This window comes from Achromobacter insuavis, from assembly GCF_902859645.1.
In the GTDB taxonomy this organism is placed as follows: domain Bacteria; phylum Pseudomonadota; class Gammaproteobacteria; order Burkholderiales; family Burkholderiaceae_B; genus Achromobacter; species Achromobacter insuavis.
This window is the reverse complement of the sequence record NZ_CADIJR010000024.1, coordinates 1-54,683: the sequence shown is the minus strand read 5'-3', so window position 1 is coordinate 54,683 and position 54,683 is coordinate 1. Positions and strand designations below refer to the sequence as shown.

General features: G+C 69.8%; 55 protein-coding genes. 21 read left to right on the top strand and 34 right to left on the bottom strand.

What is annotated here, in order from left to right; genetic code table 11:
• Positions 1-23: 23 nt before the first annotated feature.
• The gene (locus tag H0523_RS14530) at positions 24-758 is read right to left on the bottom strand and encodes an SDR family oxidoreductase (protein WP_054428684.1); all 735 of its coding nucleotides are present in this window, start codon (positions 756-758) and stop codon (positions 24-26) included.
• 114 nt (positions 759-872) lie between these two features.
• Here H0523_RS14530 and H0523_RS14525 point away from each other — a divergent pair, with 114 nt between their 5' ends.
• From H0523_RS14525 to H0523_RS14495, 7 genes are all read left to right on the top strand, one after another.
• The gene (locus H0523_RS14525) at positions 873-1,661 is read left to right on the top strand and encodes a LysR family transcriptional regulator (RefSeq protein ID WP_054428683.1); all 789 of its coding nucleotides are present in this window, start codon (positions 873-875) and stop codon (positions 1,659-1,661) included.
• A 105-nt stretch (positions 1,662-1,766) separates the two neighbouring features.
• The gene (locus H0523_RS14520; RefSeq protein ID WP_054428682.1) at positions 1,767-2,276 is read left to right on the top strand and encodes a sigma-70 family RNA polymerase sigma factor; all 510 of its coding nucleotides are present in this window, start codon (positions 1,767-1,769) and stop codon (positions 2,274-2,276) included.
• Between the two features lie 23 nt (positions 2,277-2,299).
• A complete protein-coding gene (locus H0523_RS14515) occupies positions 2,300-3,286 on the top strand; it encodes a FecR domain-containing protein (protein WP_231689733.1) in 987 nt (328 codons plus the stop codon).
• Between the two features lie 111 nt (positions 3,287-3,397).
• Complete coding sequence (locus H0523_RS14510) at positions 3,398-5,860, top strand: TonB-dependent siderophore receptor (protein ID WP_369817047.1); 2,463 nt, start codon at positions 3,398-3,400, stop codon at positions 5,858-5,860.
• A gap of 79 nt (positions 5,861-5,939) precedes the next feature.
• Positions 5,940-6,461 carry a sigma-70 family RNA polymerase sigma factor gene (locus H0523_RS14505; RefSeq protein ID WP_054428680.1) on the top strand — a complete coding sequence of 174 codons (522 nt, stop codon included), beginning with the start codon at positions 5,940-5,942 and terminating at the stop codon, positions 6,459-6,461.
• Positions 6,458-7,411: a FecR domain-containing protein gene (locus tag H0523_RS14500; protein ID WP_054428679.1), complete on the top strand. Its 954-nt coding sequence runs from the start codon at positions 6,458-6,460 to the stop codon at positions 7,409-7,411. The genes H0523_RS14505 and H0523_RS14500 overlap by 4 nt, the downstream gene beginning before the upstream one ends.
• A gap of 116 nt (positions 7,412-7,527) precedes the next feature.
• On the top strand, positions 7,528-9,987 hold the full coding sequence (locus H0523_RS14495) for a TonB-dependent receptor (RefSeq protein ID WP_054460420.1): 2,460 nt from the start codon (positions 7,528-7,530) through the stop codon (positions 9,985-9,987).
• Between the two features lie 57 nt (positions 9,988-10,044).
• Here the strand turns inward: H0523_RS14495 and H0523_RS14490 are convergent, their stop codons facing one another.
• The 4 genes from H0523_RS14490 to H0523_RS14475 all read right to left on the bottom strand — a co-directional run bounded on the left by H0523_RS14490 (position 10,045) and on the right by H0523_RS14475 (position 15,060).
• Positions 10,045-10,941: a GntR family transcriptional regulator gene (locus tag H0523_RS14490; protein WP_054428678.1), complete on the bottom strand. Its 897-nt coding sequence runs from the start codon at positions 10,939-10,941 to the stop codon at positions 10,045-10,047.
• 19 nt (positions 10,942-10,960) lie between these two features.
• The gene (gene acnA, locus H0523_RS14485) at positions 10,961-13,600 is read right to left on the bottom strand and encodes an aconitate hydratase AcnA (RefSeq protein ID WP_054428677.1); all 2,640 of its coding nucleotides are present in this window, start codon (positions 13,598-13,600) and stop codon (positions 10,961-10,963) included.
• A gap of 72 nt (positions 13,601-13,672) precedes the next feature.
• The gene (locus tag H0523_RS14480) at positions 13,673-14,356 is read right to left on the bottom strand and encodes a 2OG-Fe(II) oxygenase (RefSeq protein ID WP_082404341.1); all 684 of its coding nucleotides are present in this window, start codon (positions 14,354-14,356) and stop codon (positions 13,673-13,675) included.
• A complete protein-coding gene (locus H0523_RS14475) occupies positions 14,353-15,060 on the bottom strand; it encodes a DNA-3-methyladenine glycosylase family protein (RefSeq protein ID WP_231689735.1) in 708 nt (235 codons plus the stop codon). Before H0523_RS14475 ends, H0523_RS14480 begins: the two co-directional genes overlap by 4 nt.
• Positions 15,061-15,231: 171 nt before the next feature.
• On the opposite strand from H0523_RS14475, the gene H0523_RS14470 reads away from it, so the two are divergent.
• Complete coding sequence (locus H0523_RS14470; protein ID WP_054428675.1) at positions 15,232-15,921, top strand: HAD family hydrolase; 690 nt, start codon at positions 15,232-15,234, stop codon at positions 15,919-15,921.
• A 10-nt stretch (positions 15,922-15,931) separates the two neighbouring features.
• Here H0523_RS14470 and H0523_RS14465 read toward each other — a convergent pair whose 3' ends face one another.
• Entirely contained in the window at positions 15,932-16,708 is a 777-nt protein-coding gene (locus H0523_RS14465; RefSeq protein ID WP_054428674.1) for a short-chain dehydrogenase/reductase, read from the bottom strand.
• Positions 16,709-16,835: 127 nt separating this feature from the next.
• On the opposite strand from H0523_RS14465, the gene H0523_RS14460 reads away from it, so the two are divergent.
• Positions 16,836-17,354 carry an MgtC/SapB family protein gene (locus H0523_RS14460; protein WP_054428673.1) on the top strand — a complete coding sequence of 173 codons (519 nt, stop codon included), beginning with the start codon at positions 16,836-16,838 and terminating at the stop codon, positions 17,352-17,354.
• 7 nt (positions 17,355-17,361) lie between these two features.
• On the opposite strand, the gene H0523_RS14455 is transcribed toward H0523_RS14460, so the two are convergent.
• The 4 genes from H0523_RS14455 to H0523_RS14440 form a co-directional block, all read right to left on the bottom strand.
• A complete protein-coding gene (locus H0523_RS14455) occupies positions 17,362-17,727 on the bottom strand; it encodes a cupin domain-containing protein (protein ID WP_054428672.1) in 366 nt (121 codons plus the stop codon).
• A 111-nt stretch (positions 17,728-17,838) separates the two neighbouring features.
• On the bottom strand, positions 17,839-18,225 hold the full coding sequence (locus H0523_RS14450) for a VOC family protein (RefSeq protein ID WP_054428671.1): 387 nt from the start codon (positions 18,223-18,225) through the stop codon (positions 17,839-17,841).
• 50 nt (positions 18,226-18,275) lie between these two features.
• The gene (locus H0523_RS14445) at positions 18,276-19,262 is read right to left on the bottom strand and encodes a formylglycine-generating enzyme family protein (RefSeq protein ID WP_082380590.1); all 987 of its coding nucleotides are present in this window, start codon (positions 19,260-19,262) and stop codon (positions 18,276-18,278) included.
• A gap of 89 nt (positions 19,263-19,351) precedes the next feature.
• Positions 19,352-20,209, bottom strand: coding sequence for an AraC family transcriptional regulator (locus H0523_RS14440; RefSeq protein WP_054428670.1), 858 nt, complete (start codon positions 20,207-20,209; stop codon positions 19,352-19,354).
• A 137-nt stretch (positions 20,210-20,346) separates the two neighbouring features.
• On the opposite strand from H0523_RS14440, the gene H0523_RS14435 reads away from it, so the two are divergent.
• Positions 20,347-20,889, top strand: a complete 543-nt coding sequence (locus H0523_RS14435; RefSeq protein WP_054428669.1) for a carboxymuconolactone decarboxylase family protein — start codon at positions 20,347-20,349, stop codon at positions 20,887-20,889.
• A 27-nt stretch (positions 20,890-20,916) separates the two neighbouring features.
• Here the strand turns inward: H0523_RS14435 and alkB are convergent, their stop codons facing one another.
• The 3 genes from alkB to H0523_RS14420 form a co-directional block, all read right to left on the bottom strand.
• Positions 20,917-21,576 carry a DNA oxidative demethylase AlkB gene (alkB, locus tag H0523_RS14430; RefSeq protein WP_054428668.1) on the bottom strand — a complete coding sequence of 220 codons (660 nt, stop codon included), beginning with the start codon at positions 21,574-21,576 and terminating at the stop codon, positions 20,917-20,919.
• Position 21,577: 1 nt separating this feature from the next.
• A complete protein-coding gene (locus H0523_RS14425) occupies positions 21,578-22,273 on the bottom strand; it encodes a 2OG-Fe(II) oxygenase (RefSeq protein WP_054428667.1) in 696 nt (231 codons plus the stop codon).
• A gap of 80 nt (positions 22,274-22,353) precedes the next feature.
• A complete protein-coding gene (locus tag H0523_RS14420; RefSeq protein ID WP_156349956.1) occupies positions 22,354-23,898 on the bottom strand; it encodes a phospholipase D family protein in 1,545 nt (514 codons plus the stop codon).
• Between the two features lie 95 nt (positions 23,899-23,993).
• On the opposite strand from H0523_RS14420, the gene H0523_RS14415 reads away from it, so the two are divergent.
• Together H0523_RS14415 and H0523_RS14410 are read left to right on the top strand one after the other, a co-directional pair.
• Positions 23,994-24,566: a helix-turn-helix domain-containing protein gene (locus H0523_RS14415; RefSeq protein WP_054428665.1), complete on the top strand. Its 573-nt coding sequence runs from the start codon at positions 23,994-23,996 to the stop codon at positions 24,564-24,566.
• A gap of 7 nt (positions 24,567-24,573) precedes the next feature.
• Positions 24,574-25,110, top strand: coding sequence for a GNAT family N-acetyltransferase (locus H0523_RS14410; RefSeq protein ID WP_054428664.1), 537 nt, complete (start codon positions 24,574-24,576; stop codon positions 25,108-25,110).
• A gap of 34 nt (positions 25,111-25,144) precedes the next feature.
• On the opposite strand, the gene H0523_RS14405 is transcribed toward H0523_RS14410, so the two are convergent.
• Positions 25,145-25,477 carry a hypothetical protein gene (locus tag H0523_RS14405; protein WP_054428663.1) on the bottom strand — a complete coding sequence of 111 codons (333 nt, stop codon included), beginning with the start codon at positions 25,475-25,477 and terminating at the stop codon, positions 25,145-25,147.
• Positions 25,478-25,594: 117 nt separating this feature from the next.
• Entirely contained in the window at positions 25,595-26,497 is a 903-nt protein-coding gene (locus tag H0523_RS14400) for an alpha/beta fold hydrolase (RefSeq protein ID WP_054428662.1), read from the bottom strand.
• Positions 26,498-26,607: 110 nt separating this feature from the next.
• Between H0523_RS14400 and H0523_RS14395 the strand changes: the two genes are divergently transcribed.
• The 3 genes from H0523_RS14395 (at position 26,608) to H0523_RS14385 (ending at position 28,787) form a co-directional block, all read left to right on the top strand.
• On the top strand, positions 26,608-27,495 hold the full coding sequence (locus tag H0523_RS14395) for a LysR family transcriptional regulator (protein WP_054460423.1): 888 nt from the start codon (positions 26,608-26,610) through the stop codon (positions 27,493-27,495).
• 144 nt (positions 27,496-27,639) lie between these two features.
• Positions 27,640-27,795 (top strand): hypothetical protein, encoded by a 156-nt coding sequence (locus H0523_RS14390; RefSeq protein ID WP_180180081.1) that lies wholly within the window; start codon positions 27,640-27,642, stop codon positions 27,793-27,795.
• Positions 27,796-27,965: 170 nt separating this feature from the next.
• On the top strand, positions 27,966-28,787 hold the full coding sequence (locus H0523_RS14385) for an SDR family NAD(P)-dependent oxidoreductase (RefSeq protein WP_054428660.1): 822 nt from the start codon (positions 27,966-27,968) through the stop codon (positions 28,785-28,787).
• A 14-nt stretch (positions 28,788-28,801) separates the two neighbouring features.
• Here H0523_RS14385 and H0523_RS14380 read toward each other — a convergent pair whose 3' ends face one another.
• Both H0523_RS14380 and H0523_RS14375 read right to left on the bottom strand, forming a co-directional pair.
• On the bottom strand, positions 28,802-29,572 hold the full coding sequence (locus H0523_RS14380; RefSeq protein WP_054428659.1) for a sulfite exporter TauE/SafE family protein: 771 nt from the start codon (positions 29,570-29,572) through the stop codon (positions 28,802-28,804).
• Positions 29,569-29,979, bottom strand: coding sequence for an SEL1-like repeat protein (locus tag H0523_RS14375; protein ID WP_054428658.1), 411 nt, complete (start codon positions 29,977-29,979; stop codon positions 29,569-29,571). Before H0523_RS14375 ends, H0523_RS14380 begins: the two co-directional genes overlap by 4 nt.
• Positions 29,980-30,102: 123 nt before the next feature.
• Between H0523_RS14375 and H0523_RS14370 the strand changes: the two genes are divergently transcribed.
• Positions 30,103-30,993, top strand: a complete 891-nt coding sequence (locus H0523_RS14370) for a LysR family transcriptional regulator (protein WP_054428657.1) — start codon at positions 30,103-30,105, stop codon at positions 30,991-30,993.
• 48 nt (positions 30,994-31,041) lie between these two features.
• On the opposite strand, the gene H0523_RS14365 is transcribed toward H0523_RS14370, so the two are convergent.
• Complete coding sequence (locus H0523_RS14365) at positions 31,042-32,442, bottom strand: MATE family efflux transporter (protein WP_054428656.1); 1,401 nt, start codon at positions 32,440-32,442, stop codon at positions 31,042-31,044.
• Between the two features lie 181 nt (positions 32,443-32,623).
• Here H0523_RS14365 and H0523_RS14360 point away from each other — a divergent pair, with 181 nt between their 5' ends.
• Positions 32,624-33,094, top strand: coding sequence for a MarR family winged helix-turn-helix transcriptional regulator (locus H0523_RS14360; RefSeq protein ID WP_054429232.1), 471 nt, complete (start codon positions 32,624-32,626; stop codon positions 33,092-33,094).
• On the opposite strand, the gene H0523_RS14355 is transcribed toward H0523_RS14360, so the two are convergent.
• The 3 genes from H0523_RS14355 to H0523_RS14345 all read right to left on the bottom strand — a co-directional run bounded on the left by H0523_RS14355 (position 33,091) and on the right by H0523_RS14345 (position 35,829).
• Positions 33,091-33,960: a DMT family transporter gene (locus H0523_RS14355; RefSeq protein WP_054428655.1), complete on the bottom strand. Its 870-nt coding sequence runs from the start codon at positions 33,958-33,960 to the stop codon at positions 33,091-33,093. The two genes, H0523_RS14360 and H0523_RS14355, sit on opposite strands and share 4 nt — an antisense overlap.
• Positions 33,961-34,042: 82 nt before the next feature.
• Positions 34,043-34,840 carry an AraC family transcriptional regulator gene (locus tag H0523_RS14350; RefSeq protein WP_054428654.1) on the bottom strand — a complete coding sequence of 266 codons (798 nt, stop codon included), beginning with the start codon at positions 34,838-34,840 and terminating at the stop codon, positions 34,043-34,045.
• 26 nt (positions 34,841-34,866) lie between these two features.
• A complete protein-coding gene (locus tag H0523_RS14345; protein ID WP_054428653.1) occupies positions 34,867-35,829 on the bottom strand; it encodes a LysR substrate-binding domain-containing protein in 963 nt (320 codons plus the stop codon).
• A gap of 106 nt (positions 35,830-35,935) precedes the next feature.
• On the opposite strand from H0523_RS14345, the gene H0523_RS14340 reads away from it, so the two are divergent.
• Entirely contained in the window at positions 35,936-38,230 is a 2,295-nt protein-coding gene (locus H0523_RS14340; protein WP_054460425.1) for an NADP-dependent malic enzyme, read from the top strand.
• 95 nt (positions 38,231-38,325) lie between these two features.
• On the opposite strand, the gene H0523_RS14335 is transcribed toward H0523_RS14340, so the two are convergent.
• The 3 genes from H0523_RS14335 to H0523_RS14325 form a co-directional block, all read right to left on the bottom strand.
• Entirely contained in the window at positions 38,326-38,700 is a 375-nt protein-coding gene (locus H0523_RS14335) for a hypothetical protein (RefSeq protein WP_054428652.1), read from the bottom strand.
• 194 nt (positions 38,701-38,894) lie between these two features.
• Entirely contained in the window at positions 38,895-39,254 is a 360-nt protein-coding gene (locus H0523_RS14330; RefSeq protein WP_054428651.1) for a DUF4148 domain-containing protein, read from the bottom strand.
• Between the two features lie 365 nt (positions 39,255-39,619).
• Positions 39,620-39,835, bottom strand: a complete 216-nt coding sequence (locus tag H0523_RS14325) for a SlyX family protein (protein WP_006391018.1) — start codon at positions 39,833-39,835, stop codon at positions 39,620-39,622.
• A gap of 111 nt (positions 39,836-39,946) precedes the next feature.
• On the opposite strand from H0523_RS14325, the gene H0523_RS14320 reads away from it, so the two are divergent.
• Both H0523_RS14320 and H0523_RS14315 read left to right on the top strand, forming a co-directional pair.
• Positions 39,947-41,998: a TonB-dependent receptor domain-containing protein gene (locus H0523_RS14320; protein WP_054429231.1), complete on the top strand. Its 2,052-nt coding sequence runs from the start codon at positions 39,947-39,949 to the stop codon at positions 41,996-41,998.
• A gap of 140 nt (positions 41,999-42,138) precedes the next feature.
• Positions 42,139-43,272 (top strand): fimbrial protein, encoded by a 1,134-nt coding sequence (locus H0523_RS14315; protein WP_156349955.1) that lies wholly within the window; start codon positions 42,139-42,141, stop codon positions 43,270-43,272.
• A 42-nt stretch (positions 43,273-43,314) separates the two neighbouring features.
• On the opposite strand, the gene H0523_RS14310 is transcribed toward H0523_RS14315, so the two are convergent.
• Positions 43,315-43,932, bottom strand: coding sequence for a nitrogen fixation protein NifQ (locus H0523_RS14310; RefSeq protein ID WP_054428649.1), 618 nt, complete (start codon positions 43,930-43,932; stop codon positions 43,315-43,317).
• Between the two features lie 159 nt (positions 43,933-44,091).
• On the opposite strand from H0523_RS14310, the gene H0523_RS14305 reads away from it, so the two are divergent.
• Complete coding sequence (locus tag H0523_RS14305; RefSeq protein WP_306670197.1) at positions 44,092-46,629, top strand: ankyrin repeat domain-containing protein; 2,538 nt, start codon at positions 44,092-44,094, stop codon at positions 46,627-46,629.
• A gap of 93 nt (positions 46,630-46,722) precedes the next feature.
• Here H0523_RS14305 and cyoD read toward each other — a convergent pair whose 3' ends face one another.
• From cyoD to H0523_RS14260, 9 genes are all read right to left on the bottom strand, one after another.
• The gene (cyoD, locus tag H0523_RS14300; protein ID WP_006391013.1) at positions 46,723-47,073 is read right to left on the bottom strand and encodes a cytochrome o ubiquinol oxidase subunit IV; all 351 of its coding nucleotides are present in this window, start codon (positions 47,071-47,073) and stop codon (positions 46,723-46,725) included.
• Positions 47,073-47,687: a cytochrome o ubiquinol oxidase subunit III gene (gene cyoC / locus H0523_RS14295; protein ID WP_006387443.1), complete on the bottom strand. Its 615-nt coding sequence runs from the start codon at positions 47,685-47,687 to the stop codon at positions 47,073-47,075. The genes cyoD and cyoC overlap by 1 nt, the downstream gene beginning before the upstream one ends.
• Before the next feature lie 3 nt (positions 47,688-47,690).
• On the bottom strand, positions 47,691-49,667 hold the full coding sequence (gene cyoB / locus H0523_RS14290) for a cytochrome o ubiquinol oxidase subunit I (RefSeq protein ID WP_054428647.1): 1,977 nt from the start codon (positions 49,665-49,667) through the stop codon (positions 47,691-47,693).
• Positions 49,667-50,578 carry a ubiquinol oxidase subunit II gene (gene cyoA, locus H0523_RS14285; RefSeq protein ID WP_054428646.1) on the bottom strand — a complete coding sequence of 304 codons (912 nt, stop codon included), beginning with the start codon at positions 50,576-50,578 and terminating at the stop codon, positions 49,667-49,669. Before cyoA ends, cyoB begins: the two co-directional genes overlap by 1 nt.
• Positions 50,579-50,836: 258 nt before the next feature.
• A complete protein-coding gene (locus H0523_RS14280; RefSeq protein WP_369815877.1) occupies positions 50,837-51,391 on the bottom strand; it encodes a response regulator transcription factor in 555 nt (184 codons plus the stop codon).
• Position 51,392: 1 nt separating this feature from the next.
• Positions 51,393-52,595, bottom strand: a complete 1,203-nt coding sequence (locus H0523_RS14275; protein WP_054428645.1) for an ATP-binding protein — start codon at positions 52,593-52,595, stop codon at positions 51,393-51,395.
• A 182-nt stretch (positions 52,596-52,777) separates the two neighbouring features.
• The gene (locus H0523_RS14270) at positions 52,778-53,161 is read right to left on the bottom strand and encodes a DUF4148 domain-containing protein (protein ID WP_054428644.1); all 384 of its coding nucleotides are present in this window, start codon (positions 53,159-53,161) and stop codon (positions 52,778-52,780) included.
• 249 nt (positions 53,162-53,410) lie between these two features.
• Entirely contained in the window at positions 53,411-53,902 is a 492-nt protein-coding gene (locus H0523_RS14265) for a copper chaperone PCu(A)C (protein ID WP_054428643.1), read from the bottom strand.
• Between the two features lie 26 nt (positions 53,903-53,928).
• A complete protein-coding gene (locus H0523_RS14260; protein WP_054428642.1) occupies positions 53,929-54,546 on the bottom strand; it encodes an SCO family protein in 618 nt (205 codons plus the stop codon).
• Positions 54,547-54,683: the final 137 nt, after the last annotated feature.

Sequence of the window (54,683 nt, the reverse complement as noted above, 5' to 3'; positions counted from 1 at the left end):
CGGACGCGGCGCGTCCGCCGGCCTCAGGCCTGCTGGCGGGTCGCCGCCAGCACGATCTCGCGGATGCACACGCCAGGCGGTTGCGAGTAGGCGTAGTACACCGCGTTGGCCACGTCCTCGGCGGCCAGCACCTTGCCGCCCATGTCGGCCTTCCAGTCCTGGTAGCCGCTCTTGATGCCTTCGTCGGTGGTGTGGCTGAGCAGCTCGGTCTCGACCGCGCCGGGGGCGATGGTGACCACGCGCACATTGTGCGGCGACAGTTCCTCGCGCAGGTTTTCCGACAGGCCATGCACGGCGAACTTGGTGCCGACGTAGGCGACGTGGTTGGGGAAGGTCTTGCGGCCCGCCACCGAGCTGATGTTGATGATGGTGCCGTGGCCGCGCTCGACCATGCCGGCGGCGACGGCGTGCACGCCGTTGAGCAGGCCCTTGACGTTCACGTCCAGCATGCGGTCCCACTGCGCCGGATCCTGGCGCGTGATATCGCCCAGCAGCATGACGCCGGCGTTGTTGACGATGGCGTCGGCGGGGCCGTACTGGGCCTCGGCCTCGCGCAGGGCGGCGGCCAACGCGGCGCGGTCGGTCACGTCGACCTGGCGGGCCAGCGCATTGGGCAGGTTCAGGGCCTGCATCGGCGCCAGGCGGCGCGCCAGCAGCAGCAGCGGATGGCCGTGCGACGAGAACAGGCGGGCGGTGGCCAGGCCGATGCCGGAACTGGCGCCGGTGACGACGACGAGGGGGCGTTGGGGGGTAGTCATGGTGAAGACTCCAGGTATCGGTTATTCATATGCCGGAGGGGCTGAAAACGATTCTAGGCCCGGCTTTCACGCTTGAAAAATGGTTTATTCTTCTCGCATCAATCGGGAAAACTTATGGATAGCCGCCAGCTCAACGCCTTCATCGCGGTCTTCGAGGAACGCAACATCACCGCCGCCGCGCAGCGGCTGCACCTGAGCCAGCCGGCCCTGTCGGGCACCATCAAGAGCCTTGAGAGCCTGCTGGGCGCGCAGCTGTTCGAGCGCCAGGCGCGCGGCGTGTCGGTCACGGACGAGGCCCGTATCCTGTATCCGCAGGCGCGCCGCCTGGTGGCGCAGACCGAGTCGATGGCGCGCCAGTTCCGCCAGGATACCCGCCTGGCCGAGCTGCGTATCGGCGTCGAGGGCGAGATCGCGGGTGCGCACATGCGCGCGTTCGTGGCGCGGGCGCGGCAGGCGGTGCCCAATCTGTTGCTGCATTTGCTGGAAGGCTGCGTCGGCGACGCCCGCCTGGCGACCGAGGACGAGCGCTGCGAGGACGAACTGTTCGTGCCGCTGTGGGACGACCCCTATGCCATCGCGCTGCCGGTCGAAGCCGCCGAGACCGCCGCGCCGCACTGGATCGTCTGTCCCGATCATCCGAGCCATCAACGCCTGCTGCCGTACTACGGCGCGGCCGCCGGCGCGCCCGCCGCCCAGGCCGGTTCGTTGCGCCTGGCGCTGGAGCTGGCGGCGGCCGGCGTCGGCGCCTGCATCGCCCCGCGCTCGCTGATCGCGCAGCAGCCGGGCGTCGCGGCCCAGGACCTCGATGGCCTGGCGCTGTCGCGCCGCGTCGGCCTGTGCTATGCGGCGCAGGCGCTGGACAAGCCGGCGCTGGCCTTGCTGGCGGAACAGTTGCGCCAGTGACCGCAGGGGCGGGGGTGACCTGGCGGAAAAGGCCGGTCCATTTATAATTGAGAATAATTTCCATTATCTCAACTACCCCGGTGGACCGGCCGAGGCCGGATCGCGATGCCTCCCTCTTCCTGCGCGCCCCATGCCGAGGCGCAGTCCGTTTACCTGGCCCACCACCATTGGCTGCGCGCCGTGCTGCAGCGCAAGCTGGGCAACGCGTCGGACGCCGCCGACGTGGCGCACGACACCTTCGAACGGCTGATTCGTGCCCATCCCGCCGAACCCCTGAGCGAACCGCGCGCCTACCTGCGCACCATCGCCAATCGCCTGCTGATCGGCCGCGCGCGCCGCGCCGCGCTCGAGACCGCCTATGCCGAATCGCTGGCCTTGCAGCCGGCGCCGGTGGAACCTTCGGTCGAGGCCCGCGCCTTGATCCTGGAGGCGCTCGAACAGGTCTGCGAGCTGCTCGACACCTTGCCGATGACCAGCCGCCGCATCTTCCTGATGGCGCAGCTCGACGGCATGTCCAACGGCGAGATCGCCGAGCGCCTGGGCCTGACGCCCAACGCCGTGCAGAAATCGCTGGCCCGCGCCCTGGTGCGCTGCTACACGGCGGTGTACGGTTGAGCGGCCGCGCCGAGGGGGCCCGCTTGCTGAGGCCGCACGCGCCGGAGGCCGGCAAGATCGATCCCAAGGTGATCCGCCAGGCGGCCGATTGGTGGGCGCGCCTGCGCGACGGCGCGACGCCGGCGGACCGCGACCACTTCGAGCGCTGGCGCCAGGCGCTGCCCGCCCATGACCTAGCCTGGCAACGCCTGGTCGCGCTCACGCAAGGGGTATCGCAGGGCGTGCAGCAGGCGGGGGCGGGCGTGGCCTCGCGCGCGCTGCAGCAGGCGCCGCTGATCCGTTCGCGGCGCAACGCGATGCGCTGGATGGTGGCGGCGGCCGGCGTCGGGCTGGGCGCCTGGGGGGCGAGCGATCGCGAGGTCCTGCGCGGCTGGGTGGCCGACCTGCGCACCGGCACCGGCGAACGCCGCAGCGTCACGCTGGCGGACGGCACCCGCGTCGAACTCAATGCCGGCAGCGCGCTCGACCTGCGCTATACCGATACCCGGCGCGAACTGGTGCTGCTGGAAGGCGAGATCCTGGTGACCACCGCCAGCGATCCCCTGGGCCGGCCGTTCTCGCTGCGCACCGGCGCCGGCGTGCTGACGCCGGTGGGCACGCGCTTCCTGGTGCGCGACCTGGGCCATGGCCGCGCGCGGGTGGCGGTACTGGAAGGGGCGGTGGACGTGGATAGCGGGTCCGCGCATGGCGCGCCGCGCCGGGTGATGGCCGGCAGCCAGGCCGAATTCTCGCGCGCCGGCGCCTTCGACGCGGTCGCGCTGCGCCCCGAGGTGTCGGCCTGGCTCGATGGCATGCTGCTGGCAGACGCCCTGCCGCTGGCCGATTTCCTGGCTGAACTGGGACGCTATCGCCCCGGCGTGTTGCGCTGCTCCCCGGACGCGGCGTCGTTGCGCGTGGTGGGGGCGTTTCCCGTGGCGGATACCGACCAGGTCCTGGCAATGCTGCAAGAGGTACTGCCGGTGCGGGTGCGGCGCTATACGCGCTACTGGGTCAACGTCGGGCTGGCCTGACGCGGCCAATGTGTAACTGAAACGGCGGAATGGCGGATCTCGCGCTTCATGTAGGGAAAGCAGCCCCGACGACGGGCGGCGCCGATCCCTCATGACACAGGATTTCTCTCCATGCCTCGCCACCTTCCGCTCGCGGCTCCCGCCGTGAAAGCCTCCCGCCGCGTTCCGGCGACCGCGCGGCTGCGCGCCGCCTTGTCCCTGGCATTGCCGCTGGCGGCCGCCAGCGGGTCCGTCGCCGAGGTTCATGCGCAGGCCGCGCCGCGCACCGTCTCCTTCTCGGTGCCGGCCGGCGCGCTAGGCGGGGCGCTGGGCGCGTTCGGCATGCAGGCGGGCGTGATGGTGGCGTCCGATCCGGCGCTGACCCGTGATGTGCGCACCGAGGGCGTGACGGGGGCCTATCCGGTCGATGCCGCGCTCGAGCGGCTGCTGGCCGGCACCGGTCTGCAGGCCGTGGCGCGCGCCGAAGGCGGCTATCGCCTGCGCCGCGCGGTCGATCCGCAGGCGGCGCTGCTGGCGCCCGTGACGGTCACCGGCAGCTACCAGGCCACCACCGACGGCACCGGTTCCTACATCTCGTCCGCGGCCACCATCGGCAAGACCACCCAGGCGCTCAAGGACATTCCCCAATCCGTCACCATCCTGACGCGCCAGCGGATGGACGACCAGGACATGACCAGCCTGCCGGACGCGATCAACAACACCACCGGCATGGTGGGCGTGCAGGGCGTGGGTCCGGGCATTGCGATCAACGCGCGCGGCTTCCCGGTGGACATGCTGCAATACGACGGCGTGCCCCTGCTGCGCAACAACTACAGCCTGGGCAACTGGGAGCAGGATTCGCTGGTGTTCTATGACCGCGTCGAAATCCTGCGCGGCGCGGCCGGGCTGCTGCAAGGCGCCGGCAGCCCCGGCGGCGCCGTCAACCTGGTGCGCAAGCGCGCCGGCGCGGAGCCGTCCGTGGTGGTGACGGGCAAGGTCGGTTCCTGGGACCGCTATGGCCTGCAGCTGGATGCCGGCAGTCCCTTGAATGCCTCGGGTTCGCTGCGCGGCCGCGTGGTGCTGGACGACGAGCGCAGCCATTCCTACACGGACTACGTGTGGGACAAAACGCGCAATGTGTATGCCGCGCTGGACTACGACATCAGCCCGGATACCACGGCGGGTATCGCGGTCAGCAACCGATTCAGCCGCTCGCGCCCGATGCTGGTGGGTTATCCGCGCTTCGCCGACGGTGGCGATATCGACCTGCCGCGCTCGACCTTCACCGGCTCGACCTGGAACCGCGCCAAGAACGACCAGACCGTGTTCTACGGGGACCTGGAGCACCGCTTCAACGAGGCCTGGCGTTTCAAGCTGGGCGGCGTCGCCATGAACGAGAAGAACACCAGCGTGCACCAACGCGTGGCCGATTCGGTGCAGCGTGATGGCAGCGGCCTGTCCTACGGCAATTTCGGCGTGGATTTCAGCAGCCGGCAGCGCGGCCTGGACATGTCGGTCAGCGGCGATTTCACCGCGCTGGGGATGAAGCAGGAAGTGGTGCTGGGCGCCAACTATTCCAAGCTCACCACCCAAGACCGCTTCACGCGGGCATGGAGCGATAGCGACGGCAACATCTTCGATATCGACCACAACCGCCCCTGGCAGGACATCGACTCCATCGCCGCGGCAAGCGGTTATGACAGCCGCAGCAGCTACGACATCCGCCAGAAGGGCATCTACGGCACGTGGCGCGTCAAGCCCACCGAGTCGCTGGCGCTGATCGCCGGCGGCCGCGTTGGCTGGTACGACTTTGCCTACCGCTCCGCCGGCGAAACCTCGGCCACGACGGAGTCCGGCCGCGTGATTCCCTATGCGGGCATCGTCTACGCGTTGAACCGCAACTGGTCGGTCTACACCAGCTATTCGTCGGTGTTCGAACCGCAAACCGAGCGCACCGTCTCGGGCGGGCTGCTCAAGCCGGTGGAAGGCGCCAACTACGAAGCCGGGGTGAAGGGCGAGCTGGCGGACGGACGCGTCAACGTGGCGCTGGCCGTGTTCCGCTATGACCACAAGAACCGCGCGGTGACCGACTACGAAAGCGGCTTCGCGTGCGATGGCTGGTATTGCTCGCGCGCGGCCGGCGAAGTGCGCAGCCAGGGCTTCGAGGCGGAAGTGTCGGGCGAGGTGATCCAGGGCCTGCAATTGTTCGCCGGCTACACCTACAACACCACCAAGTACCTGGCCGATCCCGACAACGAGGGCAAGATCTTCAACACCTGGACCCCCAAGCACATGCTGCGCCTGTGGGCCAACTACAAGCTGCCGGGCGCATGGAACCGCCTGAGCGTGGGCGCGGGCGTCAACACGCAGACCCATACGCTGAGTTCCGATCGCAAGTTCGCGCTGGCCGGCTTTACCATCTGGAACGCGCGCCTGGGTTACCAGGCCACGCCGGAAGTGAGCGTCGGGCTGAACCTGAACAATGTCTTCGACAAGAAATACTATGTGCCGTCCTACAACACGCTCAGCAGCAACAACTACTACGGCGAGCCGCGCAATGTCATGCTGACCGTGCGCTACACCCCCAAGCTGTAGACAGGGCGGCGGGAATCGGGAATCCGGAATGGGATAAAATAGTAACAATTCCCATTTAGATTCCACCGCGAGCCGCGCCGTGTCCTCGACCGATTCCCTGCCCACCGACACCGTTACGCGGATCTACCAAGAGCATCACGGCTGGCTGTCCGTCTGGCTGCGCAAGAAGCTCGGCAACTCGTTCGATGCCGCCGACCTGGCGCATGACACCTTCGTGCGCCTGATGGCGGCGCGGGTGCGCGCCGGCGGCGGCGACGAGCCGCGCGCGCTGCTCACCCATATCGCCAAGGGCCTGGTGGTGGACCACTGGCGCCGCCGCGCGCTGGAAGACGCCTACCAATGCGCGGCCGCGCAGCTGCCGCCGCGGGACGTGCCGTCGCCGGAAGTGCGGGCGCTGATCCTGGAAACGCTGTACGCCATCGACGCCACGCTGCGCACGCTGCCCGCCAAGACCCGCGCCATCTTCCTGGCCTCGCAGTTCGACGGCGTGGCGTATGCCGATATCGCCCGCGCGCAGCGCGTGTCGCTGGCCACGGTCAAGCGCCACATGCAAAAAGCGCTGACGGCCTGCCTCATCGCCTACCAGGGGGGCGCCGCGTGAGCGCCACCCCGGAGACGGCGGTCCTGGAAGAGGCCGCCGGCTGGCTGGTGCGCTTCCAGTCGGAGACCCTGTCGGCCGCGGACCGCGCCGCCTTCGAGCGCTGGCGTGGCCGCAGCGCGGCGCATGCCGCCGCCTGGGCCCGGTTGGAGGACATGCTGCGCAGCTTCGGACAGGTGCCGCCCGAACTGGGCGCGCGCACGTTGCGGCGCCTGGAGCGGCCCGGACGGCGCCAGGCGCTGCGCACCGTGGCGGGCCTGGCGCTGCTGGGACCGGCCGCCTGGCTGGCCTGGCGCGAATTGCCGTGGCACGAATGGAGCGCCGACGCGCGCACCGCCACCGGCGAGCAGCGCCGCATGCAACTGGCCGACGGCACCCGCCTGCTGCTCAACACCGCCAGCGCCGTGGACATCCAGTACACCGCCGAACAGCGCGTCATCTGGCTGCGCGCGGGCGAGATCCTGCTGACCACCGGCAAGGACCCGGCGCCGGTCCATCGGCCGTTCATCGTGCGCACCGCGCAGGGCTCGGTGCAGGCGCTGGGCACGCGCTTCATGGTGCGGGACGAGCGCGACGGCATCCGCGTCGCGGTGTTCGAGGGCGCGGTGGCGATCCGGCCGGCCGCCAGCGACGCGCAGCGCGTGTTGCGGGCGGGGCAGCAAACCGTGTTCGACGCGCAGCGGATCGAGCCCGAGTCGGCCGTCGATACCGCCCTGGTGTCCTGGGAGGACGGCATGCTGGCCGCGCGCAACTGGCGCCTGGCCGACCTGGTGGCGGAACTGGCGCGCTACCGCCGCGGTTTCCTGCGTTGCGATCCGGCGGTGGCCGAGCTGCGCGTGTCGGGCGCCTTTCCCTTGAACGACATCGACGCCGGCCTGCGCCTGCTGGAGAAGACGCTGCCGGTGCGGATCCAGCGCATGACGCCGTACTGGGTCACCGTCGCGGCGCGCTGAGGGCGCGGCCGTTACAAATTAATCGCCGAGTCCCTGACACTTTTTCGGCCTTCGTTCGGTGTACCGGGTGAATCGTCGCGGCGCGACCGCGATGCCCCGCCCACGAAGGATCCCTCATGGCAAGCCGTTACTCCCGTTCCCTGTCTGTCCGCCGCGCGCGGACCTCATCGTCGTCCACGCGGGCCGCGGTGCGCGCCCTTGGCCTGGGCGTGGCGCTGGCGCTGGCGTCGGCGGCCTCGCAGCCGGCGCGCGCCGCCGATGCCGTCAGCGCGGCGAGCGGCAAGCCCTATGCGATTCCCGCCGGCCCGCTGGGCGACACGCTGGCCCGCTTCGCCGCCGCCGCCGGCGTGCCGCTGTCCTTCGATCCGGCCCTGCTGGCGGGTCAGCATAGTGACGGCCTGAACGGCGTCTACACGGTGCGCGAGGGCTTCGCGCGGCTGCTGTCGGGCTCCGGCTACGCGCTGGCGGAGCAGGGCGGCGGCGCCTATTCGCTGCGCAAGCTGCCGCCGCAGGGCGAGACCACGCTGCTGCCGAACGTCGTGGTGACGGGCGCGGACGCGCATCCCTCGGCGTTGCCGGCCAGCTACACGGGCGGCCAGGTGGCGCGTGGCGGCCGCCTGGGCCTGCTGGGCAACCGCGATGTGATGGATACGCCGTTCAGCGTCGCCAACTACACCTCGGACCTGCTGGCCAACCGCCAGGCGGTGACGCTGGCCGACGCGCTGAACGTCGATTCCTCGGTGCGCTTCACCGGCCAGATCGGCGGCGTGACGGACTCGTTCTACATCCGCGGCTTTCCGATAGGCGAAGGCAACCTGGGCGAGATCGCCTTCGACGGCGTCTATGGCGTGGCGCCGAATTACCACGTGTTCACCGACTACATCGAGCGGGTCGAGGTGCTGAAGGGGCCGGCCGCGCTGCTGTACGGCATGTCGCCCAACAGCGGGGTGGGCGGCGTCATCAACATGGTGCCCAAGCGCTCGCTGCCGCAGGACCTGACGCGGGTGTCGGCCGATTACGCGGGGGCGTCGCAGTTCGGCGGCCGCGTCGACCTGAGCCGGCGCTTCGGTGACGATGGCGCCTGGGGCGTGCGGGTCAACGGCCTGCACCGCCAGGGCGACACGCCGCTGGACAACCTGCATTCGCGCACCGATCTGGGCGCGCTGTCGCTGGACTACCAGGGCGAGAAGCTGCGCGCCTCGCTGGACCTGCTGATCCAGAACGAGAAGGTCGACGCGCCCACGCGTCCGTTCCTGGTGGCCACGGGCCTGCGCGTGCCCGACGCGCCGGACGGCCGCCGCAACGCGACGCAGCCGTGGGGCTGGTGGAAGTCCGAAGGCGAATCCGCGCTGCTGCGCGTCGAGTACGACATCAGCGACCGCCTGACGGTGTTCGCCGACGCGGGCGGCTCGACCACCACCATCAACCGCCTGTCCGACCAGACGCCGACTATCGTCAACGCCGCCGGCGATACGCTGGTGACCCCCAACCATTTCAAGTTCCAGGTCGATCGCAGCACCTACAACGCCGGCCTGCGCGCCAAGCTGGACACCGGTCCGGTGCGCCATGCCATCACCTTCATGGGCACGCTGTACAGCGACCGCAATGCCCAGGCCAGCGTGAACGGCACGCCGCTGTCGTCCAACATCTATCACCCGGTGACGCGGCCCCGGCAGGACATCGCGGCGCCCGCCAGCGTGCCCAAGGTGTCGTCCTCGGACCTGAGCGGCTTCGCGCTGGCCGACACGCTGAGCGTGCTGGACGAGCGGGTCCAGTTGACGCTGGGCGCGCGCCAGCAGCGGGTCGAGTCGCGCAACTTCAATGGCGTCACGGGCGCGCGCACCCTCAGCTACGACGAAAGCGCGATTACGCCTCTGGCCGGCCTGGTGCTCAAGCCGTGGCGGAACGTCTCGTTCTATGGCAACTACATCGAGGGCCTGAGCAAGGGCGACGTGGCGCCGGCCACCGCCACCAACGCCGGCCAGGTGTTCAAGCCGTACAAGTCCAAGCAGAAGGAAGTCGGCGTGAAGGTCGATTTCGACAGCGCCATGCTGACCCTGAGCGCCTTCGAGATCACCAAGCCCAGCGGCCAGCTGACGGGGGGCGTGTATGCGGCGGACAGCGAGCAACGCAACCGCGGCCTGGAACTGAACCTGTCGGGCGAGCCGCTGCGCGGCCTGCGCCTGCTGGGCGGCGTGACCTTCCTGGACGCCGAGCTGACGCGCACCAGCAACCCCGCCACGCGCGGCAACCAGCCCGTGGGCGTGCCGCGCTTCACCGCCAACCTGGGCGCGGAATGGGATACCCCCTGGGTCGCCGGGCTGACCCTGACCGGCGGCGTGATCCACACCGGCAAGGAATACGTCAATCAGGCCAACACGCAGTCGGTGCCCTCGTGGACCACGTTCGACCTGGGCGCGCGCTATGTCACGCGCGTCGATGGCAAGGAAGTGACCCTGCGCGCCAATGTCGTCAACGTGTTCAACCGCGCCTATTGGTCGGGCGTGGCGTCCTACGGCACCATCTCGCAAGGCGTGCCGCGCACGCTGATGCTGTCGGCGTCGATGGACTTCTGAGGGGTTCGCGGCGGGCCGCCAGGCGGCCCGCGCGGAGCGGCTTGATCCGCCGGCGGCCTAGGTTGTCAGGATGCCGCGGATGCGCGCCAGGTTGTCGAGCGTGCTGCGCAGGTGGCGGGCCAGCGCCTGCGAGGCCTCTTCGTTGCGCTCGCGCTCCAGCAGGTCGAGGATTTCCAGGTGCTGCTCGCAATGCTGGCGGTAGCGGCTGCGGTCCTGCATCGAGCGGTACGACAGCAGCCGCCGCACGCGGTTGACGCGCTTGATGGTGTCGATGAAGAACGGGTTGCCCGAGGCCTCCACCAGCGACTCGTGGAAGCGCACGCCGCGCTCGTGCAACTGGTCGGCGCTGTCGCTGTCGATGCCGCCGTCGAGCAGGTGGCGCTCGGCGGCGCGGCAACGCGCCAGCACGGCCTTGTCGATGCGGTAGGTGGGCTCGAGCAGCGCGGCCGGTTCCAGCGCCAGCCGCAGGCGGTACGACTGCAGCAGGCTGTCGGGCGTGGTCATCATCGATGAGAATTCCCAGCCGTAGCCGGGGCGTCGCTGGGCCCAGCCTTCCTGCGCCACGCGCGCCAGCAGCGCCTGGGTCTGCGCCTGCGTCAGGGCGTAGCGGGCGCGCAGCAGCGCCTCGCTGCACTGCATCGGCAGCGCGCCGCGCAGCAGTTCATCGGCCAGCCGGAAATAGCTTTGCGTGACGACGTCGTCGGCGGCGGGCGGGGCCAGGTCCGCGCAGGTGCGCGCCAGGACCTCGTGGTCCAGCTGCAGGAAGTAGCCGCGGTTGGGCTTGCGCACCACGATGCCGTGCCGCTCCAGCAGGCCAAGCGCGTCGTTGACCGGCGAACGCGACAGGCGCAGGCGGTCGGCCAGTTTCTGGGCGCTCAGGTGCGCGCCTTCGGTCAGGCGGTCCTGCCGGATCAGCTCCAGGATCTTGCTGGCGGTATGGGTCTGCGCGCTCATGGGGGATGGAAAGTGGGCCTCAGCCCCGCGGGGCCGTGTCGGACGGCGCCGAGGTCGCGGCGCCAAGCGTATCCGCGAGGATAGCCGGAATCACGCCGCCCATCCGCAGCAGATGCAGCTCCAGTTGCGTTTCCACGGCGGCCGTGGCCTGCAAGGCCTGCTCGCGGCCGTCGGCGCGCAGCAGCCGCACCGCGACCGGCTGGCGCGGCGCCAGGCGCTGCGGCGGACAATCGATCTCGAAGCGGTCGCCCGGCTGGATCGCCAGGCTGTGCGGCGTGACGCCCGCCGGCAGGCGCAGCGGCAGGATGCCCATGCCGATCAGGTTCGAGCGGTGGATGCGCTCGAAGCTGACCGCCAGCACCGCGCGGATGCCCAGCAGGCACTGGCCCTTGGCGGCCCAGTCGCGCGACGAGCCGGTGCCGAAGCGCTCGCCCGCCAGCAGCACCACCGCGTCGCCGTCGCGGCGATAGTGTTCCGCCGCTTCCCAGATCGGCTCGATGGCGCCGCTGGGCGCGTGCAGCGTATGGCCGACCGGGGCGTCCGGGCACAGCAGGTTGGCCAGGCTCTTGCTGTAGAAGGCGGCGCGCATCATCACCTGCCAGTTGCCGCGGCGCGAGGCGAACACGTTCAGGTCGTCGCGGTCGTCGCCCTGCGCCACCAGGAAATCGGCGATCAGGCTATCGGGCGGTATGGCGCTGGCCGGCGACAGATGATCGGTGGTGACGTCGTCGCCCAGCACCAGCAGCGGATAGGCGGCGTAGCGGCCCAGCTGGCTGGCGGGGCCGGCGCTGGCGAACGGCGGCCGCCGCAACGCCGTCGAGGCCGGGTTCCAGGGAAAGCGCGGCGTGTCCGGCGACGCCAGCGCCTGCCACTCGGGGTTGGCGGCGGCGATGCGGAAGGCGCGCTGGAAATCGTCGGCGCGCAGGCCCTGTGCCAGGGCCGCGTCGATCTCGTCCGCGCGCGGCCACAGCTCATGCAGATGCACCGCGCGGCCGTCCGGCGCGATCTGCACGGGCTCGCGGCTGAAGTCGCGCTCGGCGTCGCCGGCCAGCGCGAAGGCGATGACCAGCGGCGGCGACATCAGGAAGCCCAGGTCGAGATCGGGATGGATGCGGCCGCTGAAGTTTCGGTTGCCCGACAGCACCGCCACCGGGCGGACCGCGCCCGCCGCCATGCCGGCGCGCACGGCGTCCGGCAGCGGTCCGGAATTGCCGATACAGGTGGTGCAGCCGTAGCCGACGATGCCGAACCCGACCGCCTGCAGGTCGTCTAGCAGGCCGGCGCGTTGCAGATAGTCGGCGGCGGCGGGCGAGCCGGGGCCGAGCGAGGTCTTGACCCAGGCTGGCACGGTCAACCCTGCCTGGCGCGCCTTGCGCGCCAGCAGCCCGGCCGCGACCAGCAGGCGCGGATCCGAGGTGTTGGTGCAGCTGGTGATGGCGGCGATGGCGATGGCATGGCGCGGCAGGGGCGAGTCGGCCTTGGGCGTGAACGCCAGGCTGGCGAGGAGTTCGCGGGTCTGGCCATAGGGGCGCAGGTCCTGCGGCCGCGTCGGGCCGGCCACGTGCATGTGCACCTGGTCCAGCGCGATCTCGATGACCCGGGTGTAGCGCGGCGTGGCCGCCGGATCCAGCGCCAGGCCGGCGCTGGCGGCGTAGGCGCCGACCCGCGCGACGTGGGCCGCGTCGCGGCCGGTCTGGCGCAGGTAGTCGAGGGTGGCCTCGTCGATCGGGAAGTAGCCGGTGGTGGCGCCGTACTCGGGCGCCATGTTGGCGACCACGCAGCGGCTGCCGGCCGACAGGGTGGCGACGCCAGGGCCGAAGAACTCGACGAACTCGCCCGACACCTGGATCGCGCGCAGCCGCTGGGTCACGGTCAGCGCCAGGTCGGTGGCGGTGACGCCGGCCGAGAGCGCGCCGCTCAGGCGCACCCCGATCACGTCCGGGATACGCAGCATGGTCGGCATGCCGAACATCACCGTCTGCGCTTCCAGGCCGCCCACGCCCCAGCCGAGCACGCCGATGCCGTTGATCATCGGCGTGTGGCTGTCGGTGCCGATCATCATGTCCGGATGCAGCGCGCCGTGGTCGTCGCACACCACGGTCGCCAGCTGCTCCAGGTTGATGGTGTGCATGATGCCGGTGCCGGGCGGATGGATGCGCACGTTCGACAGCGCCTTGGCGGCCCAGCGCAGGAAGCGGTAACGCTCGGCGTTGCGGCGCAGTTCCAGGGCCAGGTTGCGCGCCGCCGCGTCGGGCTGCGCATAGGCCTGCACCGCCAGCGAGTGATCCACCGAGACGTCCACCGGCAGCACCGGATTAAGCGCGCGCGGATCCACCCCGGCCTCGTCCAGCGCGTCGCGCATGGCGGCGATGTCGACCAGCGCCGGGGTGCTGGTGGTGTCGTGCATCAGCACCCGGCCGGGCTGGAAGGCGATCTCGGCTTCGCTGGTGCCGTCGGCCAGCCAGCCGAACAGCGCGGCCACGGCGGCGTCGCGTTCGGCGCCGCGCATGTTGCGCAGCGCGTTCTCGAGCAGCAGCCGCAGCACTACCGGCAGGCGGTGGTAGTCGGGGCCGTACATGCCGGCCATGTCGATGTGGGTGTAGGCGGCGCCGTCGAGCGTGAAGCCGGCGTGGCGCAGGGCGGGGGCGGTTTTTTCCATGGCCGCTAGTTTTGCATATTGAATATGCAAAATGCAATCTGGAAAAAACAGGTCGATCCGCCAGGCGATGCGTTATCCGGGGACGGACCGGGGATCGTCCAGGGGCAGTTCCAGGCCACGCCGTTCGCCGTCGCGCACCCGGCTGACGGCGTGGCGCAGGGTGGCGCGGTAGTCATCGCGCGCGCCGTGGATGGGGCGGTGGGCGCAGGCGATCAGGGCGGCGTCGCCCAGGCCCAGCGGCAGTACCAGGGGGCGGGACTGCTGGCGCGGGCGTTGCTCGGTCATGACGAATTCGCCGCCGCTGAAGTCGTGGGCGGGATCGGACAGCAGCGCCACCAGCAGGATGGGGAACGCCGTGTCGTCGTGCGCGTGTCGCAGCGCTTCAAAGCCGTCCTGGCGCAGGCGGGTGAGGGCGGCCGGGTCGATGTCCGGCGCGGCCCGCCCGGCATCCGGGTCCGGCGGATCGCGGATATCGCGGCCCAGCCGCTGCGCCCAGGACTGCGCCAGCGGCAGCAGCCGCGCATGCAGGGCGCGCGGCAGGTCGCGCAGCAGCGGCGGCGCGGGCAGGCGCAGCGCGCGGCGTTCATCGCGTTCGCTGGCGATGCGCACGGCGGCCGGGTCGTCGAAAGCCCGTGCCAGTTCGCGCGCCTGCGGCGGGTCGAACAGCGCGGGCAGCGGCGCCCAGCCTTCGGCGTCCAGCTGGCCGAGGATCCGGGTCCAGTCGTAGCGGTCCAGCGGATGGCCGGCGGCGTTCATGGCGTTGTCGCCGGCGCGGCGGGCAGGCGCCACAGGTACCACGCGGCGATCGTGCGGTACGGGCTGAAGGCTGCGCCGATGGCCCGCATCTGGGCCGGCGACGGCGCCTTGTCCAGGCGCTTCAGGCGGCGGTAGCCCTCGCGCACGCCATAGTCGTCCACCGGCAGGATGTCCATGCGTTCGAGCGTGTAGATCAGCAGCATTTCCACGGTCCAGCGACCCACGCCGCGCAGCGCCACCAGGCGTTCGATCAGGGCCTCGTCGCTCATCGCCAGCGCTTCCTCGCGTTCGGGGATCACGCCGTCCAGCGCCGCCTGCGCGATGCCGCGGATGGTGGCCAGCTTGGACGCCGAAAAGCCGCAGGCGCGCTGGAGCTCGGGATCGGTATCCAGCAGCGTGCGCGGCCGCGGAAAGGACTGGCCGGGATACAGCGCCAGCAGGCGGCCGAGGATGGCGTCGCCGGCGCGCGCATGCAGCTGCTGGTAGGCGATGGCGCGCACCAGCGCTTCGTAGGGCTCGCGCGCCGGGCGCGAGGCGTGCAGGCAGGGGCCGATGGCCTGGACGTGGCGGGCCCAGTCGGCGTCCAGCGCGGCCAGGTGGCGGGCGGCGCGCTCGAACAGGGCCGGCGTCGGCGGGGTTGCCGGCGCAGCGGCCTTGCGGGGCCGGCGCCGGGCGGCGGTCGGGGCGGTATCGGGTGGCGTCATGGAGGGCGGGAAGCGGTGGACAGGGCGGGGCGCCGGCGAAGGACAGCATAACGGCTCGCGCGGCCGCGGGCACTCCGTTGCTTGCGGCCGCGGCGCGCGCCCGTGACCGGGGCGGGGATGGGCCGTGCAGTATGCTTGTGGGCTTCATGGACCCCTTTCCCGCTGCCTGCAATGACTGATTTTCCCTTTGACGCCGTGCTGTTCGACTGTGACGGCGTCCTGGTCGATTCCGAGCCGATCACCGCCCGCGTCCTGACCGAGATGCTCAACGAACTGGGCTGGGCGATCACCTTCGAAGAAGCCACCCGCATCTTCACCGGCAAGGCGGTGCGCGACGAACTGCCGCTGATCCAGGCGCGCACCGGCGTGGCGCTGTCGCCCGACTGGTTCGCGCAATTCCGCGAGCGCCGCAATGCCGCGCTCGACCTGGAACTGCTGGAAATCCCCGGCGCGCCCGACGCGGTGCGCGCCCTGCACCGGACGCTGGACGGCCGCATCGCGGTGGCCTCGGGCGCCGACCGCCGCAAGGTCGAGCTGCAGCTGGCCAAGGTCGGCATCGCCGACTGCTTCAGCGAACGCGTCTTCAGCGGCCACGAAATGCCGCGCAGCAAGCCCTATCCCGATGTTTATCTGGCCGCCGCCAGCGCGCTGGGCGTGGACCCGCGCCGCTGCGCCGTGGTCGAGGACACCGTCACCGGCGCCACCGCCGGCGTGGCGGCGGGCGCCACGGTGTTCGGCTACAGCCCCAGCGACAACGGCCACAGCGGTCCCGAGGCGCTGCGCGACGTCGGCGTGGCCCACGTCTTCACCGACATGGCGCAGTTGCCGGCGCTGCTGGCCGGCTGGGCCGCGGCGCGCTGACGCCGACGGGTCAGCGGCCGGCGTACTGCTCGCCGCCGTCCAGGTCGATCACCGTGCCGCTCAGGTAGCCGGCGCGCGGCGAGGCGCCGAACACCACCATGTCGGCCACCTCGCCGGCTTCCATCAGGCGGCCGAAGGGCAGGTCGTGCAGGGTTTCCTGCCAGCGCGATTCATCGCCCCAGCGGGCCTGCGCGCGCTGCTTGGCCAATGTCAGCACGCGGTCGGTGCGGGTGCGCGACGGATTCACGCCGAACACGCGCACGCCATGGCGCGGCCCGTCGCCGCCCAGGGCGCGCGTGAACGCGATCAGGGAGGCGTTGGCGGCCGCGCCGCAGATGTAGTCGGCGCGCGGCGCCGCGCCGGCCATGCCGATGATGTTGGCGATGACGCCGTTGCCGGCGGTCCGCATCAACGGGTAATAGTGGCGCGCCAGGTCGATGTAGCCATGCACCTTCAGGTCCCAGCCGGCGCGCCAGCGTTCGTCCTGCACCTGGTCCAGCGCGCCGCCCGGCACCGCGCCGGCGTTGTTGACGAGGATGTCGATGGCGCCGGTGTGTTCGACCACGCGCGCCGCCGCGCCCGGCTGCGCCAGGTCGACCGCCAGCGTGCGGGCCTGCCGGCCGGTCTGCGCGGCGATCGCGGCGGCGGCGGCCTGCAGCGCCGCGTCGTCGCGCGCCGCCAGGATCGGCTCGGCGCCTTCCCGCGCGAACGCCATGGCACAGGCCAGGCCGATTCCCTTGGACGCGCCCGTGATCAGTACGCGTTTGCCCTCCAGCTGCAGATCCATCCCAAGCTCCTCGCGATCGCGTCCGTCGTAGCGCGGACCAGGATGACGTTGTAAACCAGATGGCCGGCGCCGCGCCAGCGCCGGCCTGCTATGCTGGACGCGCACACCCTGCACGCGGGAGACGGCGATGGCGGAAATCTGGCTGGAAGTCTGGAGCACCTTGCGCAGCGAATTCGCCGACATCCCCGATGTCGGCGAGGCCACCCGCATCGTGCTGCGGCTGGGCATGGCAGTGGTCCTGGGCGGCCTGCTCGGCTACGAGCGCGAACGCAGCGGCAAGGCCGCCGGGCTGCGCACCCACATGCTGGTGGCGCTGGGCGCGGCCATCTTCGTGCTGGTGCCGCTGCAGAACGGCATGGAGGTCGGCGACCTCAGCCGGGTGCTGCAGGGCGTCATCGCTGGCATCGGCTTTCTCGGCGCCGGCGCCATCATCAAGCTCAGCGACGAACGCGAGATCCGCGGCCTGACGACCTCCGCCAGCATCTGGATGACCGCCGCCATCGGCGTGGCCGCCGGCATGGGCCGCGAGGCCACCGCCGTCGCCAGCACGGCGATGGCGTTGTTCGTGCTGGCGGTGCTGCGGCGGGTCGAGGCGCGCATCGCCGCCAGGAGCGAGAAGCGGCTGATCGGGCCCGACCGTTCCTGAACCGGCTTCAGATCCAGACGTCGTTGGGCGCGCTGCGCTCGCCGCCCTGGTCGCCGGTATTGCGCACGCCGCGCGGCTCGATCAGCATGGCGTGCACCTCGTGTTCGGCACAGGGCTTGTGCTCGACGCCCTTGGGAATCACGGCCATCTCGCCGGGGCCCAGGTCGATGTGGCCGTCGCGCAGCTCGATGCGCAGCCGGCCTTCCAGCACGATGAAGGTCTCATCGGTGTCGGCATGGGCGTGCCAGACGAATTCGCCGTGCAGCTTGACCAGCTTGAACTGGTAGTCGTTCATCTCGGCGATGACCTTGGGCTGCCAGGGCTCCTGGATCAGCGAGAGCTTGCGGGCCAGGTTGATGGCGGTGGCGGACATGGGGGCTCCTTTGGGGGGCGATGGGAAACCCCCAGCTTAGGCGCGCGCCAGCCGGCCGTCTTGTACGTTTGTGCGGCGCGCGGTTGCGTCGCGGGCCACGGGGCGGGCGGACTACGGCTTGCTCTGCACCAGCACGAACTCGTTGCCGTACAGGTCGATGAAGTGCGCGTACACGGCGTTGCCGTCGTCCACCGGTTCCTTGGTGAAGCGCACGCCGCGCCCGGCGAAACGGGCATGGTCGCGGGCGACGTCGTCGGTGTAGAACACGCCCACCGGCTGGCCGCCGGTCTGGTCGCCGACGCGGTCGCGCTGGGCCTGGGTCTGGGCCTGCAGCAGCCAGACGCCCACCGAAGGCTGCTCGTGCAGGCGCAGGTGCACATAGCGTTGCTGCCCCACGGCCATGTCGACGAACACCTCCATGCCCAGCTTGTCCTGGTAGAAGGCGATGGCGGTGTCGTAATCGTTGACGAGCAGGACGAGGCGGCCCAGCGAATGCATGTCGAGACTCTTTTGAAAGTTTTGCTTGCGGCTATGCTAACCGGTCTACGTTAATCCACTTCGCGCAGCAGCCGGAATCCGACCAGCGGATAGCGCGTTTCCACCGTATTCCAGTTGCGGTAGGCCGAGCGCACGTACAGCGCCCAGGTGTGCCAGGAGCCGCCGCGCCGCACTTTGACGTTGCCGCTGGCGGGGCCTTGCGGGTCATCCTGGGGCGAATGCGCGTAGTAGTCCTCGCCATACCAGTCGGACACCCATTCCCAGGCGTTGCCGTGCATGTCGTACAGCCCGAACGCGTTCGGCGCGTAGCTGGCCACCGGCGCGGTGAAGGCATGGCCGTCGCGGCGCGCGGCGGCGAACGCCTGCCACTTTGGCCACAGGGGCGCGGCGTCGGCGTCGAACGTGTTGGCCACGTCCGGCAACGCGGCCGGATCGTCGCCGTTCTGGTAACGGCCGCGGCCGCCGGCGCGGGCCGCGTATTCCCATTCGGCCTCGGTGGGCAGGCGGTAGACGCGGCCTTCCTCGCGGCTGAGCCAGCGCGCCATCGCGGTGGCGTCGTTCCAGCTGACGTTGACCACCGGATGCGCGTCGGTCTGGGCGAAGCCGGGGTTGCGCCACGAATAGCGGCGATCACGCCCCTCGAAGGCGTCGCCGCGCTCGCTGGCCTCGGGGTCGTAGGCGGCGTTGTAGCCGTAGCCGCCGGTGCCGTCGGCTTCCGATTCCGGCACGTAGCCCGAGGCCTCGATGAAGCGCCGGAACTGGCCCACGGTGACTTCCGTGCGCGCCATCAGAAAGGGCCGGGTGATGCGCACCGTATGCACCGGCGCTTCGTCGAACAGCTGCGCAAAGCGTTCCTTCGGGTATTGCGGATAGTCGCGCGCCAGCGCTTCGGGCGTCTCGTCGCTGCCCATCTGGAAGGCGCCCGCCGGCAACGGCACCAACACCATGCCAAGCGAATTCTCGATCGGTGTCGGCGGTTCGGCGGCCGCGACGGACAGGCTGGCCAGCGTAGACAGCAGGGCGAAGGCAAGGCGCATGGAATTCCTGGGAAGGGCGCGAGGGTGCCCGATAGTAGGGCCGCCGCGCGGCCGCCGCCAGTTCTGGGGAACCCGCATGGCGGGCGGCCTCAATCGTCCGGTTGTTCCCGCCAGGCGCGCGGCGAGGCGCCCAGCTTGCGGCTGAAGGCGCGCGACAGCGCCGAGGCGTTGGCGTAGCCCAGCTCGGCCGCGATCGATTTGACCGGCCGCCCTTCGCGCAGCCGCGCCTGGGCCAGCGCCAGGCGCCAGTCCGCCAGGTAGTCGGCCGGCGGCTGGCCGACCGTTTCGTGGAACGCGGCGGCGAACGCGCTGCGCGACATGCCGGCCTCGGCGGCCAGCGCGGCCAGGCTCCAGGACGCGCCGGGCGCCTGGTGCATGGCGACCAGCGCGCGCGCCAGCCGCGGGTCGGCCAGGCCGGCCATCAGCCCGGCCTGGATGCCGGCCTGTTCGGGATGGTCGATGAGCCAGCGCAACAGCTGGATCAACACCACCTCGAACAGCTTGTCGGCCAGCAGGCGCTGGCCGCAGCGCACCGATTCGGTCTCGGCGAACAGCAGCGCCAGGGATTGTTCCAGCCCCTCGACCCGCGCCAGCGGCAGGGCGATCAACGGCGGCAGCGCGCGCACCAGGGGATTGCGCGCGCCGCCGTCGAAATCGAGCGTGGCGCAGGTGAAGTCCGAACCGTCCCGCGGCGGATTGTGGAAGTCGTGCCGCGCCGGCCGTGGATAGAACAGCAGCGTCGGCTCGGCCAGCGCCAGCCGCCGCGGCAGGCCGCCGCCCGGCGGATGGCGCACCTCCATGCGGCCGCGCCGCAGCACGTGCAGGAAGCCCCGGCCGGTTTCCGGCGCGAACCGGGTCAGGCCGCACATGGCGCCGCTATGGAACAGCCGGGCGCGGGCGCGGAACTGCTCCAGCAGGGAAGACAGGCGGTCGACGGGAGGCGTCATGACGGGCTTGGACGATTGGATATGTTTGATGGACGTTGAGTATCCAATGGTACTGCGGGAAGGGGAATACTGGGTGCCAGGCGTCGGCCCTCTGTGCCGGTGTCCCGCCCACTTCCCTTCATTCAAAGGAAACCATCATGTCCCGCGTTCCCCTGCTCGATTCCGCCTCCGCCCCGGCCGCCAGCCAGGACCTGCTGCGCCATATCCACGGCGCGTTCGGCGCCACGCCCAACATGTTCCGCGCGGTCGCCAATTCGCCCGCGGCGCTGGCCAGCATGTGGGCCGCGTTCGGCGCCCTGGGCGGCGGCACGCTGTCCGCGCAACTGGGCGAGAAGATCGCCGTGGCCGTGGCCGACAGCAACCGCTGCGAATACTGCCTGGCGGCGCATACCGCGCTGGGCCGCAAGGCCGGCGCGAGCGCCGAGGAAATGGCCGCGGCCCAGGCCGGCCGCGCCAATGACCCGCGCACCGCCGCGGCGCTGGCGTTCGCGCTCAAGCTGGTGCGCGATCGCGGCCAGGTGGGCGATGCCGATGTGGCCGCCTTGCGCCAGGCCGGTTTCGACGACGGCCAGATCGTGGAGCTGCTGGCGCACGTGGCACTGAACCTGTTCACCAACTACATCAACGTCGCCTTCGACGTGCCGGTGGACTTTCCCAAGGTGGCGTTGCGCGCCGCCTGAGCGGCGGCCGCGGCGGCGCGGGCGGCCTCAGCCCGCCTTGCGGATGGTGAAGTTGATCCGCACGCTGCCCAGCGTGGGGTGGGGGCGGTCTTTCAGCGGCAGCACGCCGTGATAGCGCAGGCGGTCGACGCCGCCCCAGACCACCACGTCGCCATGGAACAGCGGCACGTGCACGGCCTTGTCGCCGCGCTCGTGGCCGCCAAACAGGAACACCGCCGGCATGCCCAGCGACACCGAGACGATGGGCGCGTCGTAGTCGCGCTCGTCCTTGTCCTGGTGCAGCGACAGGCGCGCGCCGGGCTGGTAGCGGTTGACCAGGCAGGCGTCCGGCGCGAAGCCGGGAAAGTCCGCCGCCCGCGCGGCCTCGCGCGCCAGCGTGTCGAAGGCCTCCGGCATCGCCGGCCATGGCAGCCCCGTGCGCGGGTCCTCGCGGGTGTAGCGGTAGCCGCGTTCGTCGCTGGTCCAGCCGAAGTCGCCGCAATTGGTCAGCGCCACCGACATGGGCAGGCCGCCGGGCGTGACCATGTGGCGAAAGGGCGCTTCCCGGCGCACCGCGTCGACGCCGGCCAGCAGCGCCCGCGCCGCCGGCAGCGCATAGCCGCGCAGCACCACCGACTGCGCGCCGATGCGCTCGCGGCCGGTCTGCGCGGTTTCCTCGTCGTCAAACAGGTTCAGGCTGGTTCCCATGTCAGGTCGCGTCGTGGAAGATCACGCCGAGCGTGTGGCGCTGGCCGTCGCGCAGCGCGCTGACGCCGTGGCGCATGGCCACGCGGCGCCAGCCGCGCGCGCCGGCGACCGGGCGCTGGTTGACGGTGAAGACCAGCGCGTCGCCCTGGCGCAGCGGCAGCACTTCGGCGCGTTGGCCCGCGCTGTCGGTCTCGGTCATGACGAACTCGCCGCCGCTGAAGTCCTGGTCCGGCCGCGACAGCAGCACCGCCACCTGCAGCGGGAATACGTGTTCGCCATACAGGTCCTGGTGCAGGCAGTTGTAGTCGCCCGGCCCGTAGCGCAGGATCAGCGGCGTCGGCCGGCGCTGGCCGGCCTGGTGGCAGCGCGCCAGGAAGTCGGCGTGCGCATCCGGGTACTCCACCGCGATGCCCATCTGCCGGTTCCAGCGGTTGGCGATCGGCGCCAGGCGCGGATACAGCGCGGTGCGCAGGTTGTGCAGCAGGCGCGGCAGCGGATAGGCGAAATACTTGTATTCGCCGCGGCCGAACCCATGGCGGCTCATGACGATGCGGCTGCGGTAGCGGTGCTCGTCGTCGTAGCCGGCGGCCAGCGCCTGGCATTGCGCCGGCGTCAGCAGGCCGGCGGCCACGGCGTGGCCACGCGCGTCCAGGTCGGCGGCGATGCGGGTCCAGTCCAGGGTGTCCAGCTTGCTCATGGGGGCGATGCGCGGAAAAAGGCGATAGTTTCCAGTCTAGCGCCATCGGGCCGGCGCCGAACTCCGTAAGTTGCCGCCGCCTACAACAGCGATTCGATCGGCAGCAACGACACGAACCACACCGAAAAGCGCTGCCAGGCGGTGGTGCCCGGTTCGGTGTCGTGGCGGATCGTGCGGCCGTCGCGCTGTTCCAGCCAGTAGAGCCGGCCCTTGTCGTCCAGGCAGACGCGATAGGCGCTGCGCGGGATGTCGTGCTCGAAGGCGTCGGCGATGTGGCGCGCCAGGGTCGGGCTGTCGATCACGAAGCCCAGCTCGGTGTTCAGCCGCGCCGAGCGCGGGTCGAAATTGAACGAGCCGACGAACACGCTGCGCCCGTCCACCGCGAAGGTCTTGGCGTGCAGGCTGGAGCCGGAGCTGCCGAACGGCCCCAGGCTCTTGTTGCGCTCGACCTCGCCCGCCTGGCGCTTCATCTCGAACAGCTCCACGCCGGCGGCCAGCAGGTCGCGGCGGCGCGAGGCGTAGCCCGAATGCACCACGGCCACGTCGGTGGCCTCCAGGGCATTGGTCAGCACCCGCACCTTGATCCCGCCTTGCGCCAAGCGCGCAAAGGCCTCGGTGCCGCTGGCGGTGGGCACGAAATAGGGCGAGACCAGCTCCAGGTCGGTCGTCGGCGCGCCGACGATGTCGTGCAGCTGGTGCGGCAGCATGGCCTCGGGCGGCGCGGTGCCCAGCGTCTTGCGCGGATCGTCGCTGACCATGCGGGTATCGGCCCACTCCAGCGCCAGTTCCCCGCGCAGCAGTTGCTGGATGAACGGCAGCGCGCGCATCGCCTCGGCATAGGCGGCGGCCTCGGGCGACTGCTCGACGGCGCTGGCCTTGCGTTCCAGCGCGGCCAGCGCATCGGGGCCGGCGGGCTTGAGCAGCGCGGCCACCGGATAGGCCGACTCGCTGGCCCAGTAGCGGTCGAAGTCGGCCGAGACGTCCGGCACCACGGCGCCCACGGCCAGCACGTCCAGGTCGGTGAACAGCACGCCGTTGGTGGCGCCGAAGTATTCGTCGCCGATGTTGCGGCCGCCGACGATGGTGGCCTGGTTGTCGGCGGTGAGCGACTTGTTGTGCATGCGCCGGTTCAGGCGGCGGAAGTCGGTCAGGTAGCCGATGGACTTGGGCCAGCGCACCACGAATGGGTTGTACAGGCGCACCTCGATGTTCGGATGCGCGTCCAGCGCCGCCAGCACCGTGTCCAGCCCGGCGGTGCCGTTGTCGTCCAGCAGCAGCCGCACGCGCACGCCGCGGTCGGCCGCCGCGTGCAGCGCCTCCAGCAGCATGGTGCCGGTCATGTCGTCGTGCCAGATGTAGTACTGCACGTCCAGGCTGCGCTGGGCGGCCCGCACCAGCATCATGCGCGCGGCGAAGGCGTCGTGGGCGTCGGCCAGCGGGTGGATGCCGGATTTGCCCGGGTGCCGCGCCGCCAGCGGCGCGATGGCGCGGCCCAGCGCCGTGTCGCGGGCGACGTCGGGCGCCAGCGCCTGCGAGGCATTACGCGATTCCAGGGGCGGCAGGCTGCAGCCCGTCAGGATGCCCAGGCAGAGGACGGTCATGGAAACGAATCGGGCTGTGTGCATACGCCGTATTGTGCCGAATTGCCGGCGGCAGCGTCGGGGGGCGGGAACGCCCGGGGTGATTGATGATTTTCCATATTTGAGATAAATTCTCTTATATGGAAAATGCATCCGCTCCCGATATCGACCTGGACCAACGCCTGGCCGGCCGCCTGAAGGCCTTGCGCACCGAGCGCGGCTGGCCGCTGGACGAACTAGCATCGCGCGCCGGCATCAGCCGCGCCACGCTGTCGCGCCTGGAAAACGCCGAGGTCAGCCCCACCGCCAGCGTGCTCGGCAAGCTCTGCGGCGCCTATGGCATGACCATGTCGCGCCTGATGCGCATGGTCGAAGACGACTTCGCGCCGCTGGTGCCGGGCGCGGCGCAGGCCGTGTGGGTCGATGGCGCCACGGGCTTTCGCCGCCGCTCGGTGTCGCCGCCGTCGCAGAAGCTGGCCGGCGAAGTGCTGGCCTGCGAATTGCCGGCCGGCGCCCATATCGAATACGAACAGTCGCCGCGCGCCGGGCTGGAACACCACCTGGTGATGCTCGAAGGCGAGCTCTCCATCCGCGTCGACGGCCAGGCCCATGCGCTCGGGCCGGGCGACTGCCTGCGCTATCAGCTCTATGGCGCCAGCGCGTTCGATACCCCGCCGCACAGCGGCGCCCGTTACCTGTTGTTCATCGTCTGAGTCCGCCATGTCCATCGAAACCCCTGCATTGACCGCCGTTACCGCCGATGAGGCCCACGCCCTGCTGCCCGGCCTGGGCGAACTGTTGCATGCCTGCGTGCAGGACGGCGCCAGCGTCAGCTTCGTGCTGCCCTTCGGCCCCGAGGCGGCGCGCGCATTCTGGCTCGACAAGGTGCTGCCGCCGCTGGAAAGCGGCGGCCTGGTGCTGTGGGTGGCGATGCGCGAAGGGCGGGTGGCCGGCGCGGTGCAGCTGGACTGCGATACGCCGCCCAACCAGCCGCATCGCGCCGAGATCCGCAAGCTGCTGGTGCACCCGGACTTCCGCCGTCGCGGCATCGCCCGCGAACTGATGCAGGCGGCGGAGGCCGCGGCCGTGGCCGCCGGCCGCAGCCTGATCACGCTGGATACGCGCACCGGCGACAACGCCGAGCCGCTGTATACCTCGCTGGGTTACCGCACGGTGGGGGTGATTCCGGGATTCGCCCGGGATGCGCGCGATCCGAACCGGCTGGACGGCACGACCATCATGTACAAGCCGTTGTAGCCAGGCCCGGCGGGCGCCGGGCGGGCAGGGCCGCTCAGGCGAGCGGCTTCAGGCCCACGCTGTAGGGCGGGGCGTTGCCGCGCGCGGCGGCCTTGATCTTCAGCATCGAGCCGCCGGGCGTGAATTCGAATTCCTGGAACGGCACTTCGAACCATTGGTGGAAACTGGTGCGCGAGAACTCGGGCACCCAGACCTTGGGGCGCTTGGCGTCACAGTGGAATTCCACCAGGGTGCAGTCGATGCCCAGCGGCCGGGTGTTGCCGATGCGGTAGCTGGCGCGCAGTTCGGCGCTCTGGGTGCGGCCGGGCTGCCAGGTCAGGCCGATGGATACCATGAAGTGTTCGATCGCCTCAATGCCGCGATACATAGCTGACTCCGAATGCTGCCGGGCGCGAACGCCCGCAAGAAGCCGCCGCGAGGGCGGCGGGAAATACCGCGATTATCCGCCATTCCCCGTTTTCCTGCCGGGCGCCGCGCCGGCCCGTCAGCGCGCGGCGGGCCCGTCCGCGTGGAATTTCAGCAGCGCCGCGGCCACCGCCTGCGGCGCTTCGCGCTGCGGAAAGTGGCCGACGCCGTCCAGCACCCGCCGTTCATAGCCGCCGGTGAAATAGTGCTCGCGGCCCTCGGACGTCGCCGGCAGGTTGCAGGTGTCCGCGCCACCGTGCAGCACCAGCGTGGGCAGCGCCAGTGTCGGCGCGGGCACGAGCCGCGCGCTGTCCTCGGCGTAGGCCGGGTCGCCGGCCTCGAAGCCCCAGCGCTGGCGGTACGAGTGCAGCACCACCGCGGGCCAGTCGGGGTTGTCGAAGGCGCGCGCGGCCTCGTCGAATTCGTCCGGGCGGTACCAGCCGGACGGTGACCAGGTGTCCCACAGATAGCGCGTGAAGGCGCGGGCCTCTTCGCGCACGGCCGCCGCGCCGCGCGGCGTGGCCATGAACCAGTGGTACCAGTAGTTGCGCGCCTGCGGCAGCGGCAGGGCCTGCGCCGGGTCGTTGGTGCCGTAGCCGACCGACAGCAGCGCCAGGTGCGAGGCCACGCCGGGTTGCAGGCCGCAGGCGTTGGCGGCGGCGCGCGCGCCCCAGTCGTGGCCGACCAGCAGCGGCCGGCGCAGCCCGAGCGCGGCGATGAAATCCAGCAGATCGCGGCCCAGCGCCGCCAGCTCGCCGCTGCGCGGCGTCGCCGCGTCCAGGAAGCGGGTCGGGCCGAAGCCGCGCAGCGCCGGGCACAGCACGCGGTAGCCCTCCGCCGCCAGGCGCTGCGCCACCGGGCGCCAGCATTCGGGGCTGTCGGGCCAGCCGTGCAGCAGCACGGCGACGCGCTCGCCGCCGGGATTCCATTCGAGGTAGGCGATCTCCAGCCGGGGCGTGCGGAGGGTGGCGTAGGCGGTCATGGTCGTGTGTCCTTGCGGTATCGGGAAAGGCCACGATAGCGGCGCCGACAATCACGATTGGTGAATAATATGAAGTTATTATCAATGAATCACGCATTGAGGAATCGCCCATGGACACCCCCGCGGCGCCGGCCGGCGCGGTGCTGGACCTGACCCTGCTGCGCACCTTCCTGGAGGTCGTGGACCATGGCGGCTTCGCGCTGGCGGCCGATGCGCTGGCGCTGACGCCGTCGGCGGTCAGCGGCCACATCAAGCGCCTGGAGTCGGCGGCCGGCGCCGTGCTGCTGGAGCGCACCACCCGCAGCTTCGAGCTGACCGCGGCGGGCGAGACGCTCTACGCCTACGCGCGCAATATCGTCGACCTGGAACGCGAGGCCCGCGCCCGCCTGCGCGGCGCCGGCCTGAAGGGACGGTTGCGCATCGGCTCCTCGGAAGACTTCGCCGGCGCCTGGCTGGCCGAGGTGCTGCAGGCGTTCCATCGCGCCCATCCCGGCGCGTCGATCGAATTGAAGGTGGGCGTCACGGCCGACCTGCTGCGCCAGCAGGAACGCGGCAAGCTCGACGTGGTGTTCGGCAAGCGCTGCGCGCGCGTGCACGATGACGGCGAACTGCTGTGGGAAGAGGAACTGGTGTGGGCCTGGGGCGAGGACAAGCCGTGGAAGCCGGGCGAGCGCGTGCCGCTGGCGGTGTTTCCCGATCCCTGCGTCTACCGCGAGGCCGCGATCGCGGCGCTGGGCAAGGCGCGGCGCGCCTGGCTGCCGGCGTTCGAAAGCGCCAGCATGGCGGGCTGCCTGGCGGCGGCGCAGGCCGGCTTCGCGGTGGCCCCGGTGGCGCGCAGCCAGTTGCGCCAGGGCCTGCGCGCGCTGTCGCGCGAGGACGGCATGCCGGCGCTGCCCAACGCGCGCTTCTACGCCTTTGCGCGCTCGGCCGAGCCGGCGGTGCGGGCCCTGGTCGCGGCCGTGCGCGAGACCGGGCAGCGGCGCCGGTTCGCGCGCTGAACCGCGGGCTTGCGTTGTTTCAATCGCCCTGATTGAGGAAACCAAATGGACGCGTGGCGCCGCGTCCCGCACGATGGTGCCCATGTCTTCTATAAGACCGGCGCAGCCGCCGCCGGTCCAGGCATCTGAATCAAAGGAATCATCATGGCAAATTTCCTGCTTGCATTGGTCACCGCTGAACTCTCCCTCTTCGGCGTCGACGCCGCCGCCGCGCCCGTGGCCGCCACCCCGGCCGAGGCGCCGGCCGCCGACACCTCGCCGCGCTTCGACAGCGAGCACTACCGCAGCGCGCTGGGCTGAGGCGCAAGGCTGTAGAAATAGGCAGGTTTCACGCAAGAACGAGCCTGTACGCTGCACCACGCGATTCTTAATATCCCTCTCACGCCCGGGGTCGATGGTTTCCGCGTGAATCCATGGACGACGGCGGGTCGCCGGCGTGTTGCCGGCGGCTGCAAGCAGAGGGAGATCGCATGAGCACCGAAAAAATCTGGTTTGTCACAGGCGCCGCGGGCGGCCTGGGTCTGGCGCTGGTCAGGATGCTGCTCGATCAGGGGTGCCACGTCGCGGCCACGGCCGACGATGTGGATGTGTTGATGGAGGCCGTGGGCGCCAAGCTCGAAGGCCGCTTCCTGCCGCTGGAAGTGGATCTGGCCGATGAAGGCAACGTGCGCCGCGCGGTCGACACCGCCATTGCCGCGTTCGGCCGCATCGACGTGGTGGTCAACCACGCCGGCCACGGCCTGTCCGGGCCGCTGGAAACGCTGTCCGACGACGCCTTGCGCGGCAGCTTCGATGTCAACGTGTTCGGCGTGCTGAACGTGGTGCGCGCGGTGATGCCGCGCCTGCGCGCCCAGCGCGCGGGGCACGTATTCAATATCTCGTCGATCCTCGGTTTCGATGGCGGCCGCGCCGGCTGGGGCGCCTACAGCGCCGCCAAGTTCGCGGTCAGCGGCCTGACCGAGGCGCTGGCGCTGGAAGCCGCGCCGCACGGCGTGCGGGTGTCGCTGGTCTACCCGGGCGCGATGCGGGCGGGCGCTGACGAGCGCGGCGGCCATCCCGAAGCGGGACAGGCCGTGGCGGCGGGATATCCGGCCGCCGGCGATCCGGCCAAGGCGGCGCGCGCGCTGATCCAGGCGGCCGACGGGCAGTACGCGCCGCTGCATCTGTTCCTGGGCCGCGACGCCTTCGACCAGGCGCGCGGCAAGATCCAGTCGGTGCAGCAGGAGCTGGCGCGCTGGCGCGAGATGTCCGTGTCGATCGGTTTCGTCGACGAACGGCGCATGGCGGCTTGAGCGCCAGGCGGCGCCTACCCGGCCAGGCCCTGCGCCACCTGGTAGGCGCCCAGCAGCGCCAGGCTCACCATGAAGCACTGCTTGAAGGCGCGCGGCGACAGCCGGTCGCGCAGCCATTGTCCCAGCGCCATGCCGGCCAGCGCCGGCAGCAGCATCAGCACCGAGGCGCCGGCCGCGTCCGGGCTGTAGCTGCCGGTCAGCCACAGGCCCGCCGCCAGCGCGACGGTCGAGACCGTGAACGAAATCCCCATGGCCTGGATCAGCCCATCCTTGCCCAGGTTCAGCGCCTGCAGATATGGCACGGCGGGAATCACGAAGACGCCGGTGGCGGCGGTGATGAGGCCGGTGACCACGCCGACCGCCGCGCCCAGCGCGCCCTCGTGGCGCGCCGGGACCGCGGGCGGCTTGCCGAACAATCCCCAGGCCGCGTAGGCCACCAGGGCGACGCCCAGGCAGACGCTGGCCCAGTGGCCGGCCGGCGCGCCCAGCCAAAGCGCGCCGCCGATCGTGCCCGCGCACACGCCGAGCTGCATCGCGCCGATGCGGCGCAGCACCCGCATCAGCGTCGGCCACGGCCGCGCCTGCCAGAGATTGGTGATGAGCGACGGCACGATCAGCAGCGCGGCGGCCTGGGCCGGCGCCATCACCAGCGCCAGCATGGCCATGGAGATGGTCGGCAGGCCCAGCCCCACCACGCCCTTGACCACGCCGGCCAGAACGAACACGGCGGCGGTCGCCATCAGCAGCGCCGGCGTGGCGATGCCGGACAATTCGTGCAGGTTCATGCGGCCTCGCAATGCGCGGTGAGCGGGTCGCGCGGCCGGCCGAACAGGGCATAGGCGACGTCGTCGGCGCCGCCCTGGCTGGCGGCGCGCAGCAGCCACTGACGGCCTTCGCACAGGTCGGCGGGCTGGCTGGCGCCATACAGCGCGGGGCCGCCGATCAGGGCGATGCCGAGCATGCGCTGGGCCGGCGCATGGCCTTCGCGCGCCGCGGCCCGCAGCCACGTCAGCATGGCGGGATAGTCGCCCTGGGTCTGGGCCTCCAGCGCCAGGGCGTATTTCTGCACCGGGGTGGCGTAGGCCGACAGGCCGTTGCTGGCTTCGGCGCGGCCTGAGGAGTGCAGCGCCAGCGCGATCAGCAGCGCGGCCGGCCAGGCCACGGCCATGCGCCGCGTGAGGGAGTGGTTCATGGAAATTCCCCGTGATGGATGATCGACAGCCCGATTCTGCGCGCGGCGGGCGATGAACCCATATCGGGATCTCGCTGAGTCTGCCTATGGAACAGCCTGAGCCTGGCGTGCTACGCTTTTCGCATGCGCTTCGACCTGACCGATCTGCGGCTCTTCCTCAATGTGCAGGAAACCGGCTCCATCACGGCGGGCGCCCGTCGCTCGCACATGACGCTGGCGTCCGCCAGCGAACGCATCCGCGGCATGGAAGAGACGCTGGGCGTGCCGCTGCTGCTGCGCGAGCATCGCGGCGTGCAGGCCACGCCCGCCGGCCGCACGCTGGCGCATCACGCGCGCCTGGTGCTGGCGCAGATGGACCGCATGCGCGGCGAGCTGGACCACTACGGCCAGGGGCTCAAGGGCCACGTGCGGGTGCTGTGCAACACCACCGCGCTCAGCGAGTACCTGCCGCAGGTGCTGGGCGCCTTCCTCAAGGACCACCCGCGCGTCTCGGTCGACCTGGAAGAACGCCTCAGCTACGAAATCGCCGACGCCCTGCGCGCCGGCACCTGCGACATCGGCGTGCTGGCCGATTCCACGGATCTGCGCGGCCTGCGGGTGCTGCGCTTTCGCCATGACCCGCTGGCGCTGGTGCTGCCGCCAGGCCATCGGCTGGCGGGGCGCGAGACGGCGCTGCTGGCCGACGTGGCGGACGAGGAATTCGTGGGGCTGGTGGAAGGCAGCGCATTGCAGGAGCACATCGCGCACCATGCGCGCCGCGGCGGCAAGGCGCTGTCGTACCGCGTGCGGCTGCGCAGCTTCGACGCCGTCTGCCGCATGGTGGGGCAGGGCGTGGGCATCGCCATCATGCCGAAGGTGGCGGCGGTGCGCTACGGCCGCGCGGCCGGTGTGCGGCGGGTTGCGCTGGTCGACGACTGGGCCGTGCGCGACCTGGTGCTGTGCGTGCGCGGCGAGCTGCCGGCCTATGCGCAGCAGCTGGTGGCCTACGCGCTGCGCGATGCGCCCAAGACCTAGCGGCCAGCGCGTGGCGCGTGTTGGCGTGAACCAGCCCCCCGCGCGTCCTCAGCGTTGCGCCAGTCCGGGCTTGCGCAGGTGCCCCCGTTCGAACCATGAGCCCGACGCCACGGCGGTCAGGATGATCAGGCCATACAGGCACATGGCGGCCGCGGCGATCAGGAAGAACAGCGTCAGCGATCCGGTCAGGTGCAGCGCCACGCCGCCGATGCCCGCGCCCACAGCCAGGCGCAGGAAGCCGGCCCACAGCGGCCATTTCAGGCGGCCCGCGCCCTGCGAGGCGAAGTACATCGAGAACCCGAGCGCGAAGAAGCCGTACACCGGCCCGACGATGCGCAGATAGGCGCTGCCGGCTTCGAGCATGTGGTCCTCGGCGCCGAACAGGCGCAGCCACGCTTCGGGAAACAGCGCCGCCGCCAGGCCGAGCGCCTCGGCCAGCGTGAACGCCATCGCGCCGCCCGTGAGCGCCACGCGCAGGGCGCGTTCCGGCTGGCCGGCGCCGATGTTGGAGCCGACCATCGCGACCATCGGCGCGCCCAGGCCGAACGCCAGCGGCATCATCAGGTATTCCAGCCGCACCGCGATGCCGTAGCCGGCCACCGCGGCGGTGCCGGCATAGGCGCCCACCAGCGCCGCCGTCAGCGCCACCAGGCCGTTGGTGAGCAGCGGATTGAGCGTGGCCAGCGCGCCGACGCTGAGGATGTTGCGCATCAGGCTCAGGTGCAGGCGGCAGCGGGTCAGGCGCGCGGCGTTGTGGCCGCTCAGGCAATAGCCGCCCAGCACCAGCGTGCCGACGGCGTAGTAGGTGACCAGCGCCCAGCCGCCGCCGGCCACGCCCAGCGCCGGGAACGGGCCCCAGCCGAAGATCAGGCACGGCGACAGCGGCACCAGCAGCAGCGCGCCGCCGCAGATCACCGCGCCCGGCACCAGCATGTTGCCGGTGCCGCGGATGACGCTGGCGAACGCGTTCATCAGCCACATCAGCACGATGCCGCCGAAGATGACGTTGGAATAGGCCAGCGCCGCCTCCAGCGCGGCGCCTTCGGCGCCCAGGGCGCGGTACAGCAGCGGCCCGAAGGCCAGCAGCAGCACGCAGAACAGCAGGCCCAGCGCGGCGTTCAGCACCACCGCGTGCAGCACCAGCCGGTCGGCCTCCTGCTGCCGTCCGGCGCCCAGCGTGCGCGCCACCGCGGCGGAGATGCCGCCGCCCATGGCGCCCTGCGACATGTTCTGCATCAGCATCAGCACCGGCACCACCAGCGCCACGCCCGCCAGCACCGGCGTGCCCAGCCGCGCCAGGAACCAGGTCTCGATCAGGCCGGTGGCGGACTGCGCCAGCATCATCAGGATGTTGGGCCACGCCAGCCTGGCCAGCGTCGGGGCGATCGGCGCGTGCAGCATGGCCTGCAGGCGGGCATTGGCGGGGCGGGGCGCGGAAGAGGCGGACATGGCGGACGGCCGGAGGGGGAGTTCGCAAAATTTACGTGCATATGCCAATATCTGTCAAGATTGCGCTAGACTCGAACCCGGCGCGGCAGTAGCGTTATGGGCTTGCCAGCGGCCCCTTTCCTGGCCGCGCCGGCGCGCGCCGCCCTGGCGTACCTTTCTCCCCTTGCCGTCCGAAGCCATCATGTCCGACGCCGATTCCTCCGCCATTCCCCAGGACCCGCTGGTCTGCAACGGCGCCGCGCTGCGCAAGGCGACCCGGCGCGTCTCGCAGCTGTACGACACGGTGCTCGCGCCCTGCGGCCTGAAAGTGTCGCAGCACTCGATCCTGGTGCACATCGCCCGCGCCGGCTCGCCGTCCATGACCGACCTGGCGCGCGCCATGGTGCTGGACCGTTCCGCGCTGGCGCACAACCTCAAGCCGCTTGAGCGCGATGGCTACGTCCACATGGCCCGCGACGAGCGCGACGGCCGCAGCCGCCGCGTGGCGCTGACCGACGCCGGCCGCGACAAGCTGGCCGAATCCAAGCGCCTGTGGAAGGACGCGCAGCGCCGCTTCGAGGCCGCCTACGGCGCCGAGCGGGCCGCGGCGTTGCGGACCTCGCTGGCGGACATCTTCTCCGAGGAGTTCGCGCTGGCGTTCAGCCGCGGCTAGCGCGCGCGGGCCAGCACCAGCACCGCGCCCAGCACGCAGGCCATGCCGGTCAACTGGCTGACCGACAGCGCCTCGCCCAGCAGCAGCGCGGCCAGCAACACGGCCGAGACCGGCGCGATCGCGGTGAACAGCGCGGCGTCCGAGCCGCTGACGCGTTCGGCGCCGGCGTACCACAGCACGAAGCCGCCCACGGTCGGCGCCAGCGCGTAATAGGCCACGGCCAGCAGCGCGTCCACCGGCACCGGCCGCGTCCAGGGCGCTTCGGCGAGAGCCGCCGGCAGGCACACCGCCAGGCCGATGGCGACCATCAGCGTCGACAGCGCCAGCGGCGGCACCGGCGCCCGCAGCCGCTTGTGCAGCAGGATGAACAAGCCCTCGCACAGCACCGCGCCCAGCACCAGCGCGTTGCCCGGCAGCGTGCCGCCATCCTGCGCCACGCCGCTTCGCGTCATCAGCCAGACGCCCCCCGCCGCCACCGCGATGGCCAGCAGCGTGGCCTTGCCGGGCCGCTCGCCCAGCAGGGCGATGGCGATGCCGGCCGACACCAGCGGCAGCGTGCCCAGGATCACGCCGCCGTCCACCGCCGACGTGCGCTGCAGGCCGGCGATCAGCAGCGTGGTGTAGCCGACGCTGCCGGCGATGGCCTGCGCCGCCAGCAGCAGCCAGTCGCGCCAGGCCAGGCGCGGCAGGCGCGCGCCAGTCAGCTTCCACAGCACGGCGAAGCAGGGCAGCGCCAGGGCGAAGCGCAGCGCGGTGGCGCTGAACGGCGGCAGGCCGGCGGCGATGATCTTGCTGGCGACGACGGTGCTGCCGACCAGCGCCATCGCGGCGGCCAGGCAGCAATAGCCTTGCAGGGTACGGTTCATGAGGATGCGGCCATGACGGAGAAGGCCGCAGCGTAGGCGCGGACGGGGGCCGCGGTCTTGAACGAAATTGCGCGGCGCCGATTCAGCCGGCGGCGGCCAGCGCGTAGCGCCCGGGCGAGACGCCGTAGGCGCGCGTGAACAGCCGGGTCATGTGGCTCTGGTCGGCAAAGCCGGCGCTGGCCGCCGCGTCGGCCAGCGCCATGCCCTGGCGCAGCAGGCGGCGCGCCAGCAGCAGCCGGCGCTGCACCTGGTAGGCGTGGGGCGTCATGCCGGTGGCGCGGCTGAAACCGCGCAGCACCTGGAAGCGGCTCAGGCCGCAGGCCTGGGCCAGGTCGGCCAGCGACAGCGCGGCGGCCGGGGCGTCGTCGATCAGGCCGAGGGCATGACGGATGGCGGCGGGCGCGCCGTCATCGGCCGGCGCGTTTCGCGCCAGGCCGCCGGCGCGCGCCAGCACCCGCGCCAGCAGCACGTCGCGCGCCAGCGCGTCGCCGCCCGTCACGGCCAGCGCGTACAGCGCCAGCAGGTCCGCCGCCAGCGCCGGGGCGTCCATCGCCGGATGTTCGAATTCAAAACCGCGGGCGGCCGGCAGCGCGTCGGCCGCGCCCGCCACCACCGCGGGATCCAGGTACAACATCTGCCAGGCGCGTTCGCCGCCGATCGGCGCGCCGTCATGCACCTCGCCGGGATTGACCGTGATGACGTGGCCCGGGCCGGCCTCGACCTGGCCGCGGCCGCTGTGCGACACCTGCGCCCCGTGGCGGATCACGCCGATGCCGTACTGGTCGTGCGTATGCCGCGCGAAGGCCCGCCCGCTGCGCGCGGCCACGGCCTGCACGCCGGCAAGGGCGCTGCGCGACATGACGAACTGGCTGGCGGGCATGGCAGGGCTCCGGGTTGGCGGCGGGATCAGGTCCGCCCGCCGCGGCTGAAGACCTCGCGCAGCGCCGCCGCGAACAGGGCGTCGACGTTGCGGCGCAGGCCGTCGGCGCGGGTGAATAGCGAGATCGGCGGCAAGGTCCAGTCGAAAGAATACGGCACGATCGCCGCGCCGGCGATGCGCACCAGCTCGTCGGCGATGTCGGCCGGCAGGATGGACACGGCGCGGTCGCTGGCGACGATCATTTCGCCGATCAGCTTGGACGAATCGCTCTGCACCGAGGGCGTGGGCGGCGCCAGGCCGGCGCGCAGGAAGATGTCGGCCACCTGTTCGCGGATCGGGCTGTCCGGCGTGCCCAGGATCCAGTCCAGATCGGCCAGCATGTTCCATTCCAGCCGGGCGCGGCCCAGGCGCGCCGCCAGGCGGCGGCTGGCGATCAGGCGCGGCGGCTGGTGGTACAGCACCTCGAAGTCGATCTGGCCCAGGTCCACCGACGGCGTGGCCCAGCCCACCACTACGTCCAGCGTGTGGTCGCGCAGCTGGCGCAGCAGCGCGGGGCCCTGGCCCTCGTGGATGGTGGCGGTGATGCCGCGCCCCTGCGGCATGGTGCGGGCGATGGCGGCCGACAGCATCTGCCCCGAGACGAACGGAATCACCCCGATGTGCAGGTGGGCGGCCTGGCCGGCGGCCACGGCCTCCATTTCCTGCACCAGATGGCCCAGGTCGTGCACCAGCGCCCGGGCCCGCGCCAGCACCACCGCGCCCAGGGGGGTGGGGGTCATGCCGCGCACCGAGCGTTCGAACAGCGGCACGTCGAACATGCTTTCCAGTTCGGCCAGCGCGTTGGTCACGGCGGGCTGGCTGGTGGCCATGTGTTCGGCCACCCGCGTCAGCGAGCCGTGCTGCTCGATCTGCAGCAGCAGCATCAGGTGCCGCATCTTCAGCCGCGAGGTCAGTTTCCGGAGCACCTCATCCGGGGAAAACGGTGTCATAGACAAGGCATAAGATAAAAGTGATGTGACAATATTAAATCTGAATGAACACCTTATGCCTGCGGCCCTAGAATTTTCCCTATTCAAGACTAGGAGGCGCCGCCCCATGAATTCGCAAGCAGACCGCCAGGCCGCTCTGGACTACCACGAGTTTCCCACCCCGGGAAAGATCTCCGTCGTGGCGTCCAAGCCGCTCACCAACCAGCGTGACCTGGCCCTGGCGTATTCGCCCGGCGTGGCGGCGGCCTGCGAAGAAATCGTGACGGATCCGGCCAATGTGTTCCGCTACACCGGCCGCGGCAACCTGGTCGGCGTGATCTCCAACGGCACCGCGGTGCTGGGCCTGGGCAACATCGGCGCGCTGGCCTCCAAGCCGGTGATGGAAGGCAAGGCGGTGCTGTTCAAGAAATTCGCCGGCCTGGACGTGTTCGACATCGAGATCAACGAAACCGATCCGGACAAGCTGGTCGAGATCATCGCCGGCCTGGAGCCGACCTTCGGCGGCATCAACCTCGAAGACATCAAGGCGCCCGAGTGCTTCACGGTCGAGCGCAAGCTGCGCGAGCGCATGAAGATCCCCGTCTTCCATGACGACCAGCACGGCACCGCCATCACCGTTTCCGCCGCGTTCATCAACGGCCTGAAGGTCGTGGGCAAGCAGATCGACAAGGTCAAGGTCGTGACCTCCGGCGCCGGCGCGGCCGCGCTGGCCTGCCTGGACCTGATGGTGGACCTGGGCCTGCCGCTGGAAAACATCTGGGTCACCGACATCGAGGGCGTGGTCTATGAAGGCCGCACCGTGCTGATGGACCCGGACAAGGCGCGCTTCATGCAGAAGACCGACGCCCGCAAGCTGGCCGAGGTGATCGAGGGCGCGGATGTGTTCCTGGGCCTGTCGGCTGGCGGCGTGCTCAAGCCCGAGATGGTGGCCAAGATGGGGCCGCGCCCGCTGATCCTGGCGCTGGCCAACCCCACCCCGGAAATCCTGCCGGAAGTGGCGCACGGCGTGCGCGACGACGTCGTCATGGCGACCGGCCGTTCGGACTACCCGAACCAGGTCAACAACGTGCTGTGCTTCCCGTACATCTTCCGCGGCGCGCTGGATGTGGGCGCCACCACCATCACGCGTGAAATGGAAAAGGCGGCGGTGTATGCCATCGCCGAGCTGGCCGAGGAAGAGCAGAACGAAGTGGTGGCCGCCGCCTACGGCACCTACGACATCTCGTTCGGCCCCGAGTACCTGATTCCCAAGCCCTTCGATCCGCGCCTGATCGTGCGCATCGCGCCGGCGGTGGCCAAGGCCGCCATGGAAGGCGGCGTGGCCACGCGTCCGCTGGCCGACCTGGAAGCCTACGAAGAGCAGCTGCAGCAGTTCGTGTACCACTCCGGCGCCTTCATGAAGCCGCTGTTCTCCGCGGCCAAGCGCATCGTGCGCAACGGCGGCAAGTCGCGCATCGTCTTCACCGAGGGCGAAGACGAACGCGTGCTGCGCGCGGTGCAGGTCATCGTCGACGAAGGCGTGGCCCGCCCGATCCTGGTCGGCCGTCCCGCCGTGCTGCTGTCGCGCATCGAGAAGTTCGGCCTGCGCCTGCGCCTGGGCGAGGATGTCGAGGTCACCAACCCGGAATACGACGAGCGCTTCCACCAGTACTGGACCACGTATTGGGAACTGATGTGCCGCCGCGGCATCACCAAGGAAATGGCGCGCGTCGAAATGCGCCGCCGCCTGACCTTGATCGGCGCGATGATGGTGCACCTGGGCGACGCCGACGGCATGGTCTGCGGCACGGTCGGCGCGTACCACGACCACCTGCGCTTCGTCGACGAAGTGATCGGCCGCCGCCCCGGCGCCAACGTCTACGCCGCCATGAACATCCTGCTGCTCAACGAGCGCACGGTGGTGCTGGTGGACACGCACGTCAACGACGAACCCACCGCCGAGCAGATCGCCGAGTTCACCATCGCCGCCGCCCGCGAAGTGGGCCGCATGTTCCTCGCGCCGAAGGTGGCGCTGCTGTCGCGCTCGAACTTCGGCTCGGGCAGCTCGGCTTCCGGCGCCAAGATGCGCCGCGCGCTGGAACTGGTGCGCGAAGCCGCGCCGGAACTGGAGATCGATGGCGAGATGCACGGCGACTGCGCGCTGGACGAAGCCCTGCGCCTGCGCATCCTGCCGTCCTCGACGCTCAAGGGCGAGGCCAACCTGCTGGTGTGTCCGAACGTGGATGCCGGCAACATCGCCTACAACCTGCTCAAGACGGCGGCCGGCGGCAACGTCGCGGTCGGTCCGATCCTGCTGGGCGCCAACGCGCCGGTGCACATCCTGACCTCCAGCTCGACCGTGCGCCGCATCATCAACATGACGGCCCTGACGGTGCTGGACGCCAACCGCGTCGAAGCCTGATCGCCGCGCGGTCGCGCGCGACCGCAAGGCAAAACGCCCGCTTCATCGCATGATGAAGCGGGCGTTTTTCATTGCCGGCAAAGCCGGCCGGCGGCTCAGTTGGCGCTGGCCTTCCAGGTGCCGTCGGGCTGCTTGCAGAACCAGAACTTCCAGGTTTCGGTGGTGCTGGTGCGCGCGAAATCGCCTTCCAGCAGACGGCAGGTGCGATCGCCCGCCGTGCTGGTCTGCAACGGCGTGATCTTGGCCGTGATCGGCGCGGCCTTGCGCTTGGGCGTGCTGGACCAGTTCACGCTCTGGCCGTCGGCGGCGCTGTTCAGCGCTTGCGCCACCGCCTCGTGGAAGGCCGGTTTGTCGGCCTTTGAGATCTGCGTGATGAGGGCGTTGTTCAACATGACGGCGGGCGCCGCCAGGACCGGCCCGGACGCGACGCCGGCGGCGAGTGCGAAAGCGATGAGACGGATGGTTTTCATTGCGGACTCCCTCGTTGTTGTCAGGGCCGCGCGGGCAGCCCATTGATGGTCAGGACCGATGGTACGCGAAGCGTCGGCGTCTTGTCTCGATCCGCCCGCGGCCAGGGGCCGCGGCTTGCGCACACGCAAAAAAAGCCGCCCGGCAGGGGCGGCCAAGGTACAACAAGGGGAGGGGTAAATCGATCGGCGCCGACTCAGTTGGCGCGGTGGTAGGCGCCCGAGAACGGCATGTCGTTGGGTTCGACGTTCGAGACCTGGCCGGCGGCCTTGGCGGCGGCCAGTTCGGCTTCCACCTGGGCGCGGGTCACGCCCGATTGGGGGGCGCCGTACACGCCCTGGAACGGCATGTCGTTGGGTTCGACGTTCGAGACCTGGCCAGCGGCCTTGGCGGCGGCGAGTTCCGCCTGCACCTGGGCACGGGTCGGGCCTTCATACGGGGTGCCGTAGACGCCCTGGAAGGGCACGTTGTTCGGTTCGATGTTCTGCGAGGCGTAGGCGCCGGCGCTCAGGGCGGCCAGGGACATCAGCAAAGCGGTGGCAAGGGTCTTTTTCATGGTGAATCTCCGATTTCAGAAGCCGGGGAGCGAATCGGCGGCCTATCCGTCGTAGTTCGTTGTTGTTTCCCGATGGCTCTATAGTGCGCCGGATATCACTAGGGATAAACCCGTATATCGGTAAAAGATCTTTCCATAAATGGAAGGAATAAGTAATTTCGAGCAATTAGTCGCCATCAATGGCAGCGATAGCCGGCGTAACGCCTTGCTGGGGCGCGGCGTGGAGCAGGGGGGAATGGCACGATGCCGGCAACAGGCGGCAGGCGATCCGGGCAGGCCGGGCGAGCTGTGGCGGGTGGGGGCGTTGGGGCAGACGGGAGCGACGGGGCGCCCTGGAGCGGCCGGGCGGCCGCCCGCGGCCGGGATCAGTAGTGCGGCGGCAGTTCGTCGCGCAGGCTGCGGAACGGCGCCGCGCCCTCGGGCGCCTGCTGGCGCAGGTCGGCCACCTCGCGTTGCAGGCGGTCGATCTGTTGTTGCTGGCGCACGATGATCTGGTTCAGCTGTTCCAGCAGGTCGTCGGCGAAACTGGCCTTGACTTCCAGGTCCAGCAGCCGGCGTTCGATGTCTTGCGAGTTTTCCATGGGAGTATTAGAACCCATTCCCCGCGACCCGCGCGCAAGGAGATCCGATTGACCGACGCACGACGCCGCCGTGGCGTGTTGGCCCGCCCGATCCTGCACAGCCTGCTCGGCATGGCGCCGGCCGTGGCCGCCATGGCCGAATCGCAGGCGCCGCAACTGGCGCCGGTCGTGGTGAGCGGCACCCGCCTGGGCGCGTCGCCCCTGGAAACCCCGGCCTCGGTGGACATCGTCGAGGGCGCGGAGATGCGCCGCGCCCAGCCGGGCATCAACCTGTCCGAGGGCCTGGCGGGCGTGCCGGGCCTGCAGATCCAGAACCGGCAGAACTACGCGCAGGATCTGCAGCTGTCCAGCCGCGGCTTCGGCGCGCGCTCCACGTTCGGCGTGCGCGGGGTGCGGCTGTATGTGGACGGCATCCCGGCCACCATGCCCGACGGGCAGGGCCAGACCTCCAACATCGACATCGGCTCGCTTGGCCGGGTCGAGGTGCTGCGCGGCCCGTTCTCGGCGCTGTACGGCAATTCCTCGGGCGGCGTGATCCTGGCCTATACCGAGGACGGGGCGGTGCCGTCCGAAATCGGCGCGTCGGCCTGGGCCGGCAGCGACCACACCTGGCGCTACGGCGCCAAGGCCTCGGGCACGTCCGGCGACCTGGACTACGTGCTCGATCTGTCGCGCATGACCACCGACGGCTACCGCGACCACGGCGCGGCGCGCAAGAACCTGGGCAACGCCAGGCTGGGGGTGCGGCTGGACGACGCCAGCCATTTGACGATCGTGGCCAACAGCGTCGACCTGACGGCGCAGGACCCGCTCGGCCTGACCTACGCGCAGTTCCAGGACGCGCCGCGCAGCGCCGACCTGGCCGCGCAGTACGACACCCGCAAGACCGTGCGCCAGACGCAGGGCGGACTGGTCTACGAACGCCACGTCGACGGCGCCAACACCTTGCGCCTGATGCTGTACTACGGCCAGCGCGACACCACCCAGTTCCAGGCCATCCCGCCCGCGGCGCAGGCGGCGCCGACCCAGGCGGGCGGCGTGATCGACCTGCGGCGCCGCTATGGCGGCGCCGATCTGCGCTGGACCTCGGAGCTGGGGCCGGCGCAGCGGCCGCTGACCCTGGTCGGCGGCTTTGCCTACGACACCATGCGCGAGAACCGCAAGGGCTACCAGAACTTCACGGGCGAGGGCGCCAGCCGCCAGCTTGGCGTGCAGGGCGCGCTGCGGCGAGACGAAACCAACACGGTCTACAACGCCGATCCCTACCTGCAGGCCTCGTGGCGGGTCGCGCCGCGCTGGACGCTGGACGCCGGCCTGCGCTACAGCACGGTGGACTTCCGCTCGCGCGACCACTATGTCGCGCCCGGCAATGGCGATGACAGCGGCGACGCGCGCTACCGCCGCGCGCTGCCGGTGGCCGCGGTGCGCTACCAGCCCGATGCGCGGACCAGCCTGTATGCCTCGTACGGCCGGGGTTTCGAAACCCCGACGCTCAATGAACTGTCGTACCGGCCGGGCGGCCTGCCCGGCCTGAATTTCGCGCTGGCGCCGGCGCTTAGCACCCATGCCGAAGCCGGCGTGAAGACCGGCCTGGCCGGCGGCCAACTGACCGCCGCGGTGTTCCATGTGTCGACCGAAAACGAAATCGTCTCGGCCGGCAGCACGGGCGGCCGCGTCACGTTCCGCAACGCCGGCCGCACGCGCCGCGACGGCGTGGAGCTGGGCTGGTCCGCCGGATTCGCCGGCCATTGGCGCGCGCAGCTGGCGTACACCTGGCTCGATGCGCGCTACCGCGACGACGGCGGCGGCGACATCCGCGCCGGCAACCGCATCCCGGGCATCGCGCGGCAGTCGGCCTACGCCTCGGTCGGCTGGGCGCCGCCGCAGGGGTGGCAGGCGGGCATCGAGGCCCGCTACCTGAGCCGCCTGTACGCCAACGATGCCAACGACGCGGTCGCGCCGGGCTATGTCGTGGCGGCGTTGTCCGCCGGCTACGTGAAACAGGCGGGGCCGTGGGAATGGCGCGCCCATGCGCGGGTCGACAACCTGTTCGACCGGCGCTATGCCGGATCGGTCATCGTCAACGAGAGCAACGGCCGCTACTACGAACCGGCGCCGGGACGCGGCGTGGGCGTGGGGCTGGGGGCGACGTATCGCTATTGAGGCAGGCGCTGGCGCGGGACGCCGCGGCGCGCGCGCCGGGAACGAGGGCAGGCCGAAATGTCGGACGGTTTGCCGGGTCGAGGCTTTAGGGGTGACCGATAAAATAGTTTTTACATTCTGATCATCCGGGAGCATCGATCGTGGCTGCAAGACTGAAGGGGCCACGCGCCTGGATCGCGGGGCTGGTTGCTGTCCTTGCGCTGTTGCCGAGGCTGGGGCATGCGCAAGCGGGTGTGCAAGGATGCAGATTGCTCGATGGTGGCGACACCGTGACGTTCCAAATACCGCCGTCGGTCAGTTTCGATCTTGATCGCCAGTTGCCCGGCGGCTCCATTATTTACATCAGCAAGAGCTATGAGTTCAGGTATCGCTGTTTCAACAATGCCACGACTCCGAAGCGGGTGGCGCTCGTGGTCCTTGGCGACTATGAGCCGATCAGGAACTCCCTGAGAGAAGCCTCGTTGAGGCTGTCAATCGTTTACGACAGCCTTTTTAAGGGGCAATGGAGCCCGGATCCCTTGTATCCGACGTACTTACCCTACTTCAGTGTCGATGAGCCTTACCTGGGGGATACCGGCGAACGCATCGGGCGCATCCTCATGGTTCTGAATTTGGAACAGAGGGTCTTGAAGCCCCTGCGTGCGTTCCTACCCGCCACGCATGCGTTCAAGTTGGTCGCGGATGAAAGCTCCTTGACGGCGCCTGGCATTTTCTTGAACACCACGCCCTCGCGTTTCCAGCATGTCCCCTCCTGCGTCGGCTCGGTCAATGTCGATAACACGGTCACATTCGACACGGTGTTGACGACGGCAAGCTACAACGGCAAGTTGCCGCAGGCCAAGCCGTTCAATCTGACGGCGCGCATCAATAGTCCGGCGGCCTGCCCGGGGTTGGAGTCGCTGACAGGCCCGCCGGCTTCCAGCAATCCCCTGGACGGGTTCTTCTTGCCTACTGTCGTGTCATTCCTGCCGCAAAGCGGCGAACGCACGGATATTTTCGACCGGGAGATTTTCCTGAAGAATGCCAATGGTCAGGAGAACGGCCTGAAACTGACCATCACCAATGCCGCCAACCAGCAGGTCAAGTTCGGTCCCGTTCCGATGGATCAGTACGGCATATCAGATGTCCGTTACGTCGGCAATGCAGGCCCGACACTGTACGGCACCAAATTGTCAGCGACCCAGGCGTACACGGCGCATCTCGAACGGACTGGCGCCGAGCTGAAGACCGGTAGCTACAGCGCGCAGGTGCTCGTCAAGCTAACCTGGTTCTGAGCCGGCGCAGGGCGCAGGCGCCGCGCGCCCTCAAGCGCCGGCTCAACGCCGGCCGCCATCCCCATAGCAGAACCCATGGTCCTCGCAGTCCGCACAGCCGGGCGCGGCGGCGGCGGGCTGGCCGGCATGCTCGAACGCGGAATACGCCAGGAACTTCTTCCAGCGCAGATTTTGCGTGTTGCGCGCCACCAGGCCGGGATAGTGGCGCGTCAGCAGCGCGGTGACGTCCTCGCGTCCGTTCAGGCCCAGGTCGCGCCACAGGTGGTCGGGGCGCAGGCAGGCTTGCGCCAGCACGCTGGTGACCCAGGCGGTGGTCGAGGCCTGGCCGCTACAGGCGTCGAGCAGCACGCGCAGCAGCCGCGTGAAATCCGCTTGCGGGCTGGCCAGGCCGCGCGCCGCGTAAGCCAGCAGTTGCGCCCGCAGGTTGGCATAGGCCGGCGCGGAGCCGGCCTGCGCGCCAGGGAACAGGTTGGCCAGCACTTCGGCCAGTTCGGTCGGCGACAGGCCGGTGCGGGCCAGGTCGCGATGCGCCAGGCTCTTGCCGATCACCGTCGCGAAAAAGCGGGTGTCGGGATGGCCGGGCACGGCCTGCTCCAGCAGGCTACAGGTCAGGGCATCGATGTCCCGGGCGGGCGGGGCGGCGGTCAGGACGGCATCCATGGCGGTTCAAGGCAAGATTTGAAGGAATCGTTATATGCTGAAATATATAACGAAGGGGGGATGACCCTTTCTGCGATGTGTCAAAGCCGCCGGCATCGGGCGCGGCGGCGGACAGATGGGGCGGTATCATCGGCCCGCTTCCCATTACAGGTCCCCACGATGTCCCGTCTTGCCCCTCTTGCGGTTCCCCGCCGTTTCGGCGCCGTTGCGCTGGCGCTGGCCGGCCTGTTCGCCATGTCCGCGCCGCCGCCCGTCGCGGCGCACGACATCGGCGCCGCCATCGAGGCCATGCGGCTGGGCCGCTATCCGCTGCGCGAGCCCGAGCGCCGTGTCTGGGGCACTGAAAATGCCAAGGACGCCTTGCTGGTCGGCCAGCTGGAAAACCGCCTGTTCCTGTATCGCTATCTGCGGCCGGGCGGCGCGGGCTCGCCGTCCGAGCTGGCGTTCCGTTCGCGGGCGCTGGTGATCGACCCGGCGGCGTGGCGCGCCGACCGCGCGGAAAATGTCAGTGTCACGGCGCCCCGCGACGGCCAGGTCTTCTATTGGGTGACCTACACCTATCCCGATGCCGCCGAGGGCCGCGCCGATGGCTTCCTGGTGGATGCCTCCGGGGCCGTGATCCGCGTGCAGGCCGATGCCGCACGGGTGGTGGCGACGGCCGACCAGCCCTGGGACGAGACGCGCCGCGCGCAGGCGCTGGCCACGCTCAAGCCGGCGCTGGCGGGGTATCCGAGCCGCTTGCCGGCGTGGCCCGCGGACGTGCGCTTCGAGACGCGGCCGGCGGGCGATGTGCCGGTCGCGTTTCGCGCCTTGCACCAGGCGGTGCGTGCCATCCCGCGCGCCAAGGCCGCCGAGTTCGGCCGCGCGCTGGCGGACCTGCGGCGCTTCATGCTGGAACACGACTATCGCGAGATCGACCCGGCGGGCAAGGACGCCGAGGCGCTGACCGCGTTGAACGACTATGGCTTCTGGCTGGGCGAGTCGGGCCGGGGCGGCGAGCTGGCCGAAGCGGAGCGGGTGCTGGGCGAGGTGCTGCGCCGCGACCCGGCGCGCACGCCGGCCTACCTGAACCGCGCCGATGCGCGCCTCAAGTTGCGCGACCGGCAGCGCGAACTGCGCGACTATTACGAGACGCTGGCGCGGGAGGACTTCCGCCAATACTGCTCGCGCCGCCTGGCGGCGGGCGAAGCGATGCCGGCGAACGTGGCCGCCCGTATCGGCGCTGCCCTGGACGCCAGGACGCTGGATGCCGCGGCGTGCCGGCCTCGGCTGGCGATCTTCGAGGCCATCCGCGCGGGCGACCTGGACGCGGTGCGCGCCGAACTGCGCGGCGGCCAGGATCCGAGCGGCGTCAACGAGTACGGCGTGTCGGCGCTCAGCGCCGCCACCTATGGCCGCCAGCCCGGGATGGTGCGGGCGTTGCTGGCGGCCGGCGCCAAGGTTGACGGTCCCAATCGCGGCGCGCCGCTGCTGGCCGCGGCCCTGCCGCCGTCGGGCGACAGCCGCCCGGCGGCCGAGCGCTATGCGTTGGCCGACGTCCTGATCGCCGCCGGCGCTTCGCTGGAGGCGCCCGACTCGAATGGCACGCCGCTGCTGCTGCGGCGGGTGTCGTACTCGGCCGAGGACAAGGACACGCTCGACTACCTGCTGGCCAAGGGCGCCAACCCGAACGGCCGCGACAAGAGCGGCCGCTCGGTGCTGCACGCGGCCATGGGCAGCCCGTCGAAGTTCTGGTTCGCCGACAAGCTGCTGGCCAAGGGGGCGGACATCAATGCCGTCTACATCCGCATGTATTACGGCGACCAGGCCATGTGGGAAACGCCGTTGCTGGAAGCGCTGCGCGAGTCGCCCAGCGGCGAGCTCTCGCCGCAGACCGTGTATCCGGTGTCCGAGCGCGTGGCGTTCGCGCTGGCGCGCGGCGCCGACCCGACGGTGGGCGGCTATGGGCCGAAGGGCGGCCAGCAGCGCGCCGGCATGGACGAGGCCCTGAGCCTGGCGGCGCGGCAGATGTCGCCGGAACTGGTGGACCGCCTGGCGCAGGCCGCCGCCGGCAAGCCGCGCGCGCCGCTGACGGCGGCGCCGCTGTCGAGCCTGCTGCGGCAATGGAACGAGGTCGAGAACCGCGCCGACGCGCAAGGCAATGGCCCGCAATGGGACGGCCTGCGCGCGCGCTTGCGCGCCACCGCCGAGCGGCTGCTGGCGGCGGGGGCGCCGCTGGCCTATGACGGCAACCCCTCGGGCGTGACCCGCCGCGATGTCGCGCCGTTGTCGCTGCCCTGGCTGCCCGACGATCTGTACCTGGCCTGGTTGCAGGCGGGCGCCAATCCGTCGGATCGCAGCGACGGCGAACTGCGGCTGCGCGGCGTGGTGGACGCGGACGCCTTGCCCCTGGTCATCATGCTGCGGCTGGGCAACGATGCCAAGGCGCGCATGCTGCTGGAGCATGACGCCGGCCTGTACGCCACGCCGGCGCGCTGCGGCATGGCGGTGGCGGACATGCTGGCCTGGAAGCTGGGCGACAACGGGCCGCTGGGGCCGTCGGCCGCGCGGGCCTTGCGGCAGGTGCTGGATGGCGCGGCCCGGGCGCCGGCCTGCGACCTGGAGCAGGGCGCGCGGGTGCAGCCGTTCGTCGGGGTCAGCGCACGTGAACTGGCGCAGCGCGCCGGCGTGACGCTGACGGTGAAGGCGCCGGGCTGAGCCTCGGGCCATGTCCGCCCGGTTGCGGGCGCGGCCCGCCAAAAAAAAACAGGCGCCTCGCGGCGCCTGTCTGTCGTCATCGAATGACGGGTCTTACATGGCGTGGCCCATGTTGACGTTCATGTTGTACAGCACCCAGGCCGAACCCCCGACGATGATGGCGATGATCATCACGGTGAAGACGAACGTGGCCAGGTTGTCGCGGGCCGATTTCGAAGCGCCCATGTGCAGGAAGTACACCAGCTGCACCAGCAGCTGGAGCACGCACAGCGCCACCACGCCGATGATGGTGATGGTGTGGGACAGCGCGCCGCTCATCACCAGGCCGAACGAGCCGAAGGTGAGCAGGAGCGAAAGCACGAAACCGATGATGTAGGACTTCACGGTGCCGTGGTCGGCGGCGTGATCGTCGTGGCCGTGTGCGGCCGCAGCGGAGTGCGACATCAGAGGGCTCCCAGAAGATAGACGAAGGTGAAGACGCAGATCCAGACGATGTCCAGGAAGTGCCAGAACAGGCTCAGGCACGCCAGACGACGCTTGTTGATCGAGTCCAGGCCATGGCGGCGGATCATGTCGATCATGACGACGATCCAGATCAGGCCGAACGTCACGTGCAGGCCGTGCGTGCCGATCAGCGTGAAGAACGCCGACAGGTAGGCGCTGCGGCCGGGGCCCGCGCCTTCGGTGATCAGGTGATGGAATTCATAGACTTCCATCGCGATGAAGCCCGCGCCGAACAGGAACGTGACCATCAACCAGCCGATTGCGCGGCTCTTGTTGTTGGCGTGGACGTTCAGGTTGGCCATGCCGAAAGTGAAGCTCGAGAACAGCAGCAACAGGGTTTCGACCAGCACGAACTTCAGGTCGAACAGTTCCTTGCCGGTGGGGCCGCCCGCGGTGGCGTTGGCCAGCACCGCGAACGTCGCGAACAGCACCGAAAAGATCAGCAAGTCGCTCATGAGGTAGACCCAGAAACCGAAAACGGTCTTGGATCCATCGTCATGGTGCGCGTGATCGTCGTGACCCGCGTGGGGGTGAGTGGCTACGGCTTGAATCATGGCTCAGGCGGCCTTCTGCATTTTTTCAAAGTGGGCGTTTTCGATGCGTTCGACTTCCGCGGCCGGGACCCAGTAGTCGACGTCGCGGTCATAGGCGCGGACGATGAACGAACCGATCATGCCGACGAAACCGACGATCGACAGCCACCAGATGTGCCAGATCAGGGCAAAGCACATGACCAGGCCGAACGCGCCGATGAAGACGCCGGCGGCGGTGTTCTTCGGCATGTGGATGTCTTCGTACTTGGCCGGGCGCTTGTAGGCCTTGCCGCTCTGCTTGTCTTCCCAGAACTGGTCCAGTTCATCGACGTGAGGAACATGGGCGAAGTTGTAGAAAGGCGCGGGCGACGAGATCGACCATTCCAGGGTGCGGCCATCCCAGGGATCGCCGGTGATGTCCTGGTTCTGCTTGCGCTGGCGCACGGACACGAACACTTGCTGCAGCAGGAACCAGATGCCCAGCATGATCAGCGCGGCGCCGGCCAGCGCGACCAGCAGGTAGGGCTGCCATTCGGGGTTGTCGTAGTGGTTCAGGCGACGCGTCATGCCCTTGAAGCCCAGGATGTACAGGGGCATGAAGGCCAGGAAGAAGCCGACGAACCAGCAGTAGAACGAGTAGCGGCCCAGGCGTTCGTTCAGTTTGAAGCCGAAAGCCTTGGGGAACCAGTAGGTCATGCCGGCGATGCAACCGAACACCACGCCACCGATGATGGTGTTGTGGAAGTGGGCGATCAGGAACAGGCTGTTGTGCAGCACGAACGACACGCCGGGGATGGCCAGCATCACGCCGGTCATGCCGCCGATGACGAACACCAGCATGAAGCCCAGCGTCCACAGCACCGGCGTGGTGATGCGCAGGCGGCCGCGGTAGATGGTGAACAGCCAGTTGAATATCTTCGCGCCCGTCGGGATCGAGATGATCATTGTGGCAATGCCGAAGAACGCGTTGACGTTGGCCCCCGCGCCCATGGTGAAGAAGTGGTGCAGCCAGACCAGGAACGACAGCACGCCGATGGCGGCCGTGGCGTAGACCATGGACTTGTAGCCGAACAGGGTCTTGCGGGCGAACGTGGCGACCACTTCGGAGTACACGCCGAAGGCCGGCAGCACCAGGATGTAGACCTCGGGGTGGCCCCAGATCCAGATCAGGTTCACGTACATCATGACGTTGCCGCCCATGTCGTTCGTGAAGAAGTGCGTGCCCAGGTAGCGGTCGGCGGTCAGCAGCGCCAGCGTGGCGGCCAGCACCGGGAAGGCGGCCACGATCAGGACGTTGGTGACCAGCGAGGTCCAGGTGAAGATCGGCATCTTCATCAGGGTCATGCCCGGCGCGCGCATGCGCAGGATGGTGACGATGAAGTTGATGCCGCTGAGCGTTGTGCCCAGCCCGGAGATCTGCAGCGCCCAGATGTAGTAGTCGACCCCGACACTTGGGCTGTAATCGAGCCCGGACAGCGGCGGATAGGCGAGCCAGCCGGTCGCGGCGAATTCACCGACGAACAGCGAGATCATCATCAGCGCGACGCCGGCGCCGAACAGCCAGAAGCTCAGCGAGTTCAGGAACGGGTAGGCCACGTCGCGGGCGCCGATCTGCAGCGGCACCACGATGTTCATCAGCCCGGTGATGAAGGGCATCGCCATGAAGAAAATCATGATGACGCCGTGGGCGGTGAAGATCTGGTCGTAGTGGTGGGGCGGCAGGAAGCCGGCGGAGTCGGCCGAGGCGACGGCCAACTGGGTACGCATCATGATGGCGTCGGCGAAGCCGCGCAGCAGCATGATCAGCGCGACGATGATGTACATCACGCCGATGCGCTTGTGGTCGACGGAGGTCAGCCATTCCGTCCAGAGGTACTTCCACTTGCCGAAGTAGGTGACGGCGCCGAAGACCGCCAGGCCTCCCAGGCACACGGCGGCCAGCGTAACCATGACGATGGGTTCATGGTACGGAATGGCCTCTAGGGTGAGTTTCCCGAACATTATTGATTCAATCCTGCGACAAGATTATTCGACGTGGGGGTGCACGTGGCATCGTCGACGCCGGCCATCTTGGACATGGTGCTGCCCAGGATGTAGTCGAACATGGACGGCGGCACCGAGGCGTACTTGACGACCGGGTTGCGCTCGCTGCGCTTGGTCAGTTCCTGGTACACCGCCGGAGTCAGCGAGGCGCCCGAAGCCTTGGCTTCCTTGACCCAGTTGTCGAAACCTTCCTGCGACGTGGCGATGGCCTTGAAGCGCATGCCGGAGAAGCCGGCGCCGCTGTAGTTGGCCGAGATGCCGGCGTAGGTGCCGGGCTCGCGCGCGTTCAGGTGCAGCTTGGTCTCCATGCCGGCCATCGAGTAGATCTGGCTGCCCAGCTGGGGAATGAAGAACGAGTTCATGACCGAGGCCGAGGTGATCCGGAAATTGACCGGGACGTCGACCGGGAACGCGATCTCATTGACCGTGGCGATGTCGTACTCGGGGTAGATGAACAGCCACTTCCAATCCAGCGACACCACCTCGATGGTGACCGGCTTGTGCTCGGAGACGAGCGGCTTGTAGGGATCGAGCGCGTGCGTGGAGCGCCAGGTGATCACGGCGAGGATCGCCACGATGATACATGGCACGGTCCAGACCACGACTTCGATCGCCGTGGAGTGGGCCCACTTGGGCTGGTAGTCGGCTTTGGTATTGGATGCGCGGTATTTCCAGGCAAACGTCAGGATCATGATGATGACCGGGATCACCACGATGAGCATCAGACCGGTTGCCGTGAACAGCAGGGTCTTTTCCTGAGCGCCAATGTCTCCCTTGGGGGAGAGGATTTCCATGTTGCAGCCGCCAAGCAGCATGACCGCGCCGACGCCGAAAATGCGCGTAAGGGTCGCAAGGAGGGGGTGTTTCACGTACAGCCTTGGATGGATGGTGGGAAATGCTGCGGAGCAGCAGACTGGAATGCTGCTAGGCAGCAACGTCCATCCTATCGGGTTGATTTGGGTCAAGGCTGCGACGAATGGTCGCATTGCCCGGCAGGCTTTTGCCCCCAAGGCGCCGTGTTAAGGGTTTTCCCAGGCGGGAGCGGGCTTTGCGGGGAGGGTGGGGGTGCGACGATATGTCGCACCTGCACAAAAGGGGATTGTTGCGATGTGTGGCATCCGCGCCAATCAGTCGACCAGGACTTCGCGTTCCGGCCCCGGTTTCTTGGCCAGCTTGCGCTGCAGGGAGCGCCGGTGCATGCCCAGCAGGCGGGCGGCGGCCGAGACGTTGCCGCCGGTCTCGTGCAGGGCCTGGTGGATGTGCTCCCATTCTAGGCGGTGCAGCGGCGTCATGGTGCTTTCGATCGTAACGCTTTCCGGCTTCACCAGGCCCAGGGTGCGCAGGATCATCGGCGCGGTGGCGGGCTTGGGCAGGTAGTCGTCGGCGCCGCGCTTGATGGCCTCGACCGCGGTGGCGACGCTGGCGTAGCCGGTGACCAGCAGGATGCGCATGTCGGCGCGCAGGGCGCGAAGGGGACGGATCAGGGTCAGGCCGGAGTCTTCGCCCAGGCGCAGGTCGACCAGCGCGAAGGCCGGGCGGATCTCTTCGGCCACGCGCAGCGCTTCGGCGATGCCGGTGGCGGTTCGGGTTTCCAGGCCGCGGCGCGACAGGCTGCGCTGCAGGGTGCGCACGTAGAGCTCGTCGTCGTCGATCAGCAGGCCAAGATCGGTGGGATTCAACATATCAGGTCCCGGGAGTGCCGAGAGGCAAATAGAAACGGATGCGGGTGCCGCCACCATCGGCGGCGGTCATGGTCATTTCACCGCCCATCTGCTCGACGGTGGCGTGCGACAGGGCCAGGCCGACGCCCAGGCCGCCCGGCTTGCCGCTGTTGAACAGACTGATGGCCGGCAGCAGCGTGTGGTCGGGGTCGAAACCGCCGCCGTAGTCGCGCACTTCGCCGCGCAGGGCGCCATAGCCGTACTCCAGATGCAGGTCCACGCGCGGCTCGCTGGCGGCTTCGCCGGCGTCGGCCGCGTTGTTCAGCAGCGCCTGCAGCAGGTGGGCGATGGCCGGATCGACCCGCAGGCTGGCCGGCAGGGTGCCCGAGCGCTGCAGGTCGATGGTCGGCCGGATCAGGCGCCATTGCCCCACCACGCGCACCAGGTCCACGGCGGTTGGGACCGCCAGATTGCGGATGCGTTCCCGGCACAGGGCCAGCAGCTGGCTGAGGGTGGCGACATCCTGCTTGAGGTCGGGCTCCTTGACCTCGGCGGCGATCTCGTCGGCCAGCAGGGTCATGGTGGCCAGCGGGGTGTTCAGTTCGTGCGCCATGGCGGCGGCGTGGGTGGCCAGGGCGACGATGCCCTCGTTGCGGGTGAAGCGCTCGCGCAGCCGCGCCAGTTCGCGCTCGCGCGCCCGCAGGTCGGCGGCCAGGCGGGTGGTGAACACCAGCACGACCACCACGGAAATCAGGAAGTTGGCGCCCAGGCCCCACAGCAGCAGGGTGTGGGTGTTGACGTCGCCGCGTAGCGGCTGGCCGAAGATGGCGGCGGCGAAATAGCCGGAGATCCCCGCCAGCGCGGCGGCCAGCGCCCAGTTGCGCGGCAGCGCCAGCGCCGCCAGGGCGGTGAGGATCAGGAACATCATGCCGAACGGATTGCTCAGTCCGCCGCTCCAGCCCACCATCCAGGCCAGCACGGCCATGTCCACCAGCAGGTGGCCGAAGGCGGTGGCGTGCGACAGGTCGCGGCTGTGGCGCAGGCGCAGGCTGGCGTAGACGTTGAAGCCGATCAGCACGCCCACGCCGATCCACAGCGGCTCCAGCGGCAGGGCCAGGCCCAGCACGCTGCTGGCCACCAGGATGGTGGCGGCCTGGCCCGCGATGGCGAGCCAGCGCAGGCTGCAGAGGGTACGCAGGAAGGAAAAGGCGGAACTACCGGGCATATCCAGACACAGAGTTGCCGGTCTATCGCCGGCGGATCAGGCGTCCGGCTGCGCGGAACGCTGGCATCCGGCGCGGCGTGGGGCGCCGCGCTGCCGCCGGGCCCCGCGAGGCCGCCGGCGGCGGATGTGTGCTGGCATTGTATGAGGAATCAGGACGGGCCGCAGGTTGCGGTATGTCCCTGTTATTGAATGGCGGACGTACCGCTATGGGCCATCGGCACCGGCGGATAGCTTTCCTGGTCGGACGCCATCTGGCCCTGCATCTCGGCGGTCTGCAGTTCCTGCTCGACCTGGGCGCGGCTTTCCCCAGGGCCGTTCGAGGCGACGGCGGGCGGATAGTCTTCCTGGCCGAAGGTGTACTGGCCGTCGGCCTTGGACTGGGCGAGTTCGGCGGCGACCTGGTCCGAGGTCTTGGCCGTGGGCGCCGGATAGCTGACACGCCAGTCGCCGTACAGGTCACGCTTGTACTGGGCGGTCGGGGCCATGGTCTGGGTTTGCTGGGCCTGTACCGCCGCGGTGGCGGTGAGACCGGCGCAGAGCAACAAAGTTACTGTCAAGGTCTTCATGAAACGCTCCTGGCAATCAAAGCAAACGGCCTGGGGGCAGGCCGCGCCGTCGTCTCCGGTGCGGCATGGGGACGATTTCCTGAGAGGCGGGGAATGCGGTGGATGCGTAGGAAAACGGCGCACCCGGTGTTCTTGATTCGACCGGGCGCGCGTCTTGGCGTTGCAGAAAACGCGGGTTGTGAGGCAAACAGCTATTTCAAGCTTGAAATACAGGTGTCAATGCGCTTGCAATGACACGGTCCCTGTTAATCAGTGTCCATGCTTGGCGGCGGGGGCCGCGCCGCCCGCCAGCGGCCGCGCGGTGGCGGTCACCGGCACGCGGCGCTGCTGGCCGTTGGCGTCTTCCACCACCAGCGTCAGCGCCACCGGGTCGCCCGCCGACACCTGTTTGGCCAGGTCGATCAGCATGACGTGGTAGCCGCCCGGCTTGAGTTCCACCGGCTGGCCGGCGGGCAGGTCGAGGGCGGGGATCTGGCGCATTTTCATGACGTTGTCCTGCATCGCCATTTCGTGCACCTCGACGTGCTTGGCGGCGTCGGATTCGACGCCGACCAGGCGCGCCGGGGCGGACGAGGTCAGGCGCATGAAGACGCCGGTGGCGTGCTGGCTGGGCACCGTGGCGCGGACCCAGGCGTCTTCCACCTTGAGGGTGGCGTCCTGCGCCAGGGCGGGCGCCTGAACCAGGGTCAGGGCGCCCAGGGCGACGGCGGCGGCGAGGGATTTGAAGGCGGTCATTTTCATGGGATTTCCTTGGATCGGGGGGCGGTTCAGATCACCGTGCGCAGGTCGGCGACGCATTCCTCGGCGCTCTGCTGGTGGCGCAGGGCCACGCGCAGCTTGCCTTCGGCGTCGATGATGTAGGTCAGCGCGGTGTGGTCCATGGTGTAGGACGAGCCGGTCGGGACCTTCTGGTAGAACACCTTGAACGACTGCGCGGCGGCGCGGGTCTGCTCGGCGTCGCCGCGCAGGCCGACGAACGCGGGGTCGAAGGCCTGCATGTAGGCCTGCAGGATCTCCGGGGTGTCGCGCTCGGGATCGACGGTGATGAACAGCACCTGCAGCCTGGCGGCATCGGCGCCCAGCAGGTTCTTGATCTCCAGCGCGCGGGTCAGCGCGGTGGGGCAGATGTCCGGGCATTGGGTGAAGCCGAAGAACAGCATCACGGTCTTGCCGCGGTAGTCGGCCAGCTGGCGTTGCCGGCCCTCGGTGTCCCGCAGCTGGAAATCGCCGGTGGGCATGCTGGTCAGGTCCATGCCGTTGAGCTTGGGGGCGTCGGGGCCGCAGCCGGCCAGCGGCAGCAGGGCCAGGGCCGAGAGCAGCCGGCGCCGGTGGCGGTCGGGCGCCGGCGCGGCGCCCGCGGGGGCGCGCGAAAGGGGGGAATGCATGAAAGCCTCGTCGGTTGACGGTTCGCAAGGGCGCGGCGGGGCCGCGCGGGAAAGCGGAGTCAGGCGGCGAGGGGCGGGGCGCGCGAGCCCAGCGGCGGCCCTTGGGCCGGTTGCACCGGCGCCGCCACGTGGGCGGG

Bases quoted from the DNA above. Each gene is read 5' to 3' on its own strand.
- H0523_RS14530 (WP_054428684.1), bottom strand. From the start codon at position 758: ATGACTACCCCCCAACGCCCCCTCGTCGTCGTCACCGGCGCCAGTTCC.
- H0523_RS14525 (WP_054428683.1), top strand. From the start codon at position 873: ATGGATAGCCGCCAGCTCAACGCCTTCATCGCGGTCTTCGAGGAACGC.
- H0523_RS14520 (WP_054428682.1), top strand. From the start codon at position 1,767: ATGCCTCCCTCTTCCTGCGCGCCCCATGCCGAGGCGCAGTCCGTTTAC.
- H0523_RS14510 (WP_369817047.1), top strand. From the start codon at position 3,398: ATGCCTCGCCACCTTCCGCTCGCGGCTCCCGCCGTGAAAGCCTCCCGC.
- H0523_RS14495 (WP_054460420.1), top strand. From the start codon at position 7,528: ATGGCAAGCCGTTACTCCCGTTCCCTGTCTGTCCGCCGCGCGCGGACC.
- H0523_RS14490 (WP_054428678.1), bottom strand. From the start codon at position 10,941: ATGAGCGCGCAGACCCATACCGCCAGCAAGATCCTGGAGCTGATCCGG.
- acnA (WP_054428677.1), bottom strand. From the start codon at position 13,600: ATGGAAAAAACCGCCCCCGCCCTGCGCCACGCCGGCTTCACGCTCGAC.
- H0523_RS14480 (WP_082404341.1), bottom strand. From the start codon at position 14,356: ATGAACGCCGCCGGCCATCCGCTGGACCGCTACGACTGGACCCGGATC.
- H0523_RS14475 (WP_231689735.1), bottom strand. From the start codon at position 15,060: ATGACGCCACCCGATACCGCCCCGACCGCCGCCCGGCGCCGGCCCCGC.
- H0523_RS14470 (WP_054428675.1), top strand. From the start codon at position 15,232: ATGACTGATTTTCCCTTTGACGCCGTGCTGTTCGACTGTGACGGCGTC.
- H0523_RS14465 (WP_054428674.1), bottom strand. From the start codon at position 16,708: ATGGATCTGCAGCTGGAGGGCAAACGCGTACTGATCACGGGCGCGTCC.
- H0523_RS14460 (WP_054428673.1), top strand. From the start codon at position 16,836: ATGGCGGAAATCTGGCTGGAAGTCTGGAGCACCTTGCGCAGCGAATTC.
- H0523_RS14455 (WP_054428672.1), bottom strand. From the start codon at position 17,727: ATGTCCGCCACCGCCATCAACCTGGCCCGCAAGCTCTCGCTGATCCAG.
- H0523_RS14450 (WP_054428671.1), bottom strand. From the start codon at position 18,225: ATGCATTCGCTGGGCCGCCTCGTCCTGCTCGTCAACGATTACGACACC.
- H0523_RS14445 (WP_082380590.1), bottom strand. From the start codon at position 19,262: ATGCGCCTTGCCTTCGCCCTGCTGTCTACGCTGGCCAGCCTGTCCGTC.
- H0523_RS14440 (WP_054428670.1), bottom strand. From the start codon at position 20,209: ATGACGCCTCCCGTCGACCGCCTGTCTTCCCTGCTGGAGCAGTTCCGC.
- H0523_RS14435 (WP_054428669.1), top strand. From the start codon at position 20,347: ATGTCCCGCGTTCCCCTGCTCGATTCCGCCTCCGCCCCGGCCGCCAGC.
- alkB (WP_054428668.1), bottom strand. From the start codon at position 21,576: ATGGGAACCAGCCTGAACCTGTTTGACGACGAGGAAACCGCGCAGACC.
- H0523_RS14425 (WP_054428667.1), bottom strand. From the start codon at position 22,273: ATGAGCAAGCTGGACACCCTGGACTGGACCCGCATCGCCGCCGACCTG.
- H0523_RS14420 (WP_156349956.1), bottom strand. From the start codon at position 23,898: ATGCACACAGCCCGATTCGTTTCCATGACCGTCCTCTGCCTGGGCATC.
- H0523_RS14415 (WP_054428665.1), top strand. From the start codon at position 23,994: ATGGAAAATGCATCCGCTCCCGATATCGACCTGGACCAACGCCTGGCC.
- H0523_RS14410 (WP_054428664.1), top strand. From the start codon at position 24,574: ATGTCCATCGAAACCCCTGCATTGACCGCCGTTACCGCCGATGAGGCC.
- H0523_RS14405 (WP_054428663.1), bottom strand. From the start codon at position 25,477: ATGTATCGCGGCATTGAGGCGATCGAACACTTCATGGTATCCATCGGC.
- H0523_RS14400 (WP_054428662.1), bottom strand. From the start codon at position 26,497: ATGACCGCCTACGCCACCCTCCGCACGCCCCGGCTGGAGATCGCCTAC.
- H0523_RS14395 (WP_054460423.1), top strand. From the start codon at position 26,608: ATGGACACCCCCGCGGCGCCGGCCGGCGCGGTGCTGGACCTGACCCTG.
- H0523_RS14390 (WP_180180081.1), top strand. From the start codon at position 27,640: ATGGCAAATTTCCTGCTTGCATTGGTCACCGCTGAACTCTCCCTCTTC.
- H0523_RS14385 (WP_054428660.1), top strand. From the start codon at position 27,966: ATGAGCACCGAAAAAATCTGGTTTGTCACAGGCGCCGCGGGCGGCCTG.
- H0523_RS14380 (WP_054428659.1), bottom strand. From the start codon at position 29,572: ATGAACCTGCACGAATTGTCCGGCATCGCCACGCCGGCGCTGCTGATG.
- H0523_RS14375 (WP_054428658.1), bottom strand. From the start codon at position 29,979: ATGAACCACTCCCTCACGCGGCGCATGGCCGTGGCCTGGCCGGCCGCG.
- H0523_RS14370 (WP_054428657.1), top strand. From the start codon at position 30,103: ATGCGCTTCGACCTGACCGATCTGCGGCTCTTCCTCAATGTGCAGGAA.
- H0523_RS14365 (WP_054428656.1), bottom strand. From the start codon at position 32,442: ATGTCCGCCTCTTCCGCGCCCCGCCCCGCCAATGCCCGCCTGCAGGCC.
- H0523_RS14360 (WP_054429232.1), top strand. From the start codon at position 32,624: ATGTCCGACGCCGATTCCTCCGCCATTCCCCAGGACCCGCTGGTCTGC.
- H0523_RS14355 (WP_054428655.1), bottom strand. From the start codon at position 33,960: ATGAACCGTACCCTGCAAGGCTATTGCTGCCTGGCCGCCGCGATGGCG.
- H0523_RS14350 (WP_054428654.1), bottom strand. From the start codon at position 34,840: ATGCCCGCCAGCCAGTTCGTCATGTCGCGCAGCGCCCTTGCCGGCGTG.
- H0523_RS14345 (WP_054428653.1), bottom strand. From the start codon at position 35,829: ATGACACCGTTTTCCCCGGATGAGGTGCTCCGGAAACTGACCTCGCGG.
- H0523_RS14340 (WP_054460425.1), top strand. From the start codon at position 35,936: ATGAATTCGCAAGCAGACCGCCAGGCCGCTCTGGACTACCACGAGTTT.
- H0523_RS14335 (WP_054428652.1), bottom strand. From the start codon at position 38,700: ATGAAAACCATCCGTCTCATCGCTTTCGCACTCGCCGCCGGCGTCGCG.
- H0523_RS14330 (WP_054428651.1), bottom strand. From the start codon at position 39,254: ATGAAAAAGACCCTTGCCACCGCTTTGCTGATGTCCCTGGCCGCCCTG.
- H0523_RS14325 (WP_006391018.1), bottom strand. From the start codon at position 39,835: ATGGAAAACTCGCAAGACATCGAACGCCGGCTGCTGGACCTGGAAGTC.
- H0523_RS14320 (WP_054429231.1), top strand. From the start codon at position 39,947: ATGGCGCCGGCCGTGGCCGCCATGGCCGAATCGCAGGCGCCGCAACTG.
- H0523_RS14310 (WP_054428649.1), bottom strand. From the start codon at position 43,932: ATGGATGCCGTCCTGACCGCCGCCCCGCCCGCCCGGGACATCGATGCC.
- H0523_RS14305 (WP_306670197.1), top strand. From the start codon at position 44,092: ATGTCCCGTCTTGCCCCTCTTGCGGTTCCCCGCCGTTTCGGCGCCGTT.
- cyoD (WP_006391013.1), bottom strand. From the start codon at position 47,073: ATGTCGCACTCCGCTGCGGCCGCACACGGCCACGACGATCACGCCGCC.
- cyoC (WP_006387443.1), bottom strand. From the start codon at position 47,687: ATGATTCAAGCCGTAGCCACTCACCCCCACGCGGGTCACGACGATCAC.
- cyoB (WP_054428647.1), bottom strand. From the start codon at position 49,667: ATGTTCGGGAAACTCACCCTAGAGGCCATTCCGTACCATGAACCCATC.
- H0523_RS14280 (WP_369815877.1), bottom strand. From the start codon at position 51,391: ATGTTGAATCCCACCGATCTTGGCCTGCTGATCGACGACGACGAGCTC.
- H0523_RS14275 (WP_054428645.1), bottom strand. From the start codon at position 52,595: ATGCCCGGTAGTTCCGCCTTTTCCTTCCTGCGTACCCTCTGCAGCCTG.
- H0523_RS14270 (WP_054428644.1), bottom strand. From the start codon at position 53,161: ATGAAGACCTTGACAGTAACTTTGTTGCTCTGCGCCGGTCTCACCGCC.
- H0523_RS14265 (WP_054428643.1), bottom strand. From the start codon at position 53,902: ATGAAAATGACCGCCTTCAAATCCCTCGCCGCCGCCGTCGCCCTGGGC.
- H0523_RS14260 (WP_054428642.1), bottom strand. From the start codon at position 54,546: ATGCATTCCCCCCTTTCGCGCGCCCCCGCGGGCGCCGCGCCGGCGCCC.